Raw genomic sequence first — 54,617 nt, 5'->3', positions numbered from 1 at the left:
GATCGGATATGCGGCGCAGCCGCGCGATGCGGGCCCCGCTAAAGCCTGGCCTGGTCATAAGGACACTCCAGCACCCCTGGAGCACACGGCGGGACCCATCACCTCAGATGTGATCCTCATGAGACCACCGCGCGTGAGGGAACACCGCCGCATGCGCGCCGCCGTGTAACCGCCATGCTCAACGGCGCGGCCGGTAGCCGGGACGGGGCTGAGCTTCGGGCTGAGGACCAGCTGCTGCTCCTCGTCCTCCCGACCGTCGTCGTCCGCGTCGTCCGCGTCGTCCGCGTCGGCGAACTGCAGCTGCTCGTACAGCGCCGCGGCGGTCGCCTGACCTCAGCAGCTGGTGGACCATCGGCGGCCAGCACGCCGCCCGGAACTGACGGATCGCGCCGCCAGCACTGCGGCGGGACCGGTAACCCGGCTTGCAAGGTCGCCGCACTCATAAAGACATACAACCTGCGGTCCGTTGCGGGAGATGATGCTGCCAGGACATGGAGGCGCAATTGATCATCTTCGACACGAACGTGTTGAACCTTCTCCCGCAGGACGGGCCGCGGGCCGACATCATCCGCAAGCTGCGAGGTTCGGGCCACCATCGAGTGGCCGTGCCGTGGATGGTGCTGGAAGAGATGGCTGCGCACAAGGCAAAGCTCTATCTCATCAAGCACCGATCCGCGGTGGAGGTTCTGGGGAAGCTGCGCAGAGAGCTCCCCTGGGAGTTGCAGAGCAGCCTTGAACCCCTGGACCTGAAGCGCTACCTGGATCATTGGCGCGGCATCTACAGCGAGATCTTCGAAGTGATCGAGACCAGCGGCGACGTCGCGCTCAAGGCGCTGACCCGAGAGGCGTTGGCACTTCCGCCGGCCAAGCGGGCCGATGACCACTCGGAGGGGGCACGGGACGTGGCCATCTGGTTCTCCATCCTGGAGTTCCTGAAAGCCAACCCCGAGCAGCACGTCCATTTCGTCACCGACAACACCAGCGATTTCGGGGACGGAACGCGCTATCCGTACCCGATGGACGAGGACCTGGAGGGCATGGAGGATCGGCTGACGCGGCTTGGGAGCTTCGACGACGTCATCGCCAAGTTCACCAAAGAAGTCTCCGGCCGGGACGCGAAAGACGCCGCCGATCGACTGCTGCGGTCGATCGCCATCAGGTCTCAGGTGTCACAGACCGCAGTTGAGATCCTCAGCTCGGTGACAGGGTTCGTGGGTCTTGGGGGCGCCGACGGCAAGGTGCGATGGCAGGGCTGGGTGGCAGCGCCTGCGACCGAACTGCTCAGCGTCACTGACGTCACCGGCCACGAGATTGAGGGCGAAGTCTGGTACACGGCCAAGGCGCAGTGGCTGCTGTACGGAGCCGTGGATGCGGGCAGCGACAACGCCGACGTCGAATACATCGCGTGCGTGTGGCAGACGAAGATCCTCTTCTCCGCTGATGAGGACGACCAGACTCCCACCCTGCTCACGCAGGACCCGCCCTCGCTGCCTGACACGGACGACAAGCGGTGCATGGAGATCCTGCAGAAGCTGAAAGAAGCGACTGCCGAGGCTGCCCAGCGTGTCCTGCACCTGTTGACGACCCAATCGCCCGGTGCCGCCGCTTACATCGCCCATCAGATGGCGGCCAGGCCAACTGCGACCATCGCACAGATCACGAGCGCCGACAGTGCCAGCAGCCTCGTGCAGCAGTTGGGAGCAGCCAACCTCAAGCTCGGCGGGGCTGGCCCTCTGATCAGCTCCATGCCGAAATCCACGCTCGACATCGCCAGCTTCGGAATCGGCAAGACCATAGGCGAACAGTTCCTGACGTCCATGGCGACCAAGCTCGACATCGCCAGTCTCATGCCGCACGTGGACCTGGCGAAGTCCCTCACCGCCTCGTGGCCCAAGCCCGTCGACATCGCCGGCCTCGGGCTCGGCAAGACCGGGGCGAACCAGCTCTTCGCGTCCCTAGCGAAGAACAAACTCGTGGGCTACTCGTTCCTGCAGGAGGCGGGCCAGCCGACGTCACAAGATGAGCTTGAGCCCAGCGGCGGCGCGGAGGAAGAGGAGCAGCCCGAGGATCAAGACTGACGCACCATGGCACTTGGCTGGCTTCGACCCCGGCGTAAGGCTCGGTGTGGCCGGCCAAAGGATCGGCTCATCGCCGCAGCCGCCGGTAGTCTGCCGCCGCGGCGACGTCCCCGTCGCTTCATCACGGCCTCTGCGGGCCTTCGCCTTGGGCATACGTGTGAGCTCCCCGACCCGCCGCTGGAGGGCCCTCCAACCAAACCCGCCGCTCCGGGCTGATGACGAACTCCTGCCCATGACTGTCTTCCTGGTCGTTCTCCTGGTGCTCCTGGACGTCGTCGGCGACATCACCGAACGCCAACTGCTCGTACAGCACCGCAGCGCTTTCCTGGTCCTGCGGCATGAGCTTGCCACGCCGCAGGACCGGCCCGGCCGGGCTGCCGGGGGAGTCCTGGAAGCCCGCAGGAGAGGCTCGGCCGGTCTCCCTCCGGTGGGAGACCGGCCGCGTCGTGTGCCACTTCTCCGGCGGATCTGGGATGCGGGGTTACCCGGCGACCACGGTCTGGACCGCCAACCTTCTATGCCGGGACGGCCTGCCAGGAGAACCGCTGCCGTTCCCCGCCACGCCACCATGCACTCAGCATTGGACGGGCCAGCGACTCTCCCCCTAATCCGTACTGCGGGCCCGGTCGAGCTTCTTCTCTTCGTCGGACACGCTCAGCAGGAAGGAGATGATGGCCCTGCGATCGGTCGGTCCGAAGCGCTGAGCGATGTCCCGCGCCGCCACCAGAGGCGCGCTGAAATCGCCGTGGGCCCATTCCACCTCCGGCACCAAGAGCGGCTGGACACCCCCGTCTTGACGGACCAGCAAGTGCGGTTCACTTGGGCCACTGCTCTGTGCGGGGACGGCGACGGGCTTCTCCTCCTGGCGGGAGATGGAGTCCGCCGCCGGCGGGCTGTTCCGTTCGGCGGGCGCGCGGCGTTGCCGGCCGGATGCGCTGGCGCGCTTGTCGGCTTCCTTGCGCTGCTGCTCGGGGGCGAGCTTGGCGAGGCCTCGGACGTGCTCGACTTTCCGACGGCCGGCAGCGAGGTCGGCTTGTAGATCCGGCGCGAGCTCCAGCAGGGACAACCGCTGGGAGATGACGCCCTGGCTGATGCCCAGGCGCGCGGCGGCCTTGCGCTGCGAGCCGTAGTAGGCGACCAGTTTGCGGAGGGCTTCAGCCTCTTCGAGGTCGGTGAAGTCCTCACGCTGGTAGTTGGCGATGAATGCGGCTTCGAGGAGCTGTTCGTCGGTGGTGACCAGGCTGTCATCGATGACGATCTTGGGCATGGTCTCCCAGCCCAGGAAGCGGGCGGCGCACAAACGCCGGTTGCCGTCGATGACGACGTAGTCGGTGCCGGGTTCGAGGTCGTCGGCGCGATCGGGACGTTCTTTGAGGTAGGCGTCGCGAGTGCCGATGGTGATGGCGGTGATCTGTCCGACGGACTGGAACGTCTCGGCCATCTCTTCGATGGCGCGGAGTTCTTCGCGGGGGTTGTCGGGGTTGAGGCTGATCAGCTTCAGGGGGAGGTGGCGGGGTTCGACGCCCTCGGTGGGGGCGCCGGTGACTGCGGCGATGGCGGCGCGGCGGGCGCTGACACGTTCAGTGCTGCCGAAGGAGGCGCCCCTGCCGAGCCGTTCGGCCTTGCTGCTCACAGGACCTCCCGGGCGAGGCCGCGGTAGGCGGCGGACTGGTCGCAGGTCGGGTCGTAGGCCAGGAGCGGGGTCTTGGTGCGAACCGCTTCCTTCTGCTCCTTGACGTCGGGGACGACGGCGACGACGCGGGGATCCCCTATGGCGATCCACTCCTCGAGGGAGGACGTAGCGATGTAGCCGCGGCGGCCGTCGTAGAGGTTGACGACGATGCCGAGGTAGTCGACGTCGATCTGCATGTCTGCGAGAAGGTCTTCGATCTGGGTGGTGAGGAGGTCGTAGGCGTCCGCGGATGAGTCCTCGGCTTGGACGACGATGAGGATGCCGGAGGCGCCGGGTTCCTCGTTCTCGCGGCGGCGGCCGTAGTGGACGGCGGCGTCCATACTGAGGCCGAGGCTGGGCGGGCAGTCGATCACGATGACGTCGAAGTCGTCCTCCAGCGGTAGGAGGGCGCGTTCGAGTGCTGCTTCGCGGGCGCGGGTGGCGGACAGGCGGACGTCCAGGAGGAAGCCGTCCTGGCAGCCGGGCAGGAGGTGCAGCCGGTCGCCGAAGCGGGGGTTCTCGATGGGCACGACCAGGTCGGCGAGCTTGCCTTTGCTTTCGCCGGCCATGTGCTTGCTGAGGCTGTCGCTGTCGAGGGGGAGTGGTTCCGCGCCGAGTTGCTTGGTGAGGTGGGTCTGGGGGTCGAAGTCGACTAGGAGCACGCGGAGTCCGGGGCCGACGGCTTCGAGGATGTCCTGCTTGGGGGCGCCGGGAGCGGTCGCGGTGAGCCGGTACGGGTGCAGGGTGTCGGGGTCTTCGGCGAGGGCTTCCGCGAGGCCGGCGCTGACGCTGGTCTTGCCCACGCCGCCTTTCTGGTTGCAGACGATGAACCGGCGGACTATTGCGGGTCGTACGGCTCCGGGGGAGGGGTGGGTGTCGAGCCAGGTGCGTACGGACTGGGCGAGGCCCTGGATGTAGGAGACTCCGCGGGTCTTGCAGTCGGCTTGGAAGGCCTCCCACTCGCCTGTGGGGAGCCAGGTGGAGAAGGAGTCGGCGCCGGCTGTGTCGATGGGTGAAGGGGTGGACGCGAGTGCCCGCCATTCGGCGATGCCCTCACTGACGGCGTCCTGGATGCCGACAGTGAGTTGGGCGGCACGGACCTTCAGCTCCTGACGGAGCGACTGAGGCAGCTTCGAGACGACTTTTTCTCTGTCGCCCTGCGGGACTTCGGTAGCCATGCCGATACCTTACTAACGTCCAAGATCCTTCGGGCGGGGACACGCGGGCGCCGGGTCGCGCGGTTCCGACGGAGGTGATTACGGCGTAATCACCCACCGGCTGCCGTTGCCGTTCAGCTCCCGCCATGCTCGGGTGATTACGCCGTAATCACCCGAGTCTCGGTCACCAGGAGAAGCCAGCCCACTCAAAGCAGCGAGAAACGCAACTGGACCCTCTCGTGGTCGACCACGACGTCCAGCCCGGCTTGATCTTGGCGTCATGAGGTCTCGGCTCCCTCCTTCGTATCCCCTGCGGGCGCGCTCCGGGCAGCGGGAGCAGGAGCACCGCAAAGGCAAGCAGTAGGCATCTGCTTCCATGTGGCGCGGGCCTCGGGTGATTACGGCGTAATCACCCGAGGCCCGCGAAGGGTTACGCGGGGTCCTCGGCCCGAATGACTCATCCCCACCGAGGAACGTAAAATGGCCCCGGCCCGCAGCAGATGCTGCGGGTCGCAGCCTTGTAGGTGCTGCGTGACCTCAAGGGGCTGCCGCGCGGGTCGCGGTGGGCTCGTCGAAGCGGGCTGCCAGGAGCGCGATGTCGTCGTCTCGGTCGCCAGGCCCGAGGATCTCCAGCACCTCGTCGCACAGCGGCTCCAGCGGCGGCGGCGATGCTACACGCGCCAGGTCTTGCAGCCGCTCCCGCAGCAGTTCGATGCCGCCCCACACGTCCCGGTTGCGGGACTCCACCAGGCCGTCGGTGTAGAGCAGCAGGGTGGCCCCGGCCGGGGCGGGCAGCTCGACCGCCTCGAACGGCACCCCGCCGACGCCGATCGGCGCGCCTGACGGCACCCGCAGTACCTCCGCTCGGCCGTCGGCATGGAGCAGCACCGGTGGCGGGTGACCGGCGTTGGCCACCACCAAGCGGTGTGCGATCGGGTCATAGACCGCGTAGATACAGGTCGCCATCTTGTCCCAGCCGAGCCGCTGGGCCTGCTCGTCCAAGAGGCGCAGGACTTCCTGCGGCGCCAGGTCCAGCCCGGCGAGGGTCTGCACGCCGGTCCGCAGCTGTCCCATGACTGCCGCCGATGTCATCGAGCGGCCCATCACGTCGCCGACCATCAACGCCACCCGGTTGCCCGGCAGCGGGATCGCGTCGTACCAGTCGCCGCCGACCCGCACCGACTCGGCGGCTGGGAGGTAGCGGCTGGCCAGTTGCACGCCGGTGGGCTGCGGCAGGTAGGCCGGCAGCATCTCGCGCTGTAGTGCGTCGACCATGAAGGCCTCACGCCCATACAACGCCGCCTTGTCCACACCGAGCGCGGTCTGTGTAGCAATCTGAGAAGCCACCAGCAGGTCGTCCGCCTCGAACGGTGCCCGGTCGGTACTACGTAGCAGCACCACGGCGCCGATCACCCGGCGGCGCCCTCGCAAGGGGGCCAGCAGCGCCCGACGGCCGGTCGGCAACGAGTTCTGCGGATGTCCCAGCAATTCCGACAACGCGTCCACGGCCCGCACCGAGTCGGCGAACACTGGCTGCACCCGGCGCAGAATCTCGGCCAGCGGGCCGTCCAGCAGCACGCCAATCGACTCCGACCTGGACGTGGGCTCCAACGCGGGCAACGTCGGCGGCCCGCCCACCGGGCCGTCCCACTCCGCCGCGCCCTGGAGGTACCCCTCAGCACGCCGTAGCCGCAGCCGCAGCGGACCCGACGGTCGCTCGTCACCTACCGGCAGGGGCTCGCGCAGGTAGACCTTGATCGCGTCAGCGAAGGCTGGAACCGCGGAACGGCACAGGCCGAGGATGATCTCGTCCAGATCAAGGCCGCGGCTGATGCGTCGAGTTACTGCGCCTACATAGCGCTGTCGATCCTTGGACGACGGTCGCGCGATGACCGATAGACTGGCCACGTCGCCGCTGGTCAGAGGGTTGTCACGAGTTGTTCGAAACAAATCCAGCTCGTCGTCCTCCGGGCTATTCGGAGGCCCGGGGGGAGCGGTTTCGCTGCTTGTCAGTACCTGCCCTGGCACGGTCCTCCACCCACGACCATCCCCTTGCGCCGCTGGTCCTGCTTCAGCCCTCCAACCCACCTCTTCGGCGGCTTCCTGTACGGCCCCGTGTCCGTGCTCCAGCACCTCGCGCACCTTGTCGAGCGCCCGGTCCACGTCATCCATGGCCTCGTCTGCGGGATCGGCGCTGGGGATCTCAACGGACCGCAGGTCGTTCTGGGCATCCGCGGCCGTATCTGTCTCCAGCAGGCCAGCGCCCTCTGTCCTGAGGGATGCCACTTCGGCTTCAAGCTCCCGAATCCGGCGTGCTGCGTGGTCCGCAACACGTTGGGCGGTATCCCGTTCCTCCTCAGCGTGGGCGAGCGCTGCCCGGATCTCTTTCTCCTGTCCTTGCGCCCGCTTGAGACGTCGGCGAAGCTGCTCCACTGCCTGCGGATCCTCGGAGGAACGAGCCTGCAAGGCATCTAGCCTGCGCGACAACTCCGCGATCTTCGCCTGCGCTTGCCCGAGCAGAGCGAAGACCAACGTCGCCGCCTGCAGAGCCTGATGGCGCCCATGTTCACTCGCCTGGTACGCCTGCCTTGCTCTGTCGATCTCCTGGTAGGCCGCGATCGTTCGGTCCTTGGCCGCTAAGAGCTCCTTGGTCAGGGTCAGTTGCGGCTCCGCTGCTGCCAACGGTGTAGGGGAGCGCTCTGCGGCATCCCAGAGCAGCTTGGCCGGCTTGAGACGCTGGAGGGTGGCATCGGCAGAGTCGTCCGGGAAGCAGATGTCAGCGACGGCCTCCACGACCTCCCACGTGAGGTCTACCCCGGCAAGTCGTTCGCGCAATTTGGACAATTCGGGGACTCGTTGGTCGGCAAAGTGCTCCGGGGTGAGCCCCCGGTGCAGTGCCTTTACGGACACGCCCGTCTCATCCAGCCACCCTCGGATGAGGGCGACCAGTTCGTTGACCTCCTGGCACGAACCCCGAGCCGGTCCCCATGGCCGGCCAGGCCGCTTTGCATCCACAGTCCCCACCATCAACGTTGTCGACCGATAACCCCGCGTTGTCCGCGGAACAACATTCAAGCGGTGGAAGTGGGCGCGCTGTTGGTGGATGGTCACAATGCACGGCGGACTCGCCGTATCAATCGGCGAACCTTGTGGTTCGGCACCCAGTTCCGACGAAGGGACCAACCGATCATGCCTGGTTCGGTCACCAGCCTGCTCACTCGCGTCCGAGGGGTCCAGCGCGCCCTCCTGGTGGCGTTGGTCCTGGTGCCCGTGCTCATCGTGACGGTAGCCCTCGTTCCGGCCTTGATCGTGTTGCCCTTCTTGCCGTCTCGAGCCGCTCAAGTTCGCGGGCTGATGGCACAGCTGACTGTCTGGACTCGGGCGCTGCTGTTGAACAGCCGTGACAAGTAGCCGCTGAGGAACGCAAAAGGCCCCGGGTCGCAGCCTGCGCTGCGACCCGGGGCCGTGTGTTGTCAGTGGTCTTCGTCGTCGGGGTCGGCGTGGAGGTGGTCGTAGACGTTGCAGGCGGTGGTCCACAGGTCGGCGGCGCAGTCGGGGCCGTGCCAGGCGGTCAGGAGGGCGCAAGTGCCGGGGAAGTTACTGCCGTGCCGGGCGGGGTCGGGTCCGCCCGCTTCGTCTTCCACCGAGAGCGCCAGGACGTAGGGGTCCGTGGTGGTGGGCAGCCCGCGGTGGGGGTGTATGGGGTCGTACAGCGCGGGCGTGATGGTGGTGCCAGGGATGTGTTCGATGTGGTGGAGCTGACCGGTGAGGCTGGTGGCGATCTGCTCGGCCTGGTGGCGGTAACGGAGCGGTCCGAGTCGTATGTCGTCCAGACCGGGGCGGGTGACGAGGACGGCATGCTCGTAGGTCTCGGTGTAGCGGACGGGCTTGCCGAGGTGGAGGGCGTAGGCGATCTCAGCGCGGGTCGAGTCGCCGATGTACCCGTCCTTGTTGACGACCAGGACTTCGTCGGCCGCGCGGATCTTCGCGCGGTGGAGCGCGTCCAGGTCCTCCTTGACGCGGTCGGCGTCGGCGGGGCTCACCAGGTGGGCGTGGTGGGCTTTCAGGTCGACGCCGGGGGCGAGGACCATCCTGCCGGCGAGGGTCTCGGCGGCGTTGGCTTCGGCGAGGGCGTCCCAATGGCGGGTGCTGCCGCACAGGCACACCGTGCGCGGCCGGCCGGACGGGACGTTCGCGGCGAAGTGCGCGTCGGCGGTGCCTGCGGTGCCGGCGGACGCCGTGTCCGGGCCGGGGGTGGGGTCGGGCATGGGCTCGTGCTCCGTTCTCGTGGTGCCTCGTGGTGCCGGGTGGGTGTAGGTCAGATGCCATGCAGCCGCTGCAGGACGGTGGCGACCTGGCGGGGCTTGCGGGCGATGGCGGCGGCGTCGACCGCGCCGTCCGGCCTATCGGCCTGGCGCGGGACCTGGTCGCCGATGGCGTTGGCGGAAGTGGAGGGCTGCGGCGCGGGGGTGTCGCCGCGGCGGGGGAGGCGGATCATGGGTGTGCGCTCCTTGAGGGGTGTGGGGGGGTGCGTGCCGGCTGTCCAGGCGGAGCACGCACCCCCGTTCGGTGTCAGGGGCGGGTGGCGGTCCAGTCGCCGGCCGAGCAGGTCGCGGTGTACGCGGCGCGGCCGGTGCACCCGGACTCGGGGTCGCGGGGCTTGCCGGTGCTGGTGACCTGGTGGGTGCAGACGGTCTGGTCGGCGTCGTCGTGAACGGGCCGGATGGTGGCGGTGATGCGGGCCACGGCGTTCCCTTCGGGTCAGGCGTCGCCGTAGGCGCGGCGTTGGTGCGTGTCGATGAGGTCGGTGCAGGTGTCGGGGTAGACCGCGGTGCCGAGCAGTTCGCCGGTGGTCGTCCACACGGTGTCGGCAGCGGTGTCGGGGTCGGACCAGACGATGTACTGGCCGAACCGCTCCAGACTCCCGACGTCGGACAGGGTGTCGCTCGACGAGGGCGTCACCTGCCCGGCGGCGGCTGTCGTGGCATCGCCGGCGTCGTCGGCCTGGTCGTCGTCCGCGGGGTCCAGGGGCAAGGTGCCCAGCAGTTCGAGGGTGAGGACCTGGAGCCACATCGGGTGTCCGCTGATGCGGGGCAGTCCGAGGTAACCGGTGACGCGGATGTGGTCGCCGGGCCGCAGCTCGTTGAGCACGGCCTGGGCCAGCTCGGAGTCGGCGACGCTGCACGGCAGGACCATCTCGTCGACGAGCTCGTCGGTGGGGGAGACGATCAGCCGGAAGCGGGCTCGGGTGCCCACCGTGTCGTCGGCGGCGACCTCTTCGTCCAGGTAGCCGTCCAGGACTACGCCCTGTGTGTCGGTCATCGCTCAGCCTGCCTTCGCCAGCGTGGCCGGCTCCTGGTGGGCGGCGTCATAGGCCTCCACGATCGAGGCCTTGACGACGCCCGCGGTGGCGACCTGGTGGCCGTTGGCGCGGGCCCATGTGCGGATCGCGGCGAGTTCCTCGCGCGAGCGCTTCCCGCCGACGGGGCGGATCGGGGTCGGTGCCTCGGTCACCACGGCGGCACGGGGACCGCCGGCCTTCAGCTGGCGCAGGCGCTCCTCTTCGGCCTTCAGGTCGGCCCGCATCTTCGCGATGCGTGCCTCGGCTTCGGCCGTGGCGGCCTCGGTGGTCCGCCGCTGGGTGAGGTCGGCGAGGTCCTGGCGGATGCGGCTGGCCCTGGCGCGGACGCTGGCGAGCGGGTGCTCGTCCGCCCACGACAGCAGCACGTCGATGTCGGCGACCTCCGACACAGTGCCGTCGGCGGGCGCCGGGAGGGGGGTCTCCAGCTCGGACACGTCCGGGGCCGCGGTGTCGGCGGCGGCGACCGCCGTGGTGATCTCCTCTTCGGTCAGGCCGGTGGCCTCGGTGATCACGGCTGTGGGGTAGCCGCTGTGGTGCATCGAGACGGCGACCGCCTCGAAGGCGGTGACGGCCGGCACTTCGTCGACCGGCGCGGGGGAGTTGGGCATGGTGGGCTGGTCTCCTGAGGGTTCAGGGTCGGCCGCGTCGGCGGCCGGATCGGGGGTGGGGATGAGGGGGAGCAGGGGAGTGGTCGCGTCGGTGTCGGTGGGCAGCCCGAGGGCGTCCAGGAGGACCAGGAGGTCGTCCTTGTCGCGGGCGTGACGGGCCGTCATCCGGGACGCGAGGATCGCCGCGCCGGGGATCAAGTCGGACGGCCCGAGGGCCAGTGCTTCGTCAGCGGCGCTGAGTTCGTCGAACACGGCCGCCTCCTAGGCGCCGGCGCGGCGGCGGCCGCGGGGCAGGTCGGAGACGAAGCGGTCCTTGCCGGGATTGCGCTGGACCCAGCGCTCGGCGCAATCTTGTGGACGTCCTCGCCTGCGTGGGAGCGCAGGACCGTGTGCTGGTTGCAGAGGACGCAGCGGCCGCCGCCGGTGAAGTGCCAGCCGTCGTGCCAGTCGAGCAGGACGGGGGGCGGGGCGGTGGCGGGCGGGTGTGTCGGGGTGGTGCCGGTTGGGCCGGCGGTGGTCATACTGGGCGTCCCTCCTCTTAGGTGAGGCAGTGGGGCCCGGGACAGCCGTCAGGTCGCCAAACTCGAGCGGCTGTCCCGGGGCCTAGCTACTCCCGCTCCCCGACCGGGTGCAGGGTGCGGGTGGCGTAGTGCAGGCGCAGGCCGGCGGAGTCGACGACGAACGCGGCCGCTTCTTCGAGCAGTCCGGACACCTCGCGGTCGGCCTCGCCGTCCTGGTCCTGGCCGTCGTCCTCGATGCGGTCGGCGACGGCGCCGGCAACGGCCAGGAGCTGCGCGAGGCTGCCGCACAGTCCGGCCTGCGGGTCGTCCTCGCGGAACAGCTCGCGCAGGATCTCTGCCAGCCCGGCCGGGTCGGCGAGGTCGGCCAGGTCGTCCTCGATCTGCTGCAGCGCCATCAGCGCGATGCCGACCGACGCGCGGGCACGGCCGATCCGCGGGTCCTCGCCATCGGTGCCGGGGCCGTTGACGGTCACCGTGCGGCCCGGGTGGCGAGCCAGGTGGTGACGAAGGCGGCGGCGACGCCAATCGCGCGGTGTGCGGCCTCATCAAGTTCCATCAGTGCCGTGCCCGGCCCTGCGGCTTCCGGGGCGGCGTCGCCGGGCTTGCGCACGACGGTGGCGTGGCTGATGTACTTGCCTTTCCGCGCGAGGTCGGCGAGCCACAGCAGCGGCTCCCTGCGGTCCAAAACGGCATGCGTCAAGCCGTTCACGGCGGCGCCGGCCAGCAGCGCCCGGACCGGGACGCGCACGCCGAAGGTGCGCGTGACGGCGACCGAGGCGAGCAGCTGCACGCCGCTGTAGGAGGCGACGTGTCGGGCGACGCAGGCCCGGCCGTAGGCGCTGGCGGTGCAGGTGCGGCCTTCCCTACCGTGGCGCCAGGGGTCGTCGGTGACGGGCTTCCCGTCGGCGGCGTACACCAGGTGCGTGCCGCGGGCGCCCTTGCCGGATGCGTCGCGGGAATTCTGAATCCAGTGGTCACCCAGTCCGTGCAGCCCGGCGAACGTGGTGTTCAGCGCGGCGAACAGCGCGAGGCGTTCGCCGCGGTTGGGGGTGGGCATGAGGTGGTGGTCCCTTTCGGTTGGGGGAGTGGTCAGCCGACGAACAGCACGTCGTCGCAGCGGCCGCAGACGGCTTCGTCGTCGGGTTCGTCGCGGTAGGCGGCGAGCAGTTCGGCCGGGGTGCCGACGGGGACCCACAGGTCGCCGCCGCAGTCGCAGGTCCCACCGATGCGGGCCTGCCAGGTGCGGTCGTAGGGCTCGCCGCCGGTGTAGCGGAGCTCGAGGTCACGGCCGGCGATGGTGAAGCGGCCGTGCTCGCAGTTCGCGTCGGTGTACGTGAACGCCGCGGTGAGGTCGTCGCCGAAGGCGGCGCGGATCTCGTGCAGCGGGTCGGAGTCGGCGGCCGCAGTCGCGGCGCGCTGCAGGGCGAGGTGGAGCAGGTCGATACACGCGGCGTCGTGGACCTGGTCCCAGCCTTCGGCGAGCAGCTGCTCGTGGGTGGGCACGGCGGCGTGCTGCCGGGTGACGGCGTCCGGCGGCACCTGCTTGGAGGCCGGCCTGTCGTGCTGGCGGGCCAGGCATTCGTCCAGCGGGGTGCGGGACACGATCGCCACCGTGGGCACGCCGAAGGTTCGCGCGCGCCGAAGCAGGTCCAGGCGCACCGGGGTCTCGGTGTTGGTGGAGTCCACCACCACCGACAGGCCGCGCTCGAGGCGGGCGTCCAGGAGCATGCGGAAGGCAGCGACGGCGACCGGGGTCGCCGACTGCTCCCCGGGCGAGCCCGCGGCCATCGCGCGCAGGGCGTCCAGCTCCAGCCGCCAGCCGGCGGGGAAGGCCTTCGCGGCGGTCGACTTGCCGCTGCCGGCGGCGCCGACCATCGCGATCAACGCCGGTTCGGGGAAGTGCACGAGCGGTCCTCCTTCGGGAACGAGAAACGGCCCGCCGGGATCGACGGGCCGTGCGAGGTGGTGGTGCGGGTCAGCGGGTGCGGCCGGTCTTCTGCAGTTCCTGCGCGTGGCACAGGACGGGCGCGATCAGCAGGCCGATGCCCTTGACGGTCCAGCGGCCGCCGGTGAGCGGCCCTGGCGGGACTTTGTCGACGATGACGCCGTTCGTCCCGCTGCGCGGGGGTCGTCCGCGCACGAGGTGATCAGCACTTCGTCGCCTGCGATGAACACAGCGCGTCCTCCTTCGGGTTCGGTCAGGCGGCCAGGTGGTGGCCGGTGCGCGGGAGCGTGTAGTGGGTGGGGTCCGCAGGGACGTCGTCGTGGCAGGACACGCACATCCCGAGCGTTTTCAGCGGCAGGCAGTAGTAGTACCTACGGCCGCAGCGCGGACAGGTCTGCCTCGCGGCCATCGCCTTGTCCAGCGCGACTTCCTTCGCCAGCGTCATCGGCCGGACCTTCTTGGCGAGGTCGATGCGGAACAGCAACGCCTTGTGCCGGCACTCGGTGCGCGGCTTGAACGAGCAGTTCCGGCACTTCAGCTCCGCCGCCGGGCCATGGCCGCCGGGGCGTAGACCCATCGCCCGCAGCTGGCGGCGCGTGGCGAGCTCCGCTTTCGGTGCCGTGTTCCAGTCGTACAGCGGGATCCCGCCGGGGGTGCCGTCGTCGTACGGGTCGACGTCGACCAGGCCGTCCGCGAGGTCGCCGGCCTTCCCGGCCGGGGTTGCCGCGGGGGCGGTCACCGTGAGCGGCGGGGCCAGGGCGCCGGGGTGCGGCGCGCGCGGTCGGTGAGTGCGGCGGCGGCTTTGCCGCGGTGCAGCTGCACGCGAAGGATTCGCGGCCGGGGCCGGCCGTCCTTGGCGCGGCGGGTGCGGAAGGGCATCACGACGGTTCCCCCCATGGGCGGTCAGCGGTTGACGACGGGCTTGTCGAGGTCGCGGTGCTCGAGGTCGACGGGCCACCCGTACTCGCGCACGGCGACCGCGACCTGGTCCGCGACGACCGGGGCGCGGTGCCGGCCGCCGGAGCAACCGACCGCGATCGACACGCTGTGGCCCTCGGTGAGCTCGAGGTGGGCGTGGAAGGCCAGGCCGGTGATCTGGTCGGTGATGCCGGGGGTGCGCAGGACGGTGTCGACCACGACCTGGTCCCGGGCGGTCATCTCGCGCAGGGCCGGGTCGACGTGCGGGTCCCGGAAGGGCCGCAGATCGATGACCAGATCGACGTCGGCGGGCGGTTCGGCGTGCAGAAAGCCGAAGCTGGTGATCTGCAGGCGCCGCGCGGGCTTGGACAAGGGAGTCTCCTGGTTGAGGGCGTGGGCTGGTGTGGGGGGCTGGCAGTGCGTCAGGCTGGTGCCACCGCGCAGGAAGCGAAGAGGGGGCGGCCGTGGCAGTGGAGTTCGAGGCCGTGATCGCGGACGGAGTGATCTGGCCGGCGTTCACGGACGATGACGGCCGGTTGTTCATCGACGTCGACTACGAGGTCGACGTGCCGGTGGACCACGCGATCGTGGACGGCGTGATCTACCCGGCGTGGATTGACGACGACGGCCGGCTGCTGATCGACCTGGAGAGCTGACTGCCCCTGCGGTGAGCGGGGCGGTGGGGCCGGGCGGTCTGTCCCGCATCCGATCCGCCGCCCGTGCGGGCGGGGTTCGGATACGAGGCGGGCGGCCGGGTCACCGGTGGTGCGAGGTGTTGGTGCTGGCGTTGCTGGTGGTGGACTTCCCGAACCACCGGTTGTGGTTGGTCACGACCATGTGGGTCTCGTTGTGGATGTTCGTGCTCCCGCCGCTGCGGCCGGTGAGCTTGGTGAGCAGCAGTCCGGCGAGGATGACCGCCAGGGCGGTGCCGCCGGACAGGGCGCCGATGAACGGCGCGGCCTGCCCCAGCCCCCAGCCGATGCCGGCCCCGCGGCGCCGGCTCCGACGCCGGTCGCGGCGACCATCTGCGCGCGCGGGTCCAGCAGCGGGACCGGGGTCAGGTCGCGGGGCCGCGCCGCGGGCATGAACTGCGTGTGCAGGTAGCCGGCCGGGAGGCTGTCCTTGGGGACGCCGACGTAGCCGCCGCCGTGGGGCACGAACACGATGTCGGGGCGCTCGCCGGACAGCTCCACCTGGCCCTGGAGCGGCGCGGCGTAGCGGACCAGGTCGGCGGCGGGGGCCGGGTAGGCGGGGCCGGTCGGGGTGTGGGCGGTGGTGGGCTCGTACATGGCAGTGGCCTCTCAAGGGCATGCCGCGCCGCCCGCAGCGGGCGGGGGCGCGGCTGGGGGCGGGGAGATCGTGCAGGGTCCGGCGTGGTGCGGGCTTGCTACAGCGAGGACACCCAGCCGGAGATCGACTCCAGGGTGTGGGTGATGCCGGGCGCGGCGCCGGTGGAGGCGATCGAGAAGCCGAACAGCGCGGTGGCGATGCCGGGCCACAGGCGCTGGTAGCCGAAGCGCCAGAGCAGGAAAACGATGATGCCGAGCAGGAGCGTGGCGGAGATCGTGATGACCACGGCGGGTGGCCTTTCGTGAGAGGGCGGGCCGGGTCGCGGCCCGCCGGGAGGCGTCGGGGAAGTGGTCAGCCGCGCAGGCTGCTGAGGGTGTTGCGGACCGAGCCGAGCTTGACCTCGCGGCCGCCGTCGGCGTTGACGAGCTCCAGGACCTCCTTGGCGTCCAGGTGGTCGTCGTGGGCGTCCAGGACGGCCTGCACCCGTTCGGCGATGGTGCGGGACCGCTCGCGGGCGGCGGCGGGCATCGCCGCGGCGCGAGCCGGCGCGGAGGATCCGGCGCGGCGACCTCCGTTGCCGCCCCGGCCTCCACCACTGCCACCACCGCCTTCCTCGTCTTCCTCGGGCTCGGGGAAGACCGCGGCGTATGCCTCGGGGCCGTCCAAGCGCCGGGTGTATGCCTCGCCGATCGCGTCCCAGGCGGTCTGCTCGATCTCGGCGGGCTTGCCGTCGCCGTACAGGGCGAGGATCTCCGGGTCCAGGCCGTCGGTGGGTACCGGCGAGCCGGTGCGCCAGAACCGCATCCGGCTGGAGGGGTAGCGGCCGTTGACGAGGTAGCCGGTGCCCTGCGTGCCGGGCAGGTCCTCGTCGTCGACGTCCTCGTCGAACTGGCTGCGCAGGTCGCCGGCCCGGCGCCGGCGTACTTCGGGATGGGCGCGAGGGCCTGGCCGGCGGGCAGCAGGCCGTCGGTGACCAGCTGCCGCATCATCGAGCTGGTCCAGCGGAGCAGGACGACTTCGCCCTCCTTGAGCATGGAGCGCAGCGTGTCGGAGCCGCCCATTTCCTCGAGGTGGCCGGCCTGCGCGAACAGTGCGATACCGATTCCGAGGCTGCGGCCGGTGCGGCCGATGTCCTTGATGTAGAAGGTGGCCTCGTTGCGGAACGGGGCGCCCTTCTCCAGCAGCCGGTTGGCTTCGTCGATGACCTGGAAGACCAGCGGGTCGGGGCGGTCGCGCAGGAACTTGGAGCGGCCCATCGCCGCGTACCGCTCCTGGCGCTCCTGCATGAGCGTCCAGGTGGTGTGCAGCTGCGCCATGGTGCCCTCTTGGGTGGTCACCCGCCAGCCCACGTTGCCGTCAGCGCCGGCCCCGGTCTGGCCGAAGGCCTCGGGTGCGGACTGGCCGCCCTTGAGGTCGGCGTAGTTGACCGCGATCCCGGCTCGCTTCATCGCGGCGAGGATGATCTGCCCGGCCGTGGACTTGCCGGCGCCGGTCGTGCCGAACAGCAGCAGCCGCTGCGCCGACCCGGAGCTCGGGTCGTACAGGCGCAGTAAAGCGGGCCGGCCGTTGTGGTAGCGGCCGACCCAGATGCGGCCGCGGGCGTCCATGAGCAGCTGCTCGGGGTCACTCAGGAGCACTTCGGCCAGCGGGTCGTCGGGGTAGATCGTCACCAGCGCCTTGGACGCGCCGTTCGTCTCGATCGCGAGGCGGTTGACGTCCTTGACGCCGAGCGCGTCGGCCAGGCGCATCGGGTGGTACTGGATGAGGTCGCCGGGCGGCGCCTCCACGGTGAGTTCGTAGATGGTGCGGCCGGTGGTCATCGGCTTCCTTCCTTGTCGAACGTGATGCCGCCGTCCGAGCCGACGTCGACGGTGCGGATCGAGGTGATGACGGTGCCGGGCATCCCCTTGGGGGCGATGTGCTGGGTCCAGCGCTCGAACAGGTCGCCGCTGTCGGCGGCGGCCTGGCCGACGGTCAGGCGGCGCTCATCGGCGCCGCGGCCGGGCACCGGGGAGACGGTGATCTCTTCCTCCGGCCAGCGCAGCAGCGCGGACAGGTGCGGGATCGAGATCACCGGCACCGGGGTGCCGTCGACGGTGGTCCGGATGACCGCGCGCAGCGCCTTCGGGCCGGTCTGCTCGACGTCGACCAGCGCGGTGCCGGGGGCGACGCCGCCCTCGACGGCGACGCGCTGCGCCCACCACACGCTCATCGGGTGCTGCACCCCGGCCTGCCCGGCCGCGGCGGCGGCCTCGCGGGCGGCGCGGATCGCTTCCTCGGTCAGGTGCGGTTCGCGGCCGGCCAGGATGCGGGCGGTGCGGGCCGGGCGCAGCCACCACACGGCGGCCGCCCACGCGGCGTCGGCGACCAGCTGCCACCAGGTCGGGCCGTGGATGACCCGCTCCACCGTGGCGATGACGCCCATGGTGATCGACGGGGTCAGGTAGAGGGCGGCCGCGGTGTCGCGCAGGCGGCCGGGCGGCAGGGTCCAGGCCCACAGCGCGCCGTAGGCGGCGGTACCGAGCGCGGCCAGGCCGGTGAAAGGGAACGGGTCGGGCACGAACGCGCCCGCCGTCAGCGCTGCGGCGCCGGCCAGCGTGGCGAGGCGGCCGACACGGTCACGGGCGACGGCGATGTGACCGCGGATGTGTGCGAGGGGGATCATGGGCGTTGCTCCTCACGGGGTTGGGCAGCACGAAGGGCGGCAGGCCCGGGTGGGTCCGCCGCCCTTCGGCGTGCTGCTGGATCGGCTGGTCAGCGGTTGCTGTAGAACTCGCGGTCGGCCATCTCGACGTCCATCGCGTTGGCCGCGTCGGCGACGGTGCCGTAGTCGGCCTGGTGCGCCTCGGCGGTCTCGGTGAACAGCGTGGACAGTTCGTCCAGTTCGGCGGCCATCGCTTCGGCCTCCTCCAGGACCGACCGCATCACCGCCGCGGCGTCGCGGTGCTCGCCGACGGTGTCCTTGTCGACGTTGAGCGCGGCGGCCTGGTCGGCGAGCCGGTCCACGCTGCTGGAGCAGTTCTCCACGTACTTGTACGTGGAGCGGACCTGCGCGGACACATGGGCGAGCTGCGCGCCGGCGGCGGTCAGCTGCACCAGGACGACGCCGTAGCGCACGCCCTCGGCGACGACGGCGCCGGCCGCCGCGACGACCCCGGCGGTGCGGGGGACCAGATCGGACATGGGGTGCCCCTCCTACTCGTTGTGGTAGTCGCGCTCGGCCGGGGCAGTGTGCCCGGCGTCGCGGACCGCGTCGGCCAGCGGCTTGTGCCGCTCGGCGGCCTTCTGGCCGGCTGACGCGATTGCCTCCGAAGCGGCCGGGATGGTCTCCGCCACCGCCTCCGCCCGGGCCTTGACCTCGCCGGCCTTCTCCCAGAGCAGGAGGACCAGGCCCTCGAGCACGCCGGGGACCTTCAGCTCCTGGATCTTGGCGTGCAGGGCCTCCAGCCGGTTCATCAGGACCTCGCAGTCCTCGGCGGCCTGCCGGGCGTCGTCGGCACCCTGCGTGATCTCCTCAGCCATGTCCTCGTCGGACTCGATCACGTCGTAGATCGTCAGGTCGGCGTCGGCGTACTGGGTGTTGGATGCGCCCATGGACCGTGCTCCTCTCGTTGTTGCTGCGGGCCGGGCCGGACGCGCCGGCCTGCCCTGTGTGATCGCCGGGGCTGCGGGGCGGCGGGCGTGCTCGCCGACGCCGGTGTCCGCGCGTTCCACCGTGTATGTAGCCGGGCGGGAGTAGCCCCAGCCGGGCGGCGGCCCGAACACCGCGCCGGTGCTGGCCGGGCCGGTCGGGCCGGTCGGGCCGGTCGGGCCGGTCGGGCCGGTCGGGCCGGTCGGGCCGGTCGGGCCGGTCGCTGCTGCACTGCCAACTCCCGCCGCGGCGGCAGGACCCGTCGCAGTGCCGGTGCCGGGCGGCGGTGCCGGTGCGGGCCCCGGTGCGGGCCCGGCTCCCGTGCCGGAGCCGGGCCGGCTGCAGGGCCGGGCTTCTTCGGCTTCTTGGTCAGGTTGGCCTTCGGCGCGGCAGCGGACTTCGGCTTCTTCGTCAGGTCGACCTTCGGTCCCGGCGCCGCGGCGGGGGCGGCCGGGGTGCCGGGGGTATCCGGCTTGCCCGGCCAGTCGCGGATGTAGTTGACCGCCCGCTGGCGCAGTGCGCCGCGGATAGTCTCCGGCCGCTTGGGGGCCTTGGTCAGTGACACGCCCTTGGTGCCGCCCTTGGCCGCGACCGGCTCCCAGGAGCCGGTGCTGATCCGGTCGGCGACCCGGTTGCGCAGCGAACCGCGCAGCGTGTCCGGGCCCTTGAGCGGTTTGGGCTGAGCCGGGGTCTTCGGGGTCTTGCCGGTGCTGCTGGTGCCGCCGGCGGGCTGCCAGGAACCGGAGGTGATCCGGTCGGCGACCCGCTGGCGGGCGGCCGACCGGATTCCGCCCGCGGCACCGCTGCGATCGGGTCGGGACGGGGCGGTCTGACGGGGCGCCGGACCGTTGCGGATCCGGTCCGCGGCACGGTCCCGGAAGGCCCCCGAGACGCCGGAATTCCGGCCCCCGGAGCCCTTTCCGGGGCCGTTCGGAGCCGTGGCCACCAGAGGCGTCCTGCGGCCCTCGGACAGGCCTGTCCGCCCCTGTGTGCCTCCAGCACCTGAACGCCCGCCAGAGGCCCCGCCAGGGGCCGTGTTGCGGCCCCCGGAGCCGGTGCCGCCCGGCGTCCTGCCGGGTGTCGGGCCCGCCCGGAAGGTTGCCGGGGTATTGGTCCGGGGCGAATTGACCCGACCCCCGGAACTCCCGCCCAAACCGCCGGAATTACGCACCTGATGCCGCCCAAATTCAGCTCCGGACTGCAAACGCGGGCGAATTCCGCCCGCGCCGGTATTGGTTCTTCCGGCGGCTCGGTCGGCAATGCTGCGGTGGCGTTCCTGGCGTGCCCGGAAATATGCGGCGACGTGGTAGGCACCGCGCAGTGCAGCAACCGCGACCCCGGCCATCATCACGGTGGACATTGCGCCGACACCGTGTGCGGGACCGTCTAAATCGCCGTCGAATGCTGACTGCTGAGAGTCCGTCTGCCTGTCGTCGCGGGAAATGTCCGGGCCTTGGACGACGGACAGTGAGGCCGGCGGGGCCAGCGTGGTGGACAGGGGCGCCAGGACGGGGAAGGCGTCGGGTGCCGGCGGCGGGTCGTCGCCGACGGCTCCCGGGAGGGTGATCCGGGGGACCCCCAGGACCGTCCCGGTGTCGTCATCGGCCATCGGCCGACCTCCTTCGGATCGGTCACCGCGGCGGCCGCGCCGGGGCCCCCTTACGCGCGTACGCGTGTACGCGCACCTTGGGGTCCCCGATTCACGGCGTTCGGCGGTGATGAACGTGAACGTGATGAGCGGGTCTCACAGGCCGTTGCGCTCGGACCAGCCGCGCAGCGTGCGGACCAGGTCCGCCCACTTCTCGTCGTCGTCGCCGGCGAGCTTGCGTGCCAGGTCCCACATGGCACTGGCGCGCTCACGGTTGCTGGCCGTCGCCTCGATCCGGGACCCCCAGTATTTGGCCTGTCCCGAAGTCAGCGGCATGTGATCAGCCCTGCCTCTGCAGGAAATCCAGGAACGACGGCTCGGCACCCTGCGCACCCTGCGCGGGTACCTGCTGCGCACCCGCCTTGGTCAGGGTCTTTCCGTTCTTGTCGGGGTCCTGCATTCCCTGGGAAATTCCGGCGATCTGCTCGGCCGTGTTCAGTACCCGACTGTTCACGCCGCCCTTCCTCGTGGCCTTCTCCAGCGCCTTGTTCTCCGCCTTCTTCTGCCGCTTCGCGGGCAGTTCGACGTAGCGGCGCTGGAATTCACGGTCCAGGCGCCCGATGGAATTCACCGCGTCGCGCAGGTCGCTTTCCAGTCGGGCCAGCGGACGCGACGCCAGGAAGGCCCGGATCTTGCGTTCGAACGGCTTGTCGCCGTCGATCCGGACGTCCTCCAGGTCCGCGCGGTACTCGCGCAGCAGCGTCTGGACCTCGTCGGCCATCTGCCGCAGCCGCTCGCGCTGCTGCGCGGCGTACAGGGCGGTTCCGCCCGGCGCGGTCAGGTGGTCCGAGGTCCACCGCGCACTGTTGTTGGTCTCGGTCATGCCGATGTCCTCCAGAGGATCAAGAAGAGGGTTGCGGGGGATCGGCCTGCCGGCCGTGGCCGTCACCGACCCTGCGCCCGCCGGCTGCGGGCGAAGGGTCGGTGACGACCATGAGCGGCAGGGTGATCGGGGTGCTGGTGGCGCTCACGCTCACCCGGCGGTGGGCGCTCAGGGGCGCTCGGTGAGCGTCAGGCGGCTTCGGCCTCGGCCTGAGCGCGCAGTCGCTGAGCGGTCGGGCGGGACATGTCCGGCTCGGCGAGCCCGGCGTCCACGAGCGCGCTCACGATCTCCGCCGACGTGGGGCGGCGACCGAGCTCGGCGGCCAGGACCCGGATCGCGGTCACCCGGCGCTCGGTAAGCGCGGTGGCCTCACTGCGTGAGCGCCCGCCGTCCGCTCGCTCACCGCTCGCGCTCGCCGACGCACGCTCACCTTGGTGAGCGCCGGAGGTGAGCGCCTTGCGCTCACGCTCACCGTGAGCGCGGGCGGGGTTGAGCGCGGGCGCGCTCGCGCTCACCTTGCCGTGAGCGTTGCCCGCGCTCGTGTCGGCCCGCTCGATGGTGAGCGCGCTCGCGTCGTCGGCGGGGGCGGTGTCGGACCCCTCGGGGGTGAGCGCGTCGGCCAGCTCCGCCGGGGCGGAGCCGAGCTTGAGCGCCATCCGGTCCTCCAGCGGGGCCTTGCTGCGCCACCGCCAGCCGTACTGCTCGCGCAGCTGGGCCCGCAGCACAGTCTGCTGCTGGAGCCGGGTCAGTCCTTCGTCGTAGGAGGTGATCTCCCACAGGATCATCCGGCGCCGCAGCCGCGCGGTGGAGACCGGGGCCAGCACCCAGCGGGAGCGGCGGATCGACTCCATGCGCGTCCTCCCGGTGACCGCGCCGATCCGCGTGGCGTAGATGTGGGAGGCGATCTCGGAGAACACCACCCACAGCACGACCAGCGCGCCGTGGCCGATCCGGCCGGCCAGGCTGTGCGCGGCCGACCAGTTCAGGTAGATCGTCGCGGCCGTCAGCACCCGCGGCACCCACCGCACCCACCGCAGCTCCATGTCCATCCGGATCAGCAGCAGCGAGGCGCCGGTGAACGCCGGGATCGACACGTCCACACCGATGGGCAGCAGCCACGGCCAGGACCAGCCCCAACCGCGGGCCGCGGTCTCCAGCGCGGTGTAGGAGGACAGCAGACCGAGCGTGGACACGGTCGCGGCTGCCACGACGACGACCAGGACCAGGACCAGCTCCCGCCCGGACAACGCTGGGACGCCGGTGCCGGCGGCGTCCTGGCGGGCCTTGCGGCGGATCTCCCGGCGCCGGGCCCGCTGCACGGTCCGCTCGGACGCCGCGGCGAGGATCCGCTCGGCTTCCGCGCGGTCGGTCGCGGCGGCCGCGCGGTCGGCTGCCGCAGCCGCCGCAGCCTCGCGGGCGGTGCGGGCGTCGGCACCGGCCTGCTCGCGCAGCCGCGCCGCGTTCCGCTCCGCCACCGTGCGGACGTTGCCGGCGTCGGTGCGGGCGTCGGCCAGGGCGCGGTCGGCGTCCTGCCGGATGCCCCTGGCGGCCTGCTCGGCCGCGGCACGGACCTGCGCGGCGTGCGCGTCGGCCGCCGTACGGGCGCGGTCGGCGGCCGCGCGGACGTCGGCGGCCGCGGCGCGGGCCTGCTCCAGCACATGGTCGGCCGCCGCAGTGGCGCGGACCCGGAGCTCCTGCTCCTGGCGCCGCGCGTCGGCCAGCACCTGGTCCGCCTCGCGCTGCGCGTCGGCCACGATCTGGCCGGCGGCTACGCGGGCGTCGGCGGTGACGGCCTCGGCCCGAGTACGGGCGTCGGCAAGCACCTGGTCGACGTCGGCGGCAGCGTCGGCGGCGTTGGCGGCGGCCTGCGCGCGGACCTGGTCGACGACGGCCTGCGCGTCGGCCAGGAGACGGTCGCGGTCGGCGGCCGCCGCGGCGGCCAGGGCGGCGGCCTCGCCGCGCGCCGCCGCGAGCAGCTGCTCGGCGCGCGCCTGGCCGTCGGCGAGGATGCGCTGAGCGTCGGCCGCGGCCTGCTCCCGCAAGGTGTCCGCGAGGTCGGCGGCGCGGTCGTTGGCGTCGGCCACGGCCGGGTCGGCCTCGGGCCGCGCCGGGACTTCGGCGACGCCGGGCTTGTCCGTGGAGTCGGTGGTGTCGGGGGCCGCCGGTGCCGGCGGCGAAGTCGCGCGGCGCTGGCGCGGCGGCGCGGCCGCAGCCTTCCGGCGGCGGTTGGTGGTGGCGGACTTGGTCACCGGATGTCCTTCCTGGAACGCGCAGCGCCCCCGGCGGATCGGCCGGGGGCGCTGGTGACGGGGATCGGGTCGGGGTGGCACCCTGAGCAGTGCGGTCTTCCTCGGCAATTCCAGTGCCGAGGAAGACCGCCTCGCGTCAGCGCGGGAGCTGCGGCTGGCGGCCGGTGTTGGCCTGCACGGCCCGGCGCAGCCACGCGACGGCGGCCGGGGACATCGCCCCGGCGTCGGGCTCGCTCAGCGGCGCGGTGTCGATGTCGTGCATCGCGTCGACCGCCGGGAGCAGCCGCATGTAGTCGGGGTGCGCGAACAGGTGGCGGTGGGTCGCCACCTCGAGCAGGTCGTACATCGTCTCGCCGGAGTTGTAGTTGATCCGGCCGCGCTCCACCTTGCAGATGGTGGTGTGGCCCGGCTTGCCGGTCCAGAACTTCTCCGCGTCGCGGTACAGGACGTAGTCGCCCGCCTTGTAGCGGGTGCTGCGCGGGGCGGTGTCGGCGGTGCGCTGCTGGCGCGACTGGTCGGCCACGGCGCCTCCTTCGGGTTGCGGTGGTCCGGGCTGTCCGGCTCCCCTCTGCCCCGCCCGTCCCCGCGGGTGGCGGGACGGGCGGGGGAGGCAACCGACAGACGATGCAGGTCAGTTGGCGGGGCTGTGCAGCGGCTCGGTGGCCGGCCGCGCGTGGCGGCCGGCCCGGCCGTGGGTGCTGCGCAGTGCGGCGCGCACCGCCCGGCGCACCGGGCGGGAGGCGCGGGCGCGGGAGACGCGGGCCGCGGGGCGGCGGACTCCGGCGGCGACCAGGACCTCGAAGGAGTCGTAGTCGGCGGCGGTCCAGTCCCGGTACGGGGCCTGACGGCGAAGGCTGATCCTCATGCCGACGCCTCCTGGTTCTTCGCGCGGTTGGCGGCGCGGTTGCGGGCCGCGCGGCGGCGCATGCTGCGTCGCTCGTCCTCCGACAGGCCGCCCCACACGCCGTGCTCCTGGCCGTTCTCCAGCGCCCACTGCAGGCACTGGTCCATCACCGGGCAGCGCCGGCACACGCTCTTGGCCTCCTCGATCTGCAGCAGCGCGATGCCCGCGTTGCTGGCCGGGAAGAACAGCTCGGGGTCCTCGGTACGGCACACGGCGCGGTGTCGCCAGTCCATGGTTTCCTCCGTGGTGATCAGTCAGGGGTTCAGCGGAGGCCGGGGCGGGCGCGGTGATCGCGGCCCTCCGGCGCGGCGTGCACACCATCAGCGGGCTGACCTCCCGGCCGCCCCGGCCCGGTGCGCTACTTCGTGTCCGCGACCAGGCGGCAGCGGATCTGCTTGCCGACCGGGCTGCGGTCGACGGTCCAGCCGGGGGCGAGCAGATCCAGCAGAACCAGGCCGCGCCCGGACTCCGCCAGGTCGCCGGCGGCGGTGCGGTGCGGCAGCAGCTCCGGAGCCGGGTCGTGCACGGCCACCGTGATGCCATCGCGGCCCGTGTAGATCTCCACGACCAGCGGGGCGTGCGACCCGCAGGCGCGCACCGCGTTGCCGACCAGTTCGGACAGCACAAGCTGCGCGGTGCCGGCCGACTCAAGGTCGGCGCCGTGGAACTGGAGGACGTCCGCGGTCAGGTGCCGCACCGTGGCCAGGCTGTGCTCGGACGCCGTGATGTGCGCGGTGAACCCGCCTGGCCGGTGACGCAGGTACAAGCCCGGGACCGAGGCCGGAAGCGCCTGCCCTGCTCGGTCATCGTGCCCGTGCCGTACGTCGTGGCGGAGGCCGGCGCGGTCACCGCGCTCCGCCGCCCTTCTGGTCCTGCCGGACACGGCGCAGTGCTTCGTCCATGTCCGGGTCGCTGTCCCCGCGCACGACCGGCGCGGGGGATGTCATGATGTACGTCAAGGTCGCACTCCTACTCGACTCTCTGGTGATGAGCTGGGCTGGAGTGGCCGACGACAAAGGCCCCGGGCTGCAACCCCGGGGCCTTCGCATTGGTGCGTGTCGGTCCTGCATCCCCCGCCAGCGCCGCCCCGTGCGATGCGGGCGGCGAAGACGGGCAGCACAGGAACGCTGCGAAAGCTGCGCGGCACCTCCAGGTGAGTGGTGCCGGATCTCCTACTGACGCGGACCGCGGGCACCGTCCGGGAGATCCATCCGGACGTGCGCTAGGCGATCAAGGTGTGCCGCGTCGTTCTTTAACGTCGCGGGGCTGCCGGCCCTCCGGACTCTCCGCCAGCAATGAGCACCTGACGGGTCAACATCCGTGCCGAGCTGCCACCACCAGCGGTAATGGCGCCTCACGACGGGTCTCCACTCACCGGGCCGGCCTGGTCACAGCCCTCGAACGAGGTGGTGGATCACGCTGTGGAGTTCTCAAGGAACGAGCGCTGCCTTTCCTCACCACGCGGGAGGTCCGGGCGCTACACCTCGAAGGTAGTAGCACTATAAGTGCGAGTCAACACCTCAAGTGCTATCTAGCACTACAGCGCCTAGTGTGAGAATGTGTCCGTGACGACGCGACAGAGAGAGGAAGGCAGCCCCGTGCCCAGCGGATACGCACTGGTAGTGCGCTTCACCCTGCGAGACACCGCCGCTGCCCAGCAGTTCGATGAGCTGGTCGCACAGACCGCAGCCGGCATCCGCACCGAGCCCGGCACGCTCGTATACGCCGTGCACACACCGGTCAATGAACCGCTGGTGCGGGTCTTCTACGAGCTCTACGCCGACCAAGCGGCGTTCCAGGCACACGAGGACCAGGCGCACACCAGGCACTTCCTCGCCGCACGCGAGCAGTTCCTGGCGGGGACCGAGGTGACGTTCCTCAACGAGCTGCCGAGCCTCAGCAAGCGCCCCGGATCGGAGGGGTGATGAAGCCGACCGGAAGAGATGTCGACCCAGCAGACCGCGCCTTCGGGCAGCGCGTCCAGAAGTTCCGCAAGGAGCGGGGGCGCACTCAGACTGAACTCGCAGCGGCGCTCGGCAAGACGAGCAGCTGGATGTCGCAGGTAGAGCGCGGGGTGCAGCCTGTCCAGCGCGTCGACCTGCTCCAGCAGCTGGCCGACGAACTCGCGGTGTCGGTACAGCAGCTGCGGCCCAGTGCGCCGGCAGACCTCGGCGGGCAGTCATCGGCGCCCGCCCCGTTGTCCCTGTCCAATGACCTGGACGAGACCCGGCGGCTGATCTCCGGCCACCCCGCTCTTCGTACCCTGCTGTCCGGCGCGGGTGAGGAGTCCGACCGGCCGCTGGACGCGCTGCGGGGAGACGTCGACGACCTGTGGGAGCTCACGCACGCCGGGCAGCTTGCGCAGGTCAGCACCCTCGCCGCGGACCTGCTCCCCGAGCTCGAGCGCGTCGCCCGCACGGCCCAGGAGCAGCACAGGACCGAGCTGCACCTGCTGCTCTCGCGGGCCTACCAGGCGCTGTCCGCTGCATTCGTGCGGCAGGACGAAGCTGACGCGGCCTGGGTGGCAGCCGATCGCGCGGTCTTCGCCGCGGAACGGTCGGGAGACCCGCTCCACGTCTGCGCCAGCGTCTTCCGCATGGTTCAGGCGTTCGTACGGCTGCGGAGCCTCGGGCAGGCTGAGCACGCGGCCCGCACCGCGATCAACGCCCTGGAAGACCAGGCTGTCGACACCCCGCCGGCCCTGTCGGTTCTCGGCTCGCTGCACCTGGCCCTGGCCCTGGTGCACGCGCGCGCAGGCGCCCGTGCCGAAGCCAAAGAGGAGATCGCCCGGGCGCGTGACATCGCGGCCCGGCTGGGTGAGAACCGGAACGACTTCAATCTGGAATTCGGCCCGGTCAACGTTGAGATCCAGGCCGTGAGCACCGCCGTCGACCTCGGTGATGCCGGCGAGGCGCTGGACATCGGCCTCGGTATCAACGCCGACGACCTCTCGCCTGAGCGTCAGGGGCGGTTGCTGATGGACCTGGGGCGAGCGCACGCGCAGAGGCGCCACGGGGGCGAGGCCCTCGACTGCCTGCTGCGCGCGGAAGCCGTAGCTCCCGAGACGATCCAGACGCACCACGCCTCGCGCGCGACGATCCGTGAGCTGGTGCTGATTGCCGGCCCGAATGCGCCACGAGAGCTGCTCGCGCTGGCGGAACGGGCGGACGCTCTTGACTAAGCACGTGCCGGTCACGGTGAACGCCTCCTCCGTCGTGCGGACTGGCGATCACCGTGCTCTGGGATTTCAGCTACGGAAAGTGACAAGTGGGGGTGACATCTGAGATGTCACCGGCGCTTGTCACCTCCGCACGTTCGTGGCTGCGTGCCATGCTCGGCACCGGAAGGGCCAGCCAGCGCTGTGCGGGCGCTCCCCGGTTCGGGGCTGGCTGCGCCACATGCCGCGCACGGGGAAGGGGAGCCATGGCTGCTGACGAACGTCCCGACTGGGCACGCCGGATGGTTGAGGAGCGCGCCGCACGCGACTGGTCGCAGACCGACGCGGTACGCGCACTGATGGCCCGCCTCCCCGATGACCAGGAAGTCAGCGAGCATGACCTGCTGCGGCAGTGGAAGCGCTGGGAGGCGGGGGACGCGCAGCCGGTGAAGTACCGGTCGGCCATCGCTCAGACCTTCGGCACCACCACGGGTGCGTTCTTCCCCGAGCGCGGCCGCCGCGACGGGCGGGCGGAAGTGTTGCAGGTCAGCGGCATGGACACCGTGGACATCATCGCCCGTCTGCGGGCCTCCGACGTCGACACCGCGACGCTGGATGCACTGCGCATCACCGCGGACCGCTTGTGCTGCGAGTACGCCTACATGCCCGCTGACCAACTGCTCTTGGAGGGCAAGGCCTGGCTGGCGCGTGTCGTCGGTCTCCAGCACCAGCGGGTGAGCCTGGCGCAGCACCGCGAGATCATCGCGCTCGCTGGCAAGCTGTCGCTGTTGGTGGGCTGTGTGGAGTACGACTCGGGGCGGCCGCGGGACGCGGAGGCAACCCGGCAGGCCGCGCTGATGCTCGGCCAGGAGGCCGGGGAGCTGAGCGTGCAGGGGTGGGCGCACGAGATGCGTGCCTGGTTCGCGCTGACCCGGGGCGACTACCGCGGCGTCATCGCGGCCGCGGAGGCCGGCATCGCCGTGGCGCCGAACGAGAGCGTGGCCGCGCAGCTGTACGCGCAGCAGGCCAAGGCGTGGGCGCGGATAGGGGACCGGACGCAGACCGAGGTGGCGCTCGACAAGGGCCGCCAGCTGCTCGAGCGGCTGCCGTATCCGGAGAACATCGAGAACCACTTCGTGGTGGACCCGGGGAAGTACGACTTCTATCGGATGGACGCCCTGCGCAGGGTCGGCGAGAACCGCCTCGCGGAGCAGCTGGCCAGCGAGGTCATCCGGGCGAGCACGGACTTCGACGGGGCGGAGCGGGCGCCGATGCGCATCGCTGAGGCCCGGGTGACGCTGGGAGTCGTCGCGGCCCGGGAAGGCGACCTCGACACGGCGCTGGCGTTCGGGGAGCAGGCGCTGAGCGGAACCCGCCGCTCGCTGCCGTCGCTGGCAATGGTCGCGGCGGACCTCGGGCAGGTCCTCCAAGCCCAGTACGGTCACGCCGACGAGGCGCGCGAGTTCGTCGCTCACCTGCGAGAGCTACGAGGTGGCCAGTGACACCAGACCGGGCGGGGCTCTTCTCGTCGGAAATTTTTTCCGGCCCGAACGTCCCAGGTCAGAGCGCTGCAACGAGGGGTTTGCAAAGCAAATGGTTTGTAGCCACCGGCGCAGCCGCGCGCTACGGTCCGGGCTTGCCGTTGGATACCCACCTCGAGGTGTGTAGGCAAGCCGGCATCCACGGTCGTACGGTCGCGTTCTCGCGCATCGGAGGGGAGGTAGTGGGCGTGGTCAGCAACCCTGTCTCGTACGGCGGGACCTGGTGGAAGGTCAGTACGCGTCTGGCGGGACCAGGCGCGCCCGTTCGGCTCGGGCGGCCCGCACGCCTGGTCGCGGGCCCGAGGATGTTTCCCATGCCCGCACCTGTGGTGACGACACGTCATGCCCCCGCGCACGCTGCGTGTCGAGGGAACGGTAGGGTGACCCCGAACGTTGATCAAAAACGCAAAATGGAAGTGGCCCCGTCGACCGGCTTGGGGAAGCCGGGAGGGGCCACAGGGCCGAGGACCCGGCGAGGGGTCCAGAGCCAGTGCCGAGCACCCTTTATCGCGAAGGAGGGCGCCGACGTGATCAGGGTACCCGTACCCAGCGCCGACGACACCGCACCCCGCCGTGGGGCCAGCAGCCACAGGTTGCTGCCCCTTCGCCGGGGCGTTCGTGCTGTCCGAACGCAGAACATCCCGGTCTCCGCCTCTGGATTGAGGGGGCCGGGATGACCTAGGTCTGCGGGCGGCTTGGCCGCCCTGGCGTGACGAGCTGGACCCTCGCTCACGCCCACATGTCACCGGAGAGCTTGGCGGCTCTCCCGTGGTTCGCCGGTTGGCGCCGGTCGAACAGTTGATCTCTGCCGGAGATCCACGAAGCACCCGCGGGGCTTCGTCATGCCCTCATCCGTTGGAAGGAGGCGTCTGTCATTTTGCACGGGCACCGGTGGGTGCGCCAGTTCTGGCGTGCCCTGACTCTGTCGTTTCAGCCATCCGAGCGGCCTTGCCGCAGTTACACCGTGGCGGACATCACACGTTGTGGTGTCCCCGGGCCGGCCTGCGCGGCTGATCGAGATTCGTCGCTCACCGGCGTCACACCGTCGATCGCGGCGACACCTGTAGAGGGCGTGAGCACTCCTTCGTCCACAGGCGGGCCGCGCGCGGTCCGTAGTTCGCGTCCTCTATCCACAGGCGGCCTGGTCCACGGTCGCCGAATGATCTGTGCCCCGCTCGTGGCCCGGGTGGGCCGGTGAGTACCGCGGCGGCGATGGCCGCTGTGCGGGTTCCGTCGCCGCGCCGTCCCGGCCTGCCGGTCGGAGGCGCGGTCGACGCGCTGCCGGAGTTGTTCGTGCCGGAGGCGGAGCAGTGGCTGTCGGCGACGTCATCGCGGCTCGCGTGCGACAGCTACAGCTGGATGCAGGCGGTGCACTGGGTGGCGGGCAGCGGGCTGTACCTGCCAAGGCGGCACCACAAGTCCGGGCCGCGCTCGTTCGGCCCCACGACAGTCCGCGTTGCCCAGGAGCTGGCGAAGTTCCTCCAGCCCCGTCCCGGGATCGAGCTGCTGATGGCGCGCACGGGTCTGTGCAAGCGGTCGGTGGAGAACCACCTGCGGATGCTGCGGGAGACGGGCCTGCTGGTGTGGGTGTTCCAGGGCACCCGGGAGAAGGGCGGAGACCGGAAGGCGAGCGAGTTCGTGCTGATGGTGCCGCCGGCGTTCGACGCGGCGCTGGGGATCCGCACGGTGCAGCGGCATGAGGCGGCGCCGGACTACACGCGGGCGGTCGCCGGGATCGGTGAAGCGGGCCGGGCCTCGATGGCGACGCTGGCGAAGAAGGCCGCGCGGAAGGTCCGCAAGCCGAAGAAGAAGACGCTGTCGACGTCGGCGAAGGCCTCGCTGCCGGCACCGGAGCAGGATGCGACTGAGGCCGGGAACAGCCGCCAGGAGGCGGTCTCGGGCGCGGATTCGGGCGATAGCCGTTGCACCCCAATGCAGGGTGGTTCCTCAACTGTCTCCACTGCCGGTAGTACCCCTGATCCCTCTGAGGACAAGCTCGCAAGCGGGCAGCGCAAGTCGTCCCACCCGAAGAAGGCCAAGCGCGGGCCGCGAAAGCGCAACAAGACCGGGCAGCGGTTCTCCCTGGCCGGAGAGCTGATGCGGCGAGTGCCGTGGCTGCGCCCGGCCGACAAGGCCCGGATCGCGTGGGTGGTCGGCGAGGTCTCCGACGCCGGCTGGAGCGCCGATGAGGTCCTGGCGGCCCTGGACCTGCGGCAGGAGCCGCCCGGCGGCATACGGCGCGCCTCAGGGTTCCTCGCGGCCCGGCTGCGCGGCATGGCCGCCATGCCCGGCTGGACCACCCGCCAGCAGCGCCAGATGCAGGTCGACCACCGCAACGCCGCCGTGGACGCCGCCCGTAAGGACCGCATCACGCAGGTCCGCGACCGGCAGGAACGCAACGAGGGCACCTGGCGAGCACCAGCAGCTGCCGGCGTGCGACGCATGGTCGACGCCGCAGTGGACGACCTCCGCAGGCACGAGCTGCGCCAGCACCCCGTTCTCGCGGAGATCCGCGACGACGACGCTCCGGCCGCCCTGTCCGACCTGGAGCAGCTCAGCAGGGGCGAGGTGGCCGACCTGCGTGCCGCAGCCCAGGCCAACCCCGCACTGATCACCTGGGCCGTCGAAGAGGCCGGCGAGGCCTACGCCCGGCGCCTGTACAGCAACGTCCTGGTCGACCAGGTCCTCAACCCCGTCCGCAGCACCCTCGTTGCTCCCTACCGGCCCGGGAGGACGACATGACCACCACCACCGGCGTGGCCACCACCGAGCCGAGCCTGCCGGCCGGACCACCCGCCGGACCGCCAGCGGAAGAAGCGGGAGCCGCCTCGGGCGCGGACCTTGCCCGCAGGGCCTTGCAGGCTGCCCGGTTGGCGGCAAAGAACCGGGGCGCCGCACCGGCCAAGCCCGGCGGCGCCCGGGTCCGCAAGAGGACGCCGCGCGGTGACGGCCGCGAGCCGCTGTCGTTCGCGGCCGCACTCGCCGCGCTCATGGAATCACGCGGCTGGCAGGCCCCCGCCGCCGGCGGAACCCTGGCCGACCGCTGGCCCGACATCGCCCCCGAACTCGCCGGCCACGTCCGCATCGGCCGCTTCGACGCACCGACCGGGGCCCTGGACCTGGTGCCGTCGTCCCCGGCCTACGCCACCCAACTCCGCCTGCACAGCGGCACCCTGATCAAGCGGATCAACACCGCGCTGCACGACCCCTCGCAGCGACAGCAAGGCGACCGGCAGTCAGGGCCGGTGCACTCCCTGCGGATCCTGGCCCCCGGCAGCGGGCAGAACCTCCCCGACCCGCGGGCCGCCGCGCCTGCGGGCCAGCCGCCGGAAGCCGGGCCGGTGCGCACCCGCGAGGACGCCTCCGGCGGCTACCGGCAGGCGCTCGCCGCCCACCAGGCCGCCAAGGCGGAGCAGAACGACCGGCTCGCCCCGGCGGTCCGCGCCGCGATCGAGCGACAGGACCAGGCCCTGCGGAACGGCCGTGAGCCGGAAGGAGCCTTCCGCGACGGGCAGGCCGCCCTCGAGGAACTGCGCGCCCGCGCGGCCCGGCAGACCTCGCCGGACCACACCCGGGCCCGGGCCCTGCAACGCCTCGCCGCCGAACGCGCCGGACGTGTCTCTGCAGTTCCGGCCGCCGCGGATGTCCGGCGTACGGCGTGAGCTGCCGGCTCACCTGCCCGGCGCCGCCGGGGCTACCCGGCCGTGGAGGTCGGCATGGTGGTCGATGCCGGGGTAGGGACGGCGGGCGCTGTCGCCGGGGCGAGCGGGGCGGGCGGCGCCTGCCCGGTCACGGAGACGGTGCTGGCGAGAGCGGCTAGAGCCCGCCGGCGGCGGCCGCGGCCGCAACGGCGTTGGCCAAGCGCTCGCCGCGCGATGTGCCGGCGCCGGTACCGTTCGCGGCCGCGGGCGGGGTTCCGCGGTAAACGAGCACGCCGATGCCTATGGCGACGGCGATGACGGCAGCCGCCAGGCCGCCGATGTGTACGGTCAACTCCAAGGCCCTTTCGGGTCCGGGGCCTGTCCGCCGGGATCTGGCGGGTCACGACGGAAAGGCCCGTCCTTCCGGGCCGACAAGGCGAAGGCCCGGCACATCCCTCGCAGGGAAGCCGGGCCCGTACAGCACGAGTCGCCGGGCCCAACTCTCCATTGAGGAAGGTGATCGGGCCCTCCGCCCTTCTACCGGTCTCCGACCGCAGCCAGCAAACCGACCTTCGGTACGGTTCTGGGAGATACGGCATCTATCCTTCGCTTCAATTCAAACTGTGTACTTCCCGTCCCTTGTGAGCAGGCGGCCACCCCCCGAGCGCCTGCTCGGCAGAGGGTGGTTGGCGTGGGAGAACAGCCGTGACGCCGCGCCGCCGCGCCCCGCCCGGCGAGCACCGCCAGGGGCACGTCGACGTCGCCGACGGGCCAGCCGGTGATCGTGCGGCGGAGCTGACTGCATCGGCTCCGCCGCGGGCGGCAGGGGGATACGGTCGCTGGGAACGGTCGACAGGAAGGGGCGGGCGTGCAGGACTTCTTCGCAGCAGTGGAGGCCCGGGAGCATCCGTGGCCGGCCGGCAGGCGCGACTTGCACTGGCATCTGCTGCCGCCCTCGGTGGAGCAGGCCCGCAAGCTCCTGCTCGACGACTTCGGCGAGCTGCTGCGGGCCCCCGGGCTCGAGGCGGTGCCGCCACGGTGGCTGCACACGACCGTGCTGCACTCCGGGCCGCGCGACAGCGTCACCGATCAGGAGATCGACGCCATCGTGCAGGAAGTCCGCGAGGCGACGGCCGGCGAGCAGCCGGTGGAGCTGGTCTTCGACCGGCCGACGATCGGCACGGTCGCGATCAGCCGCCCGGGCCGGCCGGGCGAAGCCGCCCGGCGGCTGTGGGAGGCGACCTGGAGAGCGACGCAGCGGGTGGTCGGCGACCGCTGGCCGCTGATCCCGGAGGTCTACCACCCGCACATCACGATCGCCTACGCCGGCAGCGCAGCCGGCACCGCGGACCGCGCCATCCTCAAAGCCGAACTCTCCGACACAACCGGCGAGGAGGCCAGGATCGTCTTCCCGGCCCTGACGCTGGTGGAGCAGTGGCACACCCACCACAGGATCGTGTGGCAGCCCCTTGCCACCGTGCCGCTGGGAACCCCGCCCGCCGCCCTCTGAGCTGCGCGGCGGCTGCCGCCTCCAGTTCCTCCTGCCCCTCCTGGAGTTGGCGTCGGGCGGCGTCGGCGCGCTCCTGCCGTCCCGCGGTCGGCATGAGCCACAGTCGACGCAGCTCACAGCCCGAGCGTGGTCTGCGACCACGACCCCGCCGGAGACACCGCGGCAGCGGCGCGGGTTGTGGCCACCCGTCGCGACAGCGTCAGCTTTGGCGGGAAATGGCCGGGTGGGACTGGTCATGTGCGCTGTTCGCCCACCTCCGCAGGGACACAGCGAGACCATGGGACGTCACCGTACGCATCCTGGAGGGCACATGATCAAGACTCTGCTTGAACAATGGAAAGCCGATAAGGAGCAGAAGCGAAAGATCCAGGCTGAGAAATGGGAGCAGGAGAAAGCTTGGAGGGAGGAGGACCGCAGGGCGAAACTCCAAAAGGAGGCCGAGCAGGAACAGGTCGCGCAGCAGAAGCAGCAGGAGAAAGAGGAGGAGAAGGCCAGGCGGGAGGAGACCTACGGGTACCTCTTCCGCGCCCACCTTGAGGTGATGGACAAGGCCGCCACCGTCTCGTACGTGTCGCTGACCTGCCACGAAGACACGTGGGCCTTCCTTGCCCGCAGGGCCTTCGGCGCCTGGTCGCCGGAATGGCTCACCAGTGTTCCGCGGGACGAGTCAGGTCTCAGTGGGCCGGACAAGAAGGAGAACCTCTTCAAGAAGGACCCCAACCTGGCGCCAGGACGCATCGTCAAGCTAGACAACGGCATGCAGACGGTAGACGTATCCGGCGACAATCTCGTCACCATCCTTGAAGAGCTCTGGAACGGCGCATGGGGGAACAGGAACGCGTATCTGGCGCTTATGGACACTGACCCGAACCGCAGAGCGTGCGGCCCGCTGTACAAGCGGTTCGAGACATGGCTCCATGAGCTTGACGCCGACAGCGTCAGCGAGCCGGGGCACACCCTTGTGCTTGACGAGCGGGTCGACGCCGGGCAGGCCACACCCTCCATCTGAGCCCCACTGTGGATCACCCCCCGCGGAGAAGACCGCGATGAGCAAGATTCTCGGCGGCTGCCACGACCAGGTGCTGCCCACCGAGACCAGCCCCGAGGTCGCCCTGAAGCCCTGACCGAGCCGAACAGCCGGCGGCAGTCAGCGGAGACGGCGCAGTTGCTGGTCGGCCTGCCGGGCGTCCTTGCTCGCCTGGTCGGCGGCCTGGCGGGCTTGGGCCTCGCGGTCGGTGGCCTGGTCCAGGTGCTGCTGCGCGCCGGCGGCCGCGCCCCGCGCGTCCTCGAGTCGCTGCTCGAGGTCGGCCAGCTCCTGGCGGGCCCGGTCGTGGGCGCCGCGCGCGTCCTCCACCGCGGCGCCGGCCGACTCCAGTTCCTCCTGGGCCTCCTGGAGGTGGCGTCGGGCGGCGTCGGCGCGCTCCTGCGCGGCGGCGCGCCGTTCCTCCCGTGCGCGGGCCCGGGCCTGCTCACGCTCGTGTGCCCGACCGGCGCGGGCGCCGCGGGCCGGGCTCTTCGCGGCCGCCGTGTCGCGGCGCTCGCGGTCGGTGGCTCCACCGGCTCCACCGGCTCCACCGGCTCCACCGGCTCGGTCACGGCGGCCGCGGCCGCCGTCGCGGTGGGGTCCGGGGGTGGGCAGGCTGGTGGGCGGGGTGAGTGCGGTGTGCAGGCGCCCTTCGGCGAGTTGGCGTGCGGCGTCCGGGTCGGTGAGCGCGGCGCGCAGCGTGGACTCGATCTCGCGCAGCACTGTGTCGCTGATCCGCCCGCCAGCCTCGCGGGCTTGGCGGGCGGCCTGGCGGGCCAGGGCGGAGATCACCTGCCCCTGCTGCGCCCCGAGCGCCCGGATCGCCTCGGGGTCCAGGTCCTCGTACGCGCGCCGCAGCTGCTCGCCCAACTCCAGGAACTGCGCGGTCTGGTCGGGTTGTCGGTGGGCCAGGAGGTTGCAGGCCCACGCGGCCAGGGTGGGGCGGCGAAGCGCCCGCAGCCGGGAGACCGCCTGCCCGTCCCCGGCCGCCCGCGCGGCGGCGACTTGCTCGTTGCGGGCGGCGGTGAAATCGCCCGGCGCGGTGGTGACGAGCCGGTCGATGACCGCGTTCACGTCCATGCCGCTGTCCATGCCGCTGGCGTCGCCGCGGCTGCCCCGGCCAGCGCCGGTCTTCGTGCGGCGGCTACGCGGCGGCACTGCGGCGAGTCTTCGGCGGGGCAGGCCGGCTCGAAGCCGGTGCTGCAGGCGCGGGCGACGGAGTGCACCACTCCAGCGTGCGACACGGCGTACCGGCCTCGCCCTCGGTGTTCGGCGTGGCGGCGCGGGTTCAGCCCCAGGGAGCAGCCACCCGTCGGGTAGCGAGTCCGCCGGCGTCCCTGGCTACTGATCGGTGGAGGCTGCGTCCTTGCCGACCCGGCGGCCGGTGACGCGCCCCTTGGCGATCTGGTCGACACGGGCCGTTGACATGCCGGTCCGCTCTCCGACCTCGCGCAGGGTGAGGGTCTCGCGCAGCGTGCGCACATCGGCCTCACGTGCCGCCTTGAGTTCGGGGTTCGCTTCCTTGACGACTCCGAGGATGCCGGTGATGGCGCGGGCCCGCTCCGAAGGATCGCGGAGGGCGAGGGCCTGTTCGACGGCGGCCTTGACGAGAGCGGCGGGCTCGGTCTGCGAGGTGTCCATACCGGGATTCTAGAGGTCTCCAAGATTCTTTTCTAGAGGTCTTGACGAGTCTTCTAGGGGTCTATAAATTGGTTGATGTCAGCAGGGACCATGACAAATCAACAGAGAGCAGGTCGATATGACCGCCAATCAGGATGCGACCCAGCGGTTCCACATCGAGAAGCGCGAGGGCCAGGACTGGACCGTCGTCCACACCGCCTCCAACCTGGCTGCAACCAGGCTCATCAGCAGCAAGGTCAAGGCCCGGCAGTGGATGAAGGTGACGGAGGTCCTGCCCGTCGACTGGGACCGTCCGGCAGACGAGCTGAAAGGGGACACCACACTTCTTCAGACGCTCGGCAGGCTGCAGGAGATGGTCAACATCCAAAGGCACGGGCGCAGGGCCATCGCGTAGACCAGGCTGTGGTCCCTCCCGAAGGAAGCGGGAGGGACCACGGCCATCGGACCCTACTGGCCCATCGACACACCAGTACAGCCCGCCCTCGCTCAGCGAGGGCGGGCTGCTTCGCGTCGACGGCCCTCGACTTGCGCGGCGGTTGCTGATGTGTGATCTATGTGTGATCTATGTGTGATCCATGTGTGATTCGTGATAGGGTACGACATGGAGGTGAGCCCTTTGCCCACTGAGAACGAGCTGTTCAGTGCGGTTGATGCGCTGCTGGAACAGGTCCCGTCCGATGCCTTGCCGCCACCTGCTGAGCGCCGGCGGCTGCGGGAGGCCGCGGGGCTGAGTCAGGCCCAGATCGCCACCGTTCTGGGGACGCGCCGTGAGGCGGTGGGGAGTTGGGAGGCGGGGCAGCGGGAGCCGCGGCCGCCGCAGCGCGCTGCCTACGCGCGGCTGCTCGAAGGCCTCGCTGCACGTTTCCCCGCGGCGCCGGCCGACGCGCCCCGGCAGGCGCCGGAAGCGCGACCACTGCCCACAGGGCCCGCGGCCGACGCTGCGGCGATGACGGCCCACGAGAACGCCCAGCAGGCCGCCACGCCCGCCCCCGCTGCTGCTTCGGCCGCCGCGTCGCGCCCGGCGACCGCCACCGGGAGCACGACCAGGAGCACGTCTGCGTCGCGCCGCCCGGCCGCGAAGAAGGCGACCGCGAAGAAGGCCGCGGCCGCGCCGTCGTCGGCGGCTGCGGTGGATCCGCGGTTCGCGCACGGTCCGCTCGGTGTGCTGGACGGCGACGGCTCCTTGTACTGCGCGGGCGGCCTGGTGCTGGAGTGCCCGGCGAAGTCGGTGCCGGAGTTGGTGGAGTGGACGCTGGCCGAAGCGAAGCTCGGCGCGAGCCGGCTGCACCGGTCGGGGAAGGACTCCGACCCGCTGATCGTCCTCACCACCGCGGCCGCCGCGCGGCTGGGGCTGCCGGAGCGCCTGGAGGACTGCCGCGCGATGCGGCTGCCGGAGGACCACAAGGTCGTCAAGCAGATCACGAAGGCGAAGTGGCAGTTGACCCGGCGCGGGTTCGGCCCGTGGGCCCGGATCTACCGCCCGGCCAGGGGCAGTGAGCGGCAGTGCGTGCAGCTCGCCGTCCTGCCGTGGGACGCCCTGGACGCCCGCGCGTGGGGCGACGCCGACCAGCTGCCGCCGGCGGAGCTCGCCCGTGTGCTGACCGCCTACGCCTCGAGGGTGCTGACCCCGCGCGGCTCCACCGCGGTCGCCGGCCTGGAGCTGATGACGGCGCTGCGGCCGCCGACCCGCGCCGTCCGGGACGAGGCGACCGACACGTGGGTGTCCGGGCCGGTGCCCGGCTCACTCACCACGGCGGTGGACCCGGCGCCGCCGGAGGCCCCCGACGAACACCCCGTCGTCGCGGCGCTGTTCCCCCGCACCCACGAGCGGACCCCGGCCGAGGTCCTCGATGAGGAAGCGTTCGACTGGATCCGAGAGCCGGAGCTGCTCACCGATGCCGAGTGCGGCAAGCCGTTCGCGGTCGGCGTCGATGTGAACACCGCGTTCCTCGCGGCCGCGAACCGGTTGATGGTCGGTCTCGGGGCGCCGGAGCACGTGAAGGCGCCGCGGTTCGACAAGACCGTCCCGGGGTCGTGGCTGGTGGATCTGTCCGGGATCGAGCTGGACCCGCGTCTGCCGTCGCCGTTCACGCCGCACGGCCGCCGGCCGACCGGCCCGGCCTGGTACGCCACGCCGACCGTCGCCTACGCGGTCGAGCTGATCGAGCAGTTCCGGCTGCCGGTGGAGCTCCGCCCGCTCGAGGCGTACCTGCGGCGCGACGCGAGCCCGTACCTGGATCCCTGGTACAAGCACCTCGCGGAGGCGTACAAGGCCACCATGGCCGACCTCGGGGTGACCGCCGACCTGACGCCCGCGGCGTTCCTGGACGCGATGGCCGGCCACAAGGCCAGTGACCCGGGCATGGCGGCGGTGCTGTCGGCGATCAAGTCCACAGTGAAGGGCGGCATCGGCAAGCTGCGCGAGCGCCCGCAGGGCACGAACTACCGGCCGGGCGAGCGGTGGCCCGCGTTGGAGCGCCCGACCTGGCGGCCCGACATCCGCGCGGCGGTGATCTCGGCGGCCCGGGTCAACATGCACCGCAAGCTGGTGAAGACCGCGCTGGCGACGCAAGGCCAGCCCGCGCCGACCGGCTCGCTGGTGTTCGACCAGGACGCGCTGCTGCCGATCGCGCTGCTGTCGGACTGCGTCGTCTACCCCTCGCCGGGTCCGTCGCCGCTGGACGTCCTGCCCTACGACCCGGCCGGGAAGCCGGCGCCGGGCACGTTCCGGCTCGGCGTCTCGCCGGGGATGGTCAAGCACGAGGGAACGCAACCGCTGTTCTGGGCTGTGGAGCTCCTGGAGCAGCAGCACAACCCGGCCCGGCACATCAAAGGCGACGGCGCGCTGGACGACGGGGAGTAGACCGTGGGCGAGATCGAAGACGCACTGGCCCGGGCGACCGCAAACACCGCGACCCGGCCCATCCCGAAGTCCGCGCAGGCGCAGATGCGGTTCCTACTCAAGGCGGAGAAGGGCTCCACCCGCGCGCTTGCGGCCCGCCTCCAGGTCACGCAGCGGACGGTGGAGCGCTACCTGAAGGGCACCCTGCGCCGCCCCCGCGCGGAGCTGGCGGCCCGCCTGGAGCGCGAGGTCCGCAAGGACTGGCAGCCGCGCGTGCAGCAGCGGGCGAAGAAGCACGCCGCCTCCCGCGGCGGCATCGTCATCGAGACCCGCGCCAGGTTCGGGTTCACCGCCGCCCCCGGCAGCACGGACGACGGGCGGATCCGCCGGATCACCCAGCACCTGCCGCCCACCTACGCGGCCAGGCTGTTCGACGCGCAGGCCGCCGGCGCCACCGAGCAGCAGCTCCAGGCCATCGCCGCCGAAGGCCTCCAGGAGATCTACTTCAAGGACCGCGGCCGCCGCGCCCAAGGCCTCGAGGTGGAGTTCACCGACATCGACTACATCGAACTGGACTTCTGATGACCGCCACCGACCCGGCCCCCACCAGCGAGGGCGAAGAAGAGGAAGACGACCCCGGCTTCCGGCACGTCAGCGTGGAGATCATCTGCACGCCGGACGTCGCCGACGCCATCGCGCAGCAGCTCCGGGACGCCGTCGAAGAGATCCTGGACGACTACAGCGACGACGAAATCATCGACTACGGCGTCGACTGACCGCCCCGGCGAGCCAGCCGGCAGCAACGGCCGTACGACAGCGCCCCTTCCCGGCATTCGAGCTGCCGGGAAGGGGCGCCGCTCATCGTAAATGCGCTGCTCGCGGAAGCACGTCGTCCGACCGACAGGGCTGCGGCCGCCGGCCCTGGAAACCGGCGGCGTCCCGGGCCCGGGCGGGGCAGAATCGGGTGATCACTGCACCCAACTGGGGGACCTGTGCACGAACTGCGCTTCGAGGACAACACCCGCTTCACGGTCGAGCCTGACGAGCAGGTCGCACTCCTGCGCTCCATCGGCGGCCACGAGCTGCGTTTCCAGGCAGCCATCGCCGTCTCGCCGTTCACCGAGGCGGGGCAGATCCTCGCTCTGGAGGCCGACCTGATCGGGCACGCCCCCGCCCCGATCAACGAAGCGCGCCTCGGCCGGTGGACAGGGAACCTCGCCTACACGCCGAAGGTCACCATCCACCGACAGCAGATGCACTTTCCCCTGACGAACCTCCAGCTGCACGCGATCGAGGCCGGCCGCTCCGGCGGCGACGTCAGATTCCAGATCGTGATGAGGGCGACCCTCCCTCAGGCGACGGGCTTCCCCGGCACGGCCGACGTCACGACCTACATCACCGTGCCCCGCAGCCGCTGGGAAGAGCAGGTCGATCAGGTCGCCCTGTCCTCGGCGTTCGAGATGTCCGTGCCGTACCCGCTCCACGACTCCCGGCGCGCCATCCCCGGCGCGCACCTGCGCGCGGCGCAGCGGCTGATCACCCGCAACGAGTACCGCGCCGCGATTTTGGAAGTGCGGATGGCGCTGGACTGGTTCAAGGAGAACGTCCCGTGGGACCGGCCCGGGAAGAAGAACCCGCGCGACCACAACCAGTCGGAGCGCTGGTGGCGGATCTGGGAGTCGCTCTACAGCCAGGCGTCCGGCGCCATGCACCTCGATGAGGTGACCAAGAACTTCCAGTACAGCCGGGAGGAAGCCGAAACCCTTCTAGGGCTCACCGGGACGCTGCTTCGGAACGTGCCGGAGGAACTGCCCGCGCCGGCCGACAAGGAAGACGAGGACCTCGCCGACGCCGCGCCGTAGCCGCAGGCGAAGCCCCACGGCCAGCCACGACGTTCACCGCGCCCGCCACCTGGCGGCGGCGACTGCTCGGCAGGTGAGGATGCGAACGGCCCCAGCCCCCTGTGTGGGGAGGCCGGGGCCGCGGTGCCCGGGAGGCCCGTGCGACGACGGTAGCGAGCGCGCCGCCTCCTGCCACCCCTGCGGACACGACGATCATCAGCCGGCCGTGCGGGCCCCCATCGCGGGGTGTTCGTCTCGCAGGCGTTCCAGGGTGGCGGCGACGTCGCCGCGGTCGTCCTGGTCGGTCAGGAGACCGGTGATGAAGCGCAGGAGGCTGCGGGCCAGGCCGATGCAGCCGGTGGTGGGGGAGTCGCGTTGCCAGTCCCGCAGCGCGGACAGCAGGACGTCCCCGACGCGCTCCAGGATGAACGAGTCGGCGGTGGGGTCTTCGTCGTCCGGCACGGTGGTGACGGGCAGGACCAGGTCCTCGGTCAGCCGCAGCATGAGGAACGGCAGCTCGGGGTCGGCTTCCTCGCGGCCGACGACATTGGCGCCGCCGCCGGCTTCGAGCGCCATGAGGTAGGCGAAGGCGCGGTCGACCTGCTCGGGAGTCAGCGGGGTGCGGGGCGGGGCCAGGTACGGCATGAGCGTCTCCTGTTCGTTGGCGGCCGCCGTGCCGGTCACGGCGGCCTTCCCGGACAGGCTCGGTCTCCTGGCCTGTGGATAGCGGTCGGCGATCCGGCGGCGACTGTCCACAGGCCAGCGGCCCGAACGTGTCCGTATGACGAGCGATCACGACGACAGCGCCCTGCCCGCACCCCGCCCGCCGGCGCCGGTGCGGGGCCAGTTCCACGACGGCCTGGAGGCGGCGGAGCGCGCGGAGTTCACCCGGCCGGTGCCGAAGGGTGCGGGCGCGCAGTTCCGGTTCCTGCTGGCCCGCGCGAAGGGCTCCACAGCGGCCGTAGCCGCCCGTCTGGGCATCTCCCGCCGCACCGTGCAGCGGTACGCCGCAGGCAGGCTCAGGCGGCCGCAGAAGGCCCTGCGGGCGGCCCTGGAAGAGGAGACCGCGCGGGACTGGCAGCCGGGGGTTCGCGCCCGGGTCCGCGAACAGGCCTCCTCCGGCGGCGGCTTGCTGATCGAGGCCCGTGCCCGGTTCGGGTTCCGGGCCGCGCTCGGCTCCACCGACGACCCGCGCATGCGGCTCATCCGGCAGACCGTCTCCCCGGACCACGCGGGCCGGATCCTCGCCGCCCGCGAGCGGGGCGCGACCGAAGCTGAGTTGCAGGAGCTGGTAGCGCAGGCTCTCGGATACGCCTACTTCGGGAATTTCGGTGATCGGGCGAAGGGGGTTGAGGTGGTATTCACCGACGTGGATTACATCGACTTCCGTTTTTGAGCGGGCCACGCGGGAGAGCTGGTATACCTGGCTCTCCGAATTACCGAGCGGACCCGTTCCCGTGTGAAAGAGAGCCGCCGATGCGAACGCCCCGGCACGCAGTCCACCGTCCTCCCGGCCCGCGCGAGGCGGTCGACCCCGCCCGCATCGGCCGGCGCGTGGTGCGCCGCCGCGCCACGGGCATGACCGCCGACGCGGTCGCGGCCGCGCTGGACGACGCGCGGTTCATGGCCCGGCAGGCATCCCGGCACGAGGACCTGGCCGACGACCCGCGCGGCCGGGCGGAGCTCGCGGAGTGGGAACGCATCGACCAGCTGCTCGCCGCCGCGGGGTCGGGCGCGGTCTACGACCCGCAGAGCGACGACGTCGCGCGGGCGGAGCTGGCGGCCGACGCCGCGGCCGCCGCCGCACGGGAAGCCGGCCTGCGCGAGCAGGCGCGGATCGAGGCCCGCGCGGATGAGCTCCAGGCGCTGCGCGAGCTCGGCACCCTGGCACAGGCCGAACCCCGTCCGGGTGACGAGGCGGTGCGGGACCTGCTCACCCGCCGCGCCGGCCACTACGTCCAGCGAGACCTTGACGCCTGGTTCGCGCACGCCCTGGCCACCGGCCGCGGCCACTACGCCGACCCGGCCGCCCGCCAGGCCGCTGCCGACCTCCTACCGCGCCCGATCCTCACCCACGCCGCGCTGCTGGCCGCCCTCGCCCGCCTCCAGCCCGGTACCGACGTCGACCATCTGGCGTTCGCCGGCCGCCTCGCGAACGCCGACCCGGAAGCCGCCGCGGACCTGGCCGCCTTCCTGGACCGCGCCCTCGGCGGGCAGTCGTGAGCGCCGACCGCACCGTCGCGGTGTGGGTGACGGTCTCGGCTGCCGGCACCAGGGTGGAGACCCTGACCGCCGGTGGCCGGGTCCACGTCGACGTCCTGGCGCCGGTCGGCGAGGCGGACCCGGAAGACGAGGCCGACGCCTACAACCCGGTCTGCGACTGCCCGTGGGTGCCCAGCGACTGGTGCGATCCTTGCGGCGGCTGCGCAGCCTGCGGGGAGTGCACCCACCGCCCCGGACCGCCGCAACGCCGGGTGTCACGCTGACGCAGGGTGAGCGTTACAGCGGCCGGTGAGCGTGACACCTCGCGTTACACCACCACCGCGCCGCCCGGATGACTGAAGCCGCAGGTCAACGCACATTATGGCCACGCTTGGAGGGTAGGTCGGCGGTCTGCCCGGGGTTGTCACGATCACCGTGATCACCGGCCAGGAGGGCCGATCCGGGCCCTTCCGGGGTGAGCGTGACAGCGTTACACCTGCCCCTGATCTCACCGACCGTGAGTGCCGCGCCCGGTCCGGGCCGACCGGCCGCGCCTCACCTCAGCCCGGAGCCTGTCACCCCGTAACCATCCCGGGACCGGCTCGTTGGACACCGCGATCCCCCCACCTCCGAAGCCCCGGAGCCAAGCCCCCACGGCGCCCGGGGCTTCGTGCTTCCCGATGTCCGGTCAAGGGGATACGGGCAGCCCTGCGGCCGCTACCGTGGCATCAGCCCGCAAGCGCCCTGGAGGCCCGTGATGAGCGACCAGCCCGCCCCCGACGACGTCCAGCTGTCAGCCGGCGGCCGCGAGGCACTGACCCCGGACGGGGCGCAGGCACTGCGCGCGTACGCGGCCCGCACCCGCGAGAACGCCGACCGCCTGGCCGCCGTCCTCGAGGACATCGCGCTCAACGGCCTGCCCGACCCCGCGGACTGCACGCCGTGGGAAGAGCTGCGGGAGCGCAAGCTCGCGCAGCTGCACGCCGCACGCGGCCACGTCGCCTGATGTCGCGCCACTCCCGCCCCCGCGCCCGCATCACCTTCAGCGAGTCGGCGGAGAAGCAGATCGAAGCCCTGACCGACGAAGCCGAACTGCTCGCCCTGGACCGCGCCCTGGCGGTGCTGTCCGTCGACCCCGACGCCGGCGCCCCGATCCCCGGATCCCACCCCGGCCTGCGCGACTACCGCGACGACGTCGACGACGTCCGCGTGATCTACTTCGTCACCGCGCTGCGCACGATCGTGGTCGTCGCCTACATCGAGGCCTGACCTGCTGCGCCGTACGGGTGACCGCCCTGGAACCGATCAGCGCATCGCGCTGACGATGAGGGCATGACCACCTCCGAGCCGACCGGCTCTTCCCAGACCACCGCGTCTTCCAGCGGATCCCTCACCGGATCCGGCTGGGTGCAGGCGCCCGTCATCGTCACCTCGATCGCCGCGGTGGCGCAGGCCGGCGCCGTTGTCGCCAAGTCCGCCATCGAGCAGCGAGGACTGACCCGGCGCGCGGAGATCAGGGCACAGACGCAGCGCTCGCAGCAGAGCACTCAGCCGGGCAGCAGCGACTGACCCTGTTGCCGGCCGGCACCACCACGCACAGCCCCTCGAGCAGCGCGCGGTGCAGCAGGACCACTTGGCCGTGCTCCACCGGGATCACGGCCAGGTGGTCAGGGCGTCGACCAGGACGCGCAGCTGCAGTACGACGTCCTCGCCGGCGGCGGCCTGGTCCAGGATGTCGGCGGCCGGCGCCAGGACGTCGATCAGCCGCCCGGCCCGCACCTCGGGCGCCACCTCGCGCAGGGCAGCGCGCAGGAAGTGCGCGTCCCACCGGCCGCGGGCGAGGCCTTCGGCAAGGTCCCGCTCTGCAGGGTCCGGCACCCAGGCGCCGGCCCGGTAGCTCTCCAGCAACACCGCCGCGTCCCGGCACAACGCCTGTCCCAGCGCACTCGTGGTCGTCACACAGCCCCAACGACACCCTGCCGTCGACGGCACGGGAGCAGTACGCAACGCACCGAAGCAGCACCGGGCAGCACCCCGGTTGCTGCCCGGGCTGCTGCTTCGGTGCGTTGCTCCGGTTGCTTCGGAGCTTTGGGACAGTCGGGCATGGCAACGGCGCCGCACCTCGGGAGTGCAGCGCCGTCATCTGGGGGGAGCAACCTCTGGCCGCGTGGCCGTGAGGGCCGTTCAGCCGGCCAGCCGCAGGGAGGGCCGGGCTTCGGGTACGGGGGCGTCCTCGCCCCCGTCGGGGTCCGGGTCGAAGTCCGTGCCGGTGCGCGGGTCACTGCTGCGCGGGGGGCGGATGTCGCCGGTGGGGAAGTTCAGCGGCCACATGAACGTGGCGGGGTCCTGGAGGTGGTTGAGCATGTGGGTCAGCGATTCGTAGCCGGCCAGCAGCGGGTGGATCAGCACGGTGCCGCGGCGCTGGCGGTCTCCGAGGATGCCCTTGTCGCGCAGCTGGCTGATCGCGCGGGAGACGGCGGCCTGCGTGATGTCGAGGCGCTCCGCGAGTTCCTGCTGCCTCACGCGGACCAGTCCGCCGGGCTCCTGGCGGGCGGTCAGGACGTCGAAGACGTCACGGGCCGTGGGGGACAGGCGGGCGTTCGGCAGAACCTCGAAGATCTCCGGGTTGTGGAAGCCGGGCGTGCTCATCGCGAGGTCTCCTTCCTGACCGGAATGACGATCTCCTTGGTGGTCAGTGTGTCCTTACCCAGCTTCGCAAGCAGCGCGCGCTGCTTGCGACTGCCCCACCGGTAGGCGTAGAGCGGGTGCAGCCGGTACTGGCCGCGTCGCTCCTTCCAGGCGAAGTTGTGCCGGGTGAGCTCTCCGACGGCGCGGGACACCTTCGACTGCGAGCAGCCGAACTTCACCGCCAGGCTCGCCTGGGTCATCTCCACCAGGGCCTGGTCGTCGTGGTGGACGGTCATGTGGTCCAGCACGTTCCGCGAGGTCGCCGACAGGTTGAACTTCCACAGGTTCGCCTGGATCACCTGCGACATGCTCAGGTGCTGCTGGCCGTAGAAGGCGTACGGCTTGACGTCCGGGTTCGTGCTGAACGTGCCGCCCTTGCGGGCCAGCTTCTCCAGCGACTGCAGCAGCTGCCGCGCCGACTCCATCCCGTCGAAGGTGTCCGCCGGCGCAGGAGCTGGAGCCAGCCGTCCCGCCTGCACGGGCGCGGACTCGCTGCGCCTCAAGGGCTGGGCCACGGGCTCTCCTTGGATCAAGGTCGGGGCCGCATAACATACCAGCGCCTGCATGTTATTCAGCGGATCCATGCACCTGCCGGGCGTGTCCCTTGACCCTGTGGATCTAGTCACCTACGTGCATACAAGTCAGGCCCGACGGCACCGATGCATGCACGCTGGCTGCATGCATCGGTGCCGTTTGCGCAGGTCAGCGCCGCGCCGCTATCTGATCTTTTAGGCGCGCCTCCGATCCCACCCCGGGCACCCACTCCCGCCGCCCACCTCGGCCCCGGCGGCGAAACTCCAGACGGGCAGCGGGCGGCATCAACGGAGCCGAGTCCCGGGCAGTACCGGCCACGACGACCGCAAGTAAGAGGGCAGGGCCGACCACGGTGGGCGGTTCCGCCGCACGGCCTGGCAGCCGCACAGCTCCTGTACCTCCGCACCCCGAATTCCGGCACTAACAGCGGCTAACACAATGAGCTGAGTTGTCGGTGAGTGATGAGGCAGCAGGCGAGTTTGAGGAAGGCCTCGTGGATGTCGGCCCTTCGTTCCCAGCGGGTGCGGAGTCGTTTGAACCCGTGGAGCCAGGCGAAGGTGCGTTCCACGACCCAGCGGTAGGTTCCCAGGCCGGTGCCGTGCCTGGTTCCCCGGCGGGCGATGGCCGGCACGATGCGGCGGGCGCGGACCTGGTCGCGGTAGACGTCGTGGTCGTAGCCGCGGTCGGCGAACAGCGAGTCGGGCTTGCGGCGCGGGCGGCCACGTCGGCCGCGCACCGGCGGAACCGCGTCGAGCAGTGGCAGGAGCTGGGTGACGTCATTGCGGTTGCCGCCAGTGAGCAGCACTGCCAGCGGGGTGCCGTGCCCGTCGGTGATCAGGTGGTGTTTCGAGCCCGCCCGGCCTCGGTCGACCGGCGACGGGCCCGTCGCGAGCCCCCTTTTAACGCCCTGACGTGCGAAGAGTCCACCACGCATCGTGACCAGTCCAGGCGCGAGGCCGCGTTGAGCTCGGCGAGCAGGACCTCGTGAAGACGCTGCCAGACTCCAGCCTCGTTCCAGTCCCGTAGCCGCCGCCAGCACGTCATCCCTGAGCCGAAGCCCAGCTCCTTGGGCAGGTACTCCCACTGCACCCCGGTATGCAGCACGTACAAGATCCCGCACAGCACATCCCGGTCCGGCACCGGCCTGCGGCCCGGATACCGAAACCGCCGCTCCCGCCTCGGCAACAGCGGCTCGATCCGCTGCCACAAGTCATCCGACACCTTCCACGGCTCAGCACTCACACCAAACCGAACGCGCAACAACCACCCTGGACAGGGCCACCAGGACCGAACCACCTCATTGTGTTAGCCGCTGTAAAACAGCTGAGCCTTCCGTTCTCCGCCTGAGGTAATTGCCCGCCGTCGAAATCAGGTTAGCGATCGTATTTCCCTTGCATTCGCTGAGCCGATTTAGGCGACTCAACCGCCAAAGCAGGCACCGAGGATTGACGCCGCGATGCGCCCCGGGCGGGTGTGCTCCGGGGGTGGTGTCTGAGTCCAGAGGCTAGCGCACTCGCAGAACTGACGCACCACGGATTGGCCCCCGCGACCGGAACTGTCCGGAACTGACCCCCACCCCACGCGCACTCGATCACCCCTGCCCGCCCCCTGCTCGAGCCCGGTCACCCCAGTCACCCGCCGGCCGCCGCACCCCTGCCCCGTTCCGCCCGGGCCGGCCCACCGCGCCCGCCCCCTCCCTTCTAGTCAGCCTGCTTGTTGCCCGCCCTTCGCGGGCCGCACGGATGCCTGTTCGGGCACCGGTTGCGGTGCGCAGCGCGCACCGCCTGGACCCGAGCGGAGCGAGGGGCCACGGGCCGTCAGGAGGCGGGCGGAGCCCGCCGCATGGCGGGTCGTCAACCCTGGAGCGAAGCGGAGGGGTTGGCCCGGCGGAGCCGGGCAGACCGCGCGAAGCGCGGTCACGCAGAGCGAAGCGCCTGTGAAATTGGGACCCTCTCGGCGACCTCGCGGAACGTGCTGGACCGCATGACCGTCCGCCACGAACGGCGGCAGGCCCTGGTGGAGATGACCCAGGCGAGCCTGGGCGGTGGGAAGTTCGGCTGCTCGCAGTCGAAGGTGCTCCGCGCCGTCGGAGAGCTCACCCGGCACAACTTCGGCCTGGAAGGAGGCGACGCGGCCAGTACCGGCTGCACCCGCTCTACGCCACTACCGGTGGGGCAGTCGCAAGCAGCGCGCGCTGCTTGCGAAGCTGGGTAAGGACACGCTGCTGACCAGCCGAGGAGATCGTCATTCCGGTCGGGAGAGGGGAACCTGCGCGATGAGCGCGCCCGGCTTCCACAACCCGGAGGGGGGATGCTTCGAGGCTCTGCCGAACGCCCTGCCTGCCCCGCGGCCCGTGAGCGTCTTCGACGTCCTGACCGCCCGCCAGGAGCCCGGCGGACTGGTCCGCGTGAGGCAGCAGGAACTCGCGGAGCGCCTCGACATCACGCGCCGCCGTCCCGCGCGATCAGCCAGCTGCGCGACAAGGGCCATCCTCGGAGACCGCCAGCGCCGCGGCACCGTGCTGATCCACCCGCTGCTGGCCGGCTACGAATCGCTGACCCACATGCTCAACCACCTCCAGGACCCCGCCACGTTCATGTGGCCGCTGAACTTGCCCACCGGCGACATCCGCCCCCCGCGCAGCAGTGACCCGCGCACCGGCGCGGACTTCGACCCGGACCCCGACGGGGGCGAGGACGCCCCGTACCCGAAGCCCGGCCCTCCCTGCACTCGCCAGCTCGAACGGCCTTCACGGCCACGCGGCCAGAGGTTGCTCCCCAGATGACGGCGCTGCACTCCCGAGGTGCGGCGCCGTTGCCATGCCCGACTGTCCCAAAGCTCCGAAGCAACCGGAGCAACGCACCGAAGCAGCAGCCCGGGCAGCAACCGGGGTGCTGCCCGGTGTTGCTTCGGTGCGTTGCGTACTGCTCCCGTGCCGTCGACGGCAGGGTGTCGTTGGGGCTGTGTGACGACCACGAGTGCGCTGGGACAGGCGTTGTGCCGGGACGCGGCGGTGTTGCTGGAGAGCTACCGGGCCGGCGCCTGGGTGCCGGACCCTGCAGAGCGGGACCTTGCCGAAGGCCTCGCCCGCGGCCGGTGGGACGCGCACTTCCTGCGCGCTGCCCTGCGCGAGGTGGCGCCCGAGGTGCGGGCCGGGCGGCTGATCGACGTCCTGGCGCCGGCCGCCGACATCCTGGACCAGGCCGCCGCCGGCGAGGACGTCGTACTGCAGCTGCGCGTCCTGGTCGACGCCCTGACCACCTGGCCGTGATCCCGGTGGAGCACGGCCAAGTGGTCCTGCTGCACCGCGCGCTGCTCGAGGGGCTGTGCGTGGTGGTGCCCGCCAGCAACAGGGTCAGTCGCTGCTGCCCGGCTGAGTGCTCTGCTGCGAGCGCTGCGTCTGTGCCCTGATCTCCGCGCGCCGGGTCAGTCCTCGCTGCTCGATGGCGGACTTGGCGACAACAGCGCCGGCCTGCGCCACCGCGGCGATCGAGGTGACGATGACGGCGCCTGCACCCAGCCGGATCCGGTGAGGGATCCGCTGGAAGACGCGGTGGTCTGGGAAGAGCCGGTCGGCTGCGGAGGTGGTCATGCCCTCATCGTCAGCGCGATGCGCTGATCGGTTCCAGGGCGGTCACCCGTACGGCGCAGCAGGTCAGGCCTCGATGTAGGCGACGACCACGATCGTGCGCAGCGCGGTGACGAAGTAGATCACGCGGACGTCGTCGACGTCGTCGCGGTAGTCGCGCAGGCCGGGGTGGGATCCGGGATCGGGCGCCGGCGTCGGGGTCGACGGACAGCACCGCCAGGGCGCGGTCCAGGCGAGCAGCTCGGCTTCGTCGGTCAGGGCTTCGATCTGCTTCTCCGCCGACTCGCTGAAGGTGATGCGGGCGCGGCGGGAGTGGCGCGACATCAGGCGACGTGGCCGCGTGCGGCGTGCAGCTGCGCGAGCTTGCGCTCCCGCAGCTCTTCCCACGGCGTGCAGTCCGCGGGGTCGGGCAGGCCGTTGAGCGCGATGTCCTCGAGGACGGCGGCCAGGCGGTCGGCGTTCTCGCGGGTGCGGGCCGCGTACGCGCGCAGTGCCTGCGCCCCGTCCGGGGTCAGTGCCTCGCGGCCGCCGGCTGACAGCTGGACGTCGTCGGGGGCGGGCTGGTCGCTCATCACGGGCCTCCAGGGCGCTTGCGGGCTGATGCCACGGTAGCGGCCGCAGGGCTGCCCGTATCCCCTTGACCGGACATCGGGAAGCACGAAGCCCCGGGCGCCGTGGGGGCTTGGCTCCGGGGCTTCGGAGGTGGGGGATCGCGGTGTCCAACGAGCCGGTCCCGGGATGGTTACGGGGTGACAGGCTCCGGGCTGAGGTGAGGCGCGGCCGGTCGGCCGGACCGGGCGCGGCACTCACGGTCGGTGAGATCAGGGGCAGGTGTAACGCTGTCACGCTCACCCCGGAAGGGCCCGGATCGGCCCTCCTGGCCGGTGATCACGGTGATCGTGACAACCCCGGGCAGACCGCCGACCTACCCTCCAAGCGTGGCCATGATGTGCGTTGACCTGCGGCTTCAGTCATCCGGGCGGCGCGGTGGTGGTGTAACGCGAGGTGTCACGCTCACCGGCCGCTGTAACGCTCACCCTGCGTCAGCGTGACACCCGGCGTTGCGGCGGTCCGGGGCGGTGGGTGCACTCCCCGCAGGCTGCGCAGCCGCCGCAAGGATCGCACCAGTCGCTGGGCACCCACGGGCAGTCGCAGACCGGGTTGTAGGCGTCGGCCTCGTCTTCCGGGTCCGCCTCGCCGACCGGCGCCAGGACGTCGACGTGGACCCGGCCACCGGCGGTCAGGGTCTCCACCCTGCGTGCCGGCAGCCGAGACCGTCACCCACACCGCGACGGTGCGGTCGGCGCTCACGACTGCCCGCCGAGGGCGCGGTCCAGGAAGGCGGCCAGGTCCGCGGCGGCTTCCGGGTCGGCGTTCGCGAGGCGGCCGGCGAACGCCAGATGGTCGACGTCGGTACCGGGCTGGAGGCGGGCGAGGGCGGCCAGCAGCGCGGCGTGGGTGAGGATCGGGCGCGGTAGGAGGTCGGCAGCGGCCTGGCGGGCGGCCGGGTCGGCGTAGTGGCCGCGGCCGGTGGCCAGGGCGTGCGCGAACCAGGCGTCAAGGTCTCGCTGGACGTAGTGGCCGGCGCGGCGGGTGAGCAGGTCCCGCACCGCCTCGTCACCCGGACGGGGTTCGGCCTGTGCAGGGTGCCGAGCTCGCGCAGCGCCTGGAGCTCATCCGCGCGGGCCTCGATCCGCGCCTGCTCGCGCAGGCCGGCTTCCCGTGCGGCGGCGGCCGCGGCGTCGGCCGCCAGCTCCGCCCGCGCGACGTCGTCGCTCTGCGGGTCGTGAGCCGCGCCCGACCCCGCGGCGGCGAGCAGCTGGTCGATGCGTTCCCACTCCGCGAGCTCCGCCCGGCCGCGCGGGTCGTCGGCCAGGTCCTCGTGCCGGGATGCCTGCCGGGCCATGAACCGCGCGTCGTCCAGCGCGGCCGCGACCGCGTCGGCGGTCATGCCCGTGGCGCGGCGGCGCACCACGCGCCGGCCGATGCGGGCGGGGTCGACCGCCTCGCGCGGGCCGGGAGGACGGTGGACTGCGTGCCGGGGCGTTCGCATCGGCGGCTCTCTTGCACACGGGAACGGGTCCGCTCGGTAATTCGGAGAGCCAGGTATACCCAGCTCTCCCGCGTGGCCCGCTCAAAAACGGAAGTCGATGTAATCCACGTCGGTGAATACCGCCTCAACCCCCTTCGCCCGATCACCGAAATTCCCGAAGTAGGCGTATCCGAGAGCCTGCGCTACCAGCTCCTGCAACTCAGCTTCGGTCGCGCCCCGCTCGCGGGCGGCGAGGGTCCCGGCCCGCGTGGTCCGGGGAGACGGTCTGCCGGATGAGCCGCATGCGCGGGTCGTCGGTGGAGCCGAGCGCGGCCCGGAACCCGAACCGGGCACGGGCCTCGATCAGCAAGCCGCCGCCGGAGGAGGCCTGTTCGCGGACCCGGGCGCGAACCCCCGGCTGCCAGTCCCGCGCGGTCTCCTCTTCCAGGGCCGCCCGCAGGGCCTTCTGCGGCCGCCTGAGCCTGCCTGCGGCGTACCGCTGCACGGTGCGGCGGGAGATGCCCAGACGGGCGGCTACGGCCGCTGTGGAGCCCTTCGCGCCGGCCAGCAGGAACCGGAACTGCGCGCCCGCACCCTTCGGCACCGGCCGGGTGAACTCCGGCGCGCTCCGCCGCCTCCAGGCCGTCGTGGAACTGGCCCCGCACCGCGCGGCGGGCGGGGTGCGGGCAGGGCGCTGTCGTCGTGATCGCTCGTCATACGGACACGTTCGGGCCGCTGGCCTGTGGACAGTCGCCGCCGGATCGCCGACCGCTATCCACAGGCCAGGAGACCGAGCCTGTCCGGGAAGGCCGCCGTGACCGGCACGGCGGCCGCCAACGAACAGGAGACGCTCATGCCGTACCTGGCCCCGCCCCGCACCCCGCTGACTCCCGAGCAGGTCGACCGCGCCTTCGCCTACCTCATGGCGCTCGAAGCCGGCGGCGGCGCCAATGTCGTCGGCCGCGAGGAAGCCGACCCCGAGCTGCCGTTCCTCATGCTGCGGCTGACCGAGGACCTGGTCCTGCCCGTCACCACCGTGCCGGACGACGAAGACCCCACCGCCGACTCGTTCATCCTGGAGCGCGTCGGGGACGTCCTGCTGTCCGCGCTGCGGGACTGGCAACGCGACTCCCCACCACCGGCTGCATCGGCCTGGCCCGCAGCCTCCTGCGCTTCATCACCGGTCTCCTGACCGACCAGGACGACCGCGGCGACGTCGCCGCCACCCTGGAACGCCTGCGAGACGAACACCCCGCGATGGGGGCCCGCACGGCCGGCTGATGATCGTCGTGTCCGCAGGGGTGGCAGGAGGCGGCGCGCTCGCTACCGTCGTCGCACGGGCCTCCCGGGCACCGCGGCCCCGGCCTCCCCACACAGGGGGCTGGGGCCGTTCGCATCCTCACCTGCCGAGCAGTCGCCGCCGCCAGGTGGCGGGCGCGGTGAACGTCGTGGCTGGCCGTGGGGCTTCGCCTGCGGCTACGGCGCGGCGTCGCGAGTTCGTCTTCCTTTCCGCCGCGCACCGGCACGTCCGATCCCGGTAGCCCTGAGGGTTTCGCTTCTGCCGCTGTG

At 71.6% G+C, this 54,617-nt stretch carries 66 protein-coding genes and 1 pseudogene; 24 read left to right on the top strand and 43 right to left on the bottom strand.

All coding sequences use genetic code 11. From position 1 onward, the window contains the following. The first annotated feature begins 503 nt into the window (after positions 1-503). The gene (locus tag VSR01_RS00335) at positions 504-2,078 is read left to right on the top strand and encodes a PIN domain-containing protein (RefSeq protein ID WP_326447284.1); all 1,575 of its coding nucleotides are present in this window, start codon (positions 504-506) and stop codon (positions 2,076-2,078) included. A 121-nt stretch (positions 2,079-2,199) separates the two neighbouring features. Here the strand turns inward: VSR01_RS00335 and VSR01_RS00330 are convergent, their stop codons facing one another. The 15 genes from VSR01_RS00330 to VSR01_RS00260 all read right to left on the bottom strand — a co-directional run bounded on the left by VSR01_RS00330 (position 2,200) and on the right by VSR01_RS00260 (position 14,633). Next, complete coding sequence (locus VSR01_RS00330; protein ID WP_326447283.1) at positions 2,200-2,418, bottom strand: hypothetical protein; 219 nt, start codon at positions 2,416-2,418, stop codon at positions 2,200-2,202. A gap of 264 nt (positions 2,419-2,682) precedes the next feature. Further along, positions 2,683-3,711 (bottom strand): ParB/RepB/Spo0J family partition protein, encoded by a 1,029-nt coding sequence (locus tag VSR01_RS00325; RefSeq protein WP_326447282.1) that lies wholly within the window; start codon positions 3,709-3,711, stop codon positions 2,683-2,685. After that, positions 3,708-4,928, bottom strand: coding sequence for a ParA family protein (locus VSR01_RS00320; protein WP_326447281.1), 1,221 nt, complete (start codon positions 4,926-4,928; stop codon positions 3,708-3,710). Before VSR01_RS00320 ends, VSR01_RS00325 begins: the two co-directional genes overlap by 4 nt. A gap of 516 nt (positions 4,929-5,444) precedes the next feature. Continuing rightward, positions 5,445-7,817, bottom strand: a complete 2,373-nt coding sequence (locus tag VSR01_RS37610) for a SpoIIE family protein phosphatase (RefSeq protein WP_442785382.1) — start codon at positions 7,815-7,817, stop codon at positions 5,445-5,447. Between the two features lie 563 nt (positions 7,818-8,380). Continuing rightward, positions 8,381-9,175, bottom strand: a complete 795-nt coding sequence (locus VSR01_RS00310) for a hypothetical protein (RefSeq protein WP_326447280.1) — start codon at positions 9,173-9,175, stop codon at positions 8,381-8,383. 50 nt (positions 9,176-9,225) lie between these two features. After that, positions 9,226-9,405: a hypothetical protein gene (locus VSR01_RS00305; RefSeq protein WP_326447279.1), complete on the bottom strand. Its 180-nt coding sequence runs from the start codon at positions 9,403-9,405 to the stop codon at positions 9,226-9,228. A gap of 74 nt (positions 9,406-9,479) precedes the next feature. Beyond that, positions 9,480-9,653, bottom strand: a complete 174-nt coding sequence (locus VSR01_RS00300; protein WP_326447278.1) for a hypothetical protein — start codon at positions 9,651-9,653, stop codon at positions 9,480-9,482. 15 nt (positions 9,654-9,668) lie between these two features. After that, the gene (locus VSR01_RS00295) at positions 9,669-10,229 is read right to left on the bottom strand and encodes a hypothetical protein (RefSeq protein WP_326447277.1); all 561 of its coding nucleotides are present in this window, start codon (positions 10,227-10,229) and stop codon (positions 9,669-9,671) included. Positions 10,230-10,232: 3 nt separating this feature from the next. Further along, complete coding sequence (locus tag VSR01_RS00290) at positions 10,233-11,129, bottom strand: Lsr2 family DNA-binding protein (protein WP_326447276.1); 897 nt, start codon at positions 11,127-11,129, stop codon at positions 10,233-10,235. Between the two features lie 355 nt (positions 11,130-11,484). Then, positions 11,485-11,871 (bottom strand): hypothetical protein, encoded by a 387-nt coding sequence (locus VSR01_RS00285; protein ID WP_326447275.1) that lies wholly within the window; start codon positions 11,869-11,871, stop codon positions 11,485-11,487. Further along, positions 11,868-12,455 carry a hypothetical protein gene (locus VSR01_RS00280; RefSeq protein ID WP_326447274.1) on the bottom strand — a complete coding sequence of 196 codons (588 nt, stop codon included), beginning with the start codon at positions 12,453-12,455 and terminating at the stop codon, positions 11,868-11,870. Before VSR01_RS00280 ends, VSR01_RS00285 begins: the two co-directional genes overlap by 4 nt. A 32-nt stretch (positions 12,456-12,487) precedes the next feature. Continuing rightward, entirely contained in the window at positions 12,488-13,303 is an 816-nt protein-coding gene (locus VSR01_RS00275) for an ATP-binding protein (protein WP_326447273.1), read from the bottom strand. Positions 13,304-13,373: 70 nt separating this feature from the next. After that, entirely contained in the window at positions 13,374-13,538 is a 165-nt protein-coding gene (locus VSR01_RS00270) for a hypothetical protein (RefSeq protein WP_326447272.1), read from the bottom strand. A gap of 58 nt (positions 13,539-13,596) precedes the next feature. Next, on the bottom strand, positions 13,597-14,082 hold the full coding sequence (locus VSR01_RS00265; RefSeq protein ID WP_326447271.1) for an RRQRL motif-containing zinc-binding protein: 486 nt from the start codon (positions 14,080-14,082) through the stop codon (positions 13,597-13,599). A gap of 164 nt (positions 14,083-14,246) precedes the next feature. Beyond that, positions 14,247-14,633, bottom strand: coding sequence for a RapZ C-terminal domain-containing protein (locus VSR01_RS00260; RefSeq protein WP_326447270.1), 387 nt, complete (start codon positions 14,631-14,633; stop codon positions 14,247-14,249). A 92-nt stretch (positions 14,634-14,725) separates the two neighbouring features. On the opposite strand from VSR01_RS00260, the gene VSR01_RS00255 reads away from it, so the two are divergent. Then, on the top strand, positions 14,726-14,917 hold the full coding sequence (locus VSR01_RS00255) for a hypothetical protein (RefSeq protein WP_326447269.1): 192 nt from the start codon (positions 14,726-14,728) through the stop codon (positions 14,915-14,917). Positions 14,918-15,088: 171 nt separating this feature from the next. On the opposite strand, the gene VSR01_RS00250 is transcribed toward VSR01_RS00255, so the two are convergent. The 3 genes from VSR01_RS00250 to VSR01_RS00240 form a co-directional block, all read right to left on the bottom strand. Then, positions 15,089-15,550 carry a hypothetical protein gene (locus tag VSR01_RS00250; protein WP_326447268.1) on the bottom strand — a complete coding sequence of 154 codons (462 nt, stop codon included), beginning with the start codon at positions 15,548-15,550 and terminating at the stop codon, positions 15,089-15,091. Positions 15,551-15,648: 98 nt separating this feature from the next. Continuing rightward, positions 15,649-15,837 (bottom strand): hypothetical protein, encoded by a 189-nt coding sequence (locus tag VSR01_RS00245; protein WP_326447267.1) that lies wholly within the window; start codon positions 15,835-15,837, stop codon positions 15,649-15,651. Positions 15,838-15,902: 65 nt separating this feature from the next. Then, positions 15,903-16,355: a hypothetical protein gene (locus tag VSR01_RS00240; protein WP_326447266.1), complete on the bottom strand. Its 453-nt coding sequence runs from the start codon at positions 16,353-16,355 to the stop codon at positions 15,903-15,905. Between the two features lie 266 nt (positions 16,356-16,621). On the opposite strand from VSR01_RS00240, the gene VSR01_RS00235 reads away from it, so the two are divergent. Next, complete coding sequence (locus VSR01_RS00235; protein ID WP_326447265.1) at positions 16,622-17,104, top strand: hypothetical protein; 483 nt, start codon at positions 16,622-16,624, stop codon at positions 17,102-17,104. Positions 17,105-17,367: 263 nt separating this feature from the next. Here VSR01_RS00235 and VSR01_RS00230 read toward each other — a convergent pair whose 3' ends face one another. From VSR01_RS00230 to VSR01_RS00180, 11 genes are all read right to left on the bottom strand, one after another. Then, entirely contained in the window at positions 17,368-18,216 is an 849-nt protein-coding gene (locus VSR01_RS00230) for a hypothetical protein (RefSeq protein WP_326447264.1), read from the bottom strand. A gap of 89 nt (positions 18,217-18,305) precedes the next feature. Continuing rightward, positions 18,306-18,734, bottom strand: coding sequence for a hypothetical protein (locus VSR01_RS00225; RefSeq protein ID WP_326447263.1), 429 nt, complete (start codon positions 18,732-18,734; stop codon positions 18,306-18,308). A 12-nt stretch (positions 18,735-18,746) separates the two neighbouring features. Then, positions 18,747-19,145, bottom strand: coding sequence for a hypothetical protein (locus VSR01_RS00220; RefSeq protein WP_326447262.1), 399 nt, complete (start codon positions 19,143-19,145; stop codon positions 18,747-18,749). A 1,781-nt stretch (positions 19,146-20,926) separates the two neighbouring features. Next, a complete protein-coding gene (locus VSR01_RS00215) occupies positions 20,927-21,106 on the bottom strand; it encodes a hypothetical protein (RefSeq protein ID WP_326447261.1) in 180 nt (59 codons plus the stop codon). 4 nt (positions 21,107-21,110) lie between these two features. Then, entirely contained in the window at positions 21,111-21,653 is a 543-nt protein-coding gene (locus VSR01_RS00210; RefSeq protein ID WP_326447260.1) for a hypothetical protein, read from the bottom strand. Positions 21,654-21,672: 19 nt separating this feature from the next. Next, positions 21,673-21,801: a hypothetical protein gene (locus VSR01_RS00205; RefSeq protein ID WP_326447259.1), complete on the bottom strand. Its 129-nt coding sequence runs from the start codon at positions 21,799-21,801 to the stop codon at positions 21,673-21,675. 40 nt (positions 21,802-21,841) lie between these two features. Further along, positions 21,842-23,902, bottom strand: a complete 2,061-nt coding sequence (locus VSR01_RS00200; RefSeq protein WP_326447258.1) for a DUF2637 domain-containing protein — start codon at positions 23,900-23,902, stop codon at positions 21,842-21,844. Between the two features lie 136 nt (positions 23,903-24,038). After that, positions 24,039-24,425 carry a hypothetical protein gene (locus VSR01_RS00195; RefSeq protein ID WP_326447257.1) on the bottom strand — a complete coding sequence of 129 codons (387 nt, stop codon included), beginning with the start codon at positions 24,423-24,425 and terminating at the stop codon, positions 24,039-24,041. Between the two features lie 108 nt (positions 24,426-24,533). Then, positions 24,534-24,767 carry a hypothetical protein gene (locus VSR01_RS00190; RefSeq protein ID WP_326447256.1) on the bottom strand — a complete coding sequence of 78 codons (234 nt, stop codon included), beginning with the start codon at positions 24,765-24,767 and terminating at the stop codon, positions 24,534-24,536. Further along, entirely contained in the window at positions 24,764-25,039 is a 276-nt protein-coding gene (locus VSR01_RS00185; protein WP_326447255.1) for a WhiB family transcriptional regulator, read from the bottom strand. Before VSR01_RS00185 ends, VSR01_RS00190 begins: the two co-directional genes overlap by 4 nt. Before the next feature lie 125 nt (positions 25,040-25,164). Further along, on the bottom strand, positions 25,165-25,572 hold the full coding sequence (locus VSR01_RS00180; RefSeq protein WP_326447254.1) for an ATP-binding protein: 408 nt from the start codon (positions 25,570-25,572) through the stop codon (positions 25,165-25,167). Positions 25,573-26,404: 832 nt separating this feature from the next. On the opposite strand from VSR01_RS00180, the gene VSR01_RS00175 reads away from it, so the two are divergent. From VSR01_RS00175 to VSR01_RS00155, 5 genes are all read left to right on the top strand, one after another. Beyond that, positions 26,405-26,731 carry a putative quinol monooxygenase gene (locus VSR01_RS00175; protein ID WP_326447253.1) on the top strand — a complete coding sequence of 109 codons (327 nt, stop codon included), beginning with the start codon at positions 26,405-26,407 and terminating at the stop codon, positions 26,729-26,731. Beyond that, positions 26,731-27,987 carry a helix-turn-helix domain-containing protein gene (locus tag VSR01_RS00170; RefSeq protein WP_326447252.1) on the top strand — a complete coding sequence of 419 codons (1,257 nt, stop codon included), beginning with the start codon at positions 26,731-26,733 and terminating at the stop codon, positions 27,985-27,987. The genes VSR01_RS00175 and VSR01_RS00170 overlap by 1 nt, the downstream gene beginning before the upstream one ends. A gap of 242 nt (positions 27,988-28,229) precedes the next feature. After that, on the top strand, positions 28,230-29,465 hold the full coding sequence (locus tag VSR01_RS00165) for a tetratricopeptide repeat protein (RefSeq protein ID WP_326447251.1): 1,236 nt from the start codon (positions 28,230-28,232) through the stop codon (positions 29,463-29,465). A 1,251-nt stretch (positions 29,466-30,716) separates the two neighbouring features. Next, complete coding sequence (locus VSR01_RS00160) at positions 30,717-32,246, top strand: transcriptional regulator (RefSeq protein WP_326447250.1); 1,530 nt, start codon at positions 30,717-30,719, stop codon at positions 32,244-32,246. Then, positions 32,243-33,166, top strand: a complete 924-nt coding sequence (locus tag VSR01_RS00155) for a DUF721 domain-containing protein (RefSeq protein ID WP_326447249.1) — start codon at positions 32,243-32,245, stop codon at positions 33,164-33,166. The genes VSR01_RS00160 and VSR01_RS00155 overlap by 4 nt, the downstream gene beginning before the upstream one ends. Before the next feature lie 154 nt (positions 33,167-33,320). Here VSR01_RS00155 and VSR01_RS00150 read toward each other — a convergent pair whose 3' ends face one another. After that, a complete protein-coding gene (locus VSR01_RS00150; RefSeq protein ID WP_326447248.1) occupies positions 33,321-33,497 on the bottom strand; it encodes a hypothetical protein in 177 nt (58 codons plus the stop codon). A gap of 516 nt (positions 33,498-34,013) precedes the next feature. On the opposite strand from VSR01_RS00150, the gene VSR01_RS00145 reads away from it, so the two are divergent. Next, a complete protein-coding gene (locus VSR01_RS00145; protein ID WP_326447247.1) occupies positions 34,014-34,655 on the top strand; it encodes a 2'-5' RNA ligase family protein in 642 nt (213 codons plus the stop codon). Between the two features lie 310 nt (positions 34,656-34,965). After that, positions 34,966-35,664, top strand: coding sequence for a hypothetical protein (locus tag VSR01_RS00140; RefSeq protein ID WP_326447246.1), 699 nt, complete (start codon positions 34,966-34,968; stop codon positions 35,662-35,664). 138 nt (positions 35,665-35,802) lie between these two features. On the opposite strand, the gene VSR01_RS00135 is transcribed toward VSR01_RS00140, so the two are convergent. Further along, a complete protein-coding gene (locus VSR01_RS00135; protein WP_326447245.1) occupies positions 35,803-36,771 on the bottom strand; it encodes a hypothetical protein in 969 nt (322 codons plus the stop codon). Positions 36,772-37,020: 249 nt separating this feature from the next. Then, entirely contained in the window at positions 37,021-37,320 is a 300-nt protein-coding gene (locus tag VSR01_RS00130) for a hypothetical protein (protein ID WP_326447244.1), read from the bottom strand. A 118-nt stretch (positions 37,321-37,438) separates the two neighbouring features. Here VSR01_RS00130 and VSR01_RS00125 point away from each other — a divergent pair, with 118 nt between their 5' ends. From VSR01_RS00125 to VSR01_RS00105, 5 genes are all read left to right on the top strand, one after another. Next, positions 37,439-37,714 (top strand): hypothetical protein, encoded by a 276-nt coding sequence (locus tag VSR01_RS00125; RefSeq protein ID WP_326447243.1) that lies wholly within the window; start codon positions 37,439-37,441, stop codon positions 37,712-37,714. A 222-nt stretch (positions 37,715-37,936) separates the two neighbouring features. Continuing rightward, complete coding sequence (gene tap / locus VSR01_RS00120) at positions 37,937-40,183, top strand: telomere-associated protein Tap (protein ID WP_326447242.1); 2,247 nt, start codon at positions 37,937-37,939, stop codon at positions 40,181-40,183. Positions 40,184-40,186: 3 nt separating this feature from the next. Beyond that, positions 40,187-40,744, top strand: coding sequence for a telomere-protecting terminal protein Tpg (gene tpg / locus VSR01_RS00115; protein ID WP_326447241.1), 558 nt, complete (start codon positions 40,187-40,189; stop codon positions 40,742-40,744). Then, positions 40,744-40,938 carry a hypothetical protein gene (locus VSR01_RS00110; RefSeq protein ID WP_326447240.1) on the top strand — a complete coding sequence of 65 codons (195 nt, stop codon included), beginning with the start codon at positions 40,744-40,746 and terminating at the stop codon, positions 40,936-40,938. The genes tpg (VSR01_RS00115) and VSR01_RS00110 overlap by 1 nt, the downstream gene beginning before the upstream one ends. A gap of 216 nt (positions 40,939-41,154) precedes the next feature. Beyond that, entirely contained in the window at positions 41,155-42,024 is an 870-nt protein-coding gene (locus VSR01_RS00105; RefSeq protein ID WP_326447239.1) for a hypothetical protein, read from the top strand. 195 nt (positions 42,025-42,219) lie between these two features. Here the strand turns inward: VSR01_RS00105 and VSR01_RS00100 are convergent, their stop codons facing one another. Next, on the bottom strand, positions 42,220-42,759 hold the full coding sequence (locus tag VSR01_RS00100) for a hypothetical protein (RefSeq protein WP_326447238.1): 540 nt from the start codon (positions 42,757-42,759) through the stop codon (positions 42,220-42,222). Between the two features lie 25 nt (positions 42,760-42,784). Between VSR01_RS00100 and tpg (VSR01_RS00095) the strand changes: the two genes are divergently transcribed. From tpg (VSR01_RS00095) to VSR01_RS00070, 6 genes are all read left to right on the top strand, one after another. Continuing rightward, positions 42,785-43,399, top strand: a complete 615-nt coding sequence (tpg, locus tag VSR01_RS00095) for a telomere-protecting terminal protein Tpg (RefSeq protein WP_326447237.1) — start codon at positions 42,785-42,787, stop codon at positions 43,397-43,399. A gap of 80 nt (positions 43,400-43,479) precedes the next feature. Then, a complete protein-coding gene (locus tag VSR01_RS00090) occupies positions 43,480-44,226 on the top strand; it encodes a hypothetical protein (protein ID WP_326447236.1) in 747 nt (248 codons plus the stop codon). Continuing rightward, positions 44,223-44,489: a hypothetical protein gene (locus VSR01_RS00085; protein WP_326447235.1), complete on the top strand. Its 267-nt coding sequence runs from the start codon at positions 44,223-44,225 to the stop codon at positions 44,487-44,489. The genes VSR01_RS00090 and VSR01_RS00085 overlap by 4 nt, the downstream gene beginning before the upstream one ends. A 473-nt stretch (positions 44,490-44,962) precedes the next feature. Further along, positions 44,963-45,211, top strand: a complete 249-nt coding sequence (locus VSR01_RS00080) for a hypothetical protein (protein WP_326447225.1) — start codon at positions 44,963-44,965, stop codon at positions 45,209-45,211. Further along, positions 45,211-45,474, top strand: coding sequence for a hypothetical protein (locus tag VSR01_RS00075; RefSeq protein ID WP_326447234.1), 264 nt, complete (start codon positions 45,211-45,213; stop codon positions 45,472-45,474). The genes VSR01_RS00080 and VSR01_RS00075 overlap by 1 nt, the downstream gene beginning before the upstream one ends. A 63-nt stretch (positions 45,475-45,537) precedes the next feature. After that, entirely contained in the window at positions 45,538-45,774 is a 237-nt protein-coding gene (locus tag VSR01_RS00070; RefSeq protein WP_326447233.1) for a hypothetical protein, read from the top strand. A gap of 84 nt (positions 45,775-45,858) precedes the next feature. Here VSR01_RS00070 and VSR01_RS00065 read toward each other — a convergent pair whose 3' ends face one another. The 4 genes and pseudogenes from VSR01_RS00065 to VSR01_RS00050 form a co-directional block, all read right to left on the bottom strand. Continuing rightward, positions 45,859-46,164, bottom strand: coding sequence for a hypothetical protein (locus VSR01_RS00065; RefSeq protein ID WP_326447228.1), 306 nt, complete (start codon positions 46,162-46,164; stop codon positions 45,859-45,861). 225 nt (positions 46,165-46,389) lie between these two features. Beyond that, complete coding sequence (locus VSR01_RS00060; protein WP_326447232.1) at positions 46,390-46,854, bottom strand: helix-turn-helix transcriptional regulator; 465 nt, start codon at positions 46,852-46,854, stop codon at positions 46,390-46,392. Beyond that, positions 46,851-47,408 carry a hypothetical protein gene (locus VSR01_RS00055; protein WP_326447231.1) on the bottom strand — a complete coding sequence of 186 codons (558 nt, stop codon included), beginning with the start codon at positions 47,406-47,408 and terminating at the stop codon, positions 46,851-46,853. Before VSR01_RS00055 ends, VSR01_RS00060 begins: the two co-directional genes overlap by 4 nt. Positions 47,409-47,857: 449 nt before the next feature. Next, positions 47,858-48,723: pseudogene (locus tag VSR01_RS00050) on the bottom strand (IS5 family transposase). 1,057 nt (positions 48,724-49,780) lie between these two features. On the opposite strand from VSR01_RS00050, the gene VSR01_RS00045 reads away from it, so the two are divergent. Further along, positions 49,781-50,212 carry a hypothetical protein gene (locus tag VSR01_RS00045; protein ID WP_326447229.1) on the top strand — a complete coding sequence of 144 codons (432 nt, stop codon included), beginning with the start codon at positions 49,781-49,783 and terminating at the stop codon, positions 50,210-50,212. Positions 50,213-50,392: 180 nt separating this feature from the next. Further along, a complete protein-coding gene (locus tag VSR01_RS00040; protein WP_326447228.1) occupies positions 50,393-50,698 on the top strand; it encodes a hypothetical protein in 306 nt (101 codons plus the stop codon). Positions 50,699-50,782: 84 nt separating this feature from the next. Here VSR01_RS00040 and VSR01_RS00035 read toward each other — a convergent pair whose 3' ends face one another. The 6 genes from VSR01_RS00035 to tpg (VSR01_RS00010) form a co-directional block, all read right to left on the bottom strand. Continuing rightward, positions 50,783-51,019, bottom strand: coding sequence for a hypothetical protein (locus VSR01_RS00035; protein WP_326447227.1), 237 nt, complete (start codon positions 51,017-51,019; stop codon positions 50,783-50,785). A gap of 63 nt (positions 51,020-51,082) precedes the next feature. After that, positions 51,083-51,340 (bottom strand): hypothetical protein, encoded by a 258-nt coding sequence (locus VSR01_RS00030; protein ID WP_326447226.1) that lies wholly within the window; start codon positions 51,338-51,340, stop codon positions 51,083-51,085. Continuing rightward, positions 51,340-51,588, bottom strand: a complete 249-nt coding sequence (locus VSR01_RS00025) for a hypothetical protein (protein WP_326447225.1) — start codon at positions 51,586-51,588, stop codon at positions 51,340-51,342. Before VSR01_RS00025 ends, VSR01_RS00030 begins: the two co-directional genes overlap by 1 nt. A gap of 471 nt (positions 51,589-52,059) precedes the next feature. Next, positions 52,060-52,269, bottom strand: a complete 210-nt coding sequence (locus tag VSR01_RS00020) for a hypothetical protein (protein WP_326447224.1) — start codon at positions 52,267-52,269, stop codon at positions 52,060-52,062. A gap of 54 nt (positions 52,270-52,323) precedes the next feature. After that, a complete protein-coding gene (locus VSR01_RS00015; RefSeq protein ID WP_326447223.1) occupies positions 52,324-52,626 on the bottom strand; it encodes a hypothetical protein in 303 nt (100 codons plus the stop codon). A gap of 642 nt (positions 52,627-53,268) precedes the next feature. Next, the gene (tpg, locus tag VSR01_RS00010; RefSeq protein ID WP_326447222.1) at positions 53,269-53,652 is read right to left on the bottom strand and encodes a telomere-protecting terminal protein Tpg; all 384 of its coding nucleotides are present in this window, start codon (positions 53,650-53,652) and stop codon (positions 53,269-53,271) included. Positions 53,653-53,790: 138 nt separating this feature from the next. Between tpg (VSR01_RS00010) and VSR01_RS00005 the strand changes: the two genes are divergently transcribed. Next, positions 53,791-54,240, top strand: coding sequence for a hypothetical protein (locus VSR01_RS00005; protein ID WP_326447221.1), 450 nt, complete (start codon positions 53,791-53,793; stop codon positions 54,238-54,240). The last annotated feature ends 377 nt before the right edge of the window (positions 54,241-54,617 follow it).

The organism is Actinacidiphila sp. DG2A-62 (assembly GCF_035825295.1).
Classification (GTDB): Bacteria; Actinomycetota; Actinomycetes; order Streptomycetales; family Streptomycetaceae; genus Actinacidiphila.
Note: the sequence above shows the minus strand (reverse complement) of the source record. Positions and strands in the feature narration are given on the sequence as shown.

Bases quoted from the DNA above. Each gene is read 5' to 3' on its own strand.
- VSR01_RS00155 (WP_326447249.1), top strand. From the start codon at position 32,243: ATGACCACCACCACCGGCGTGGCCACCACCGAGCCGAGCCTGCCGGCC.
- VSR01_RS00160 (WP_326447250.1), top strand. From the start codon at position 30,717: ATGGCCGCTGTGCGGGTTCCGTCGCCGCGCCGTCCCGGCCTGCCGGTC.
- VSR01_RS00215 (WP_326447261.1), bottom strand. From the start codon at position 21,106: ATGCCGCTGACTTCGGGACAGGCCAAATACTGGGGGTCCCGGATCGAG.
- VSR01_RS00240 (WP_326447266.1), bottom strand. From the start codon at position 16,355: ATGCGGTTCTGGCGCACCGGCTCGCCGGTACCCACCGACGGCCTGGAC.
- VSR01_RS00320 (WP_326447281.1), bottom strand. From the start codon at position 4,928: ATGGCTACCGAAGTCCCGCAGGGCGACAGAGAAAAAGTCGTCTCGAAG.
- VSR01_RS00035 (WP_326447227.1), bottom strand. From the start codon at position 51,019: ATGACCACCTCCGCAGCCGACCGGCTCTTCCCAGACCACCGCGTCTTC.
- VSR01_RS00250 (WP_326447268.1), bottom strand. From the start codon at position 15,550: ATGTACGAGCCCACCACCGCCCACACCCCGACCGGCCCCGCCTACCCG.
- VSR01_RS00060 (WP_326447232.1), bottom strand. From the start codon at position 46,854: ATGAGCACGCCCGGCTTCCACAACCCGGAGATCTTCGAGGTTCTGCCG.
- VSR01_RS00190 (WP_326447256.1), bottom strand. From the start codon at position 24,767: ATGAGGATCAGCCTTCGCCGTCAGGCCCCGTACCGGGACTGGACCGCC.
- VSR01_RS00310 (WP_326447280.1), bottom strand. From the start codon at position 9,175: ATGCCCGACCCCACCCCCGGCCCGGACACGGCGTCCGCCGGCACCGCA.
- VSR01_RS00170 (WP_326447252.1), top strand. From the start codon at position 26,731: ATGAAGCCGACCGGAAGAGATGTCGACCCAGCAGACCGCGCCTTCGGG.
- VSR01_RS00130 (WP_326447244.1), bottom strand. From the start codon at position 37,320: ATGGACACCTCGCAGACCGAGCCCGCCGCTCTCGTCAAGGCCGCCGTC.
- VSR01_RS00230 (WP_326447264.1), bottom strand. From the start codon at position 18,216: ATGATCCCCCTCGCACACATCCGCGGTCACATCGCCGTCGCCCGTGAC.
- VSR01_RS00135 (WP_326447245.1), bottom strand. From the start codon at position 36,771: ATGGACAGCGGCATGGACGTGAACGCGGTCATCGACCGGCTCGTCACC.
- VSR01_RS00185 (WP_326447255.1), bottom strand. From the start codon at position 25,039: ATGGACTGGCGACACCGCGCCGTGTGCCGTACCGAGGACCCCGAGCTG.
- VSR01_RS00090 (WP_326447236.1), top strand. From the start codon at position 43,480: ATGCGAACGCCCCGGCACGCAGTCCACCGTCCTCCCGGCCCGCGCGAG.
- VSR01_RS00140 (WP_326447246.1), top strand. From the start codon at position 34,966: ATGATCAAGACTCTGCTTGAACAATGGAAAGCCGATAAGGAGCAGAAG.
- VSR01_RS00110 (WP_326447240.1), top strand. From the start codon at position 40,744: ATGACCGCCACCGACCCGGCCCCCACCAGCGAGGGCGAAGAAGAGGAA.
- VSR01_RS00295 (WP_326447277.1), bottom strand. From the start codon at position 10,229: ATGACCGACACACAGGGCGTAGTCCTGGACGGCTACCTGGACGAAGAG.
- VSR01_RS00210 (WP_326447260.1), bottom strand. From the start codon at position 21,653: ATGACCGAGACCAACAACAGTGCGCGGTGGACCTCGGACCACCTGACC.
- VSR01_RS00280 (WP_326447274.1), bottom strand. From the start codon at position 12,455: ATGCCCACCCCCAACCGCGGCGAACGCCTCGCGCTGTTCGCCGCGCTG.
- VSR01_RS00125 (WP_326447243.1), top strand. From the start codon at position 37,439: ATGACCGCCAATCAGGATGCGACCCAGCGGTTCCACATCGAGAAGCGC.
- VSR01_RS00030 (WP_326447226.1), bottom strand. From the start codon at position 51,340: ATGTCGCGCCACTCCCGCCGCGCCCGCATCACCTTCAGCGAGTCGGCG.
- VSR01_RS00165 (WP_326447251.1), top strand. From the start codon at position 28,230: ATGGCTGCTGACGAACGTCCCGACTGGGCACGCCGGATGGTTGAGGAG.
- VSR01_RS00225 (WP_326447263.1), bottom strand. From the start codon at position 18,734: ATGTCCGATCTGGTCCCCCGCACCGCCGGGGTCGTCGCGGCGGCCGGC.
- tpg (WP_326447237.1), top strand. From the start codon at position 42,785: ATGACGAGCGATCACGACGACAGCGCCCTGCCCGCACCCCGCCCGCCG.
- VSR01_RS00075 (WP_326447234.1), top strand. From the start codon at position 45,211: ATGTCGCGCCACTCCCGCCCCCGCGCCCGCATCACCTTCAGCGAGTCG.
- VSR01_RS00220 (WP_326447262.1), bottom strand. From the start codon at position 19,145: ATGGGCGCATCCAACACCCAGTACGCCGACGCCGACCTGACGATCTAC.
- VSR01_RS00330 (WP_326447283.1), bottom strand. From the start codon at position 2,418: ATGCCGCAGGACCAGGAAAGCGCTGCGGTGCTGTACGAGCAGTTGGCG.
- VSR01_RS00305 (WP_326447279.1), bottom strand. From the start codon at position 9,405: ATGATCCGCCTCCCCCGCCGCGGCGACACCCCCGCGCCGCAGCCCTCC.
- VSR01_RS00025 (WP_326447225.1), bottom strand. From the start codon at position 51,588: ATGAGCGACCAGCCCGCCCCCGACGACGTCCAGCTGTCAGCCGGCGGC.
- VSR01_RS00070 (WP_326447233.1), top strand. From the start codon at position 45,538: ATGACCACCTCCGAGCCGACCGGCTCTTCCCAGACCACCGCGTCTTCC.
- VSR01_RS00080 (WP_326447225.1), top strand. From the start codon at position 44,963: ATGAGCGACCAGCCCGCCCCCGACGACGTCCAGCTGTCAGCCGGCGGC.